The sequence below is a fragment of the Streptomyces sp. NPDC028368 genome, assembly GCF_055565615.1.
This window is the reverse complement of sequence record NZ_JBVHTY010000005.1, coordinates 85,751-140,974: the sequence shown is the minus strand read 5'-3', so window position 1 is coordinate 140,974 and position 55,224 is coordinate 85,751. Positions and strand designations below refer to the sequence as shown.

Genomic DNA, 55,224 nt, shown 5'->3' with positions numbered 1-55,224 from the left:
GGAAGCCCGACGAGCCGGAACGATGACATGCGCTCCCGCGCGGACCAGAGCGCGAGTGGTTTCCAGGCCGAGGCCGGAGTAGCCCCCGGTGACCAGGGCGGTGGTGCCTGCCAGGTCGATGTCGGCGAGTACGTCATCGACCGTGCTGTGAGCACCGAACCCGGTGCCGATCTTCTGCTGCTTCGTGATCATGCACGGGACGCTAAAACCTAGAGTGCGCGCTAGGTCAAGGTACGGTTCCGTCATGAGCGAGGGCACAAGTGGCCTGTCCATCGGGCGGGTTGCCGAGGCGACGGGGATGAGCGTGCATGCGCTGCGGTTCTTCGAGCGCGAGGGGTTGTTCCTGCAGGAGATCCCGCGGTCCGGTGGTGGGCAGCGGATCTATGAACAGGCGGATGTGGACTGGCTGTTGCTGTGCAACCGGCTCCGCGCTTCCGGTATGCCGATCGCCACGATCAGGAAGTTCGCCGAACTCGTCCGCTCCGGTCCGGGCAATGAGCCCGACCGCCTCGCGCTGCTGCGGGAGCACGAACGGAATGTCCGAGCCAAGATCGATGACCTCAATGCCAGTCTGGAGGTCATCCACACCAAGGTCGTCACCTACGAGCGGCACCTGCACGACGGAACCGCTGCCGGACTGTGGTCCCCGACGCCGTCAGACGCCGGCGGCTGACGGCGGCGCGGCTCAGCGCGGCAACCTCAGTTGCCTGGAGGAGATCTATGGCGGCCTGGCCGAGATGCCCTCCGATGCCGCAACGAGGCACCGGATGGTCTCCGCCCCGCCTGCCCTGCCCGCCCCGGACGCCGCGAGTAGAACGACGACGAATGACAACGCCGTACCGGACCGTGAACTCCTACTTCCTCCACTTCCTCCACTTCCTCGCCTTCCCGGCAGTCGAAGGCTTTGACCTTCAGGTTGGTTGAGGCCCGAGAATCCCGCTCATGGACGAGGAAGAGCTGTTGGGCATCGGCGCGTTCGCGCGGCGGGTGGGACTGGCGCCCAGTGCGTTGCGGTTCTACGACGACTGCGGGGTACTGCGGCCGGCCAGAGTGGACGAGGTGACGGGGTACCGGTACTACGACGCGGGGCAGGCGGTCCGAGGCGTGCGGCTGCGGCGGTTGCGGGCGGCGGGCTTGCCGTTGGTGGATGTCGCGGTGGTGCTGGACGGGTCGGCGGAAGCGGCGCGTGGCGTGCTGCGGGCGCATCTGGAACGGACACGGCGTACGGCGGACGAGGCGCAGGCGGTGGCCGAGGGCTTCCTTCGGGAAGTGGCGGGGTGCACGGGGCCTCACTGGGCGCGGGCCCGGGTCGATGGCGCCGAGCTCGCCGGTGCGGTGCGGCAGGTGGCGCCCACTGCGGCTGTGGGGGCGGCGCGCGAGGAGTTTCCGGTACTGGGCTGTGTGCTGCTCGAACTCGTCGACGGCGAGGTGCATTTGGTGGCCACGGACCGCTATCGGCTGGCCGTGCGGGTGCTGCGGGCAGCGGACTTCGAGGGTGGGCCACGCAAGGTGCTGATCGCGGCGGAGGCGGCGCACAGCCTGGCGGAGTGGGCCGTACGGCAGGTGACGGTCGAGGTGGAGTGTGCGGCGGAGCCGGCGGATGGGGCGGTAAGGGCGGGGGTCCGGCTGTGGGGCGGTGCGGAGGAGTGCGGGAAAGGGTCGCAGGAGTGGGAGTGGGGGTGGGAGCCGAAGGAGCAGAAACAGGAGTGGGAGCAGGTGCAGGAAGAGGAACGGATCCGTGGCCAGGGCCGGGATCCCGAGGAGTTTCCGGACTACCGGCTGATGCTGGAGGGGCTGGAGGCCGTGCGGCATCGGATCGTCGTCGACCGGGTCGGGCTGCGGGACGCGGTTGCCGGGCGGGGCGGTGTGGTGACGCTCGCCGCGGAAGCGGGGCCCGGGAGCGGGCGGATGCTGGCGGTGGCGGGCGGGGAGCGGGAGCCCGTGCGGTTGCAGGCGGTGTGCAGGGGGTCGGTGCCGCGCATCGTCTTCGACCCGGCGGTACTTGTGCCCGCGCTGGAGGCAGGAGTGGGGCCCGATGTGCTGCTGGAGATCGCCGCGGCGGACCGTCCTGTCGTGGTCCGGTCCGCGGACCAGGGGAGTTTCACGACGTTGGTGATGCCGGTGAGCGAGCGGACCGGTGCCGCTGCGCATACGGGGCGTACCGAGGACTGAAGGGGGAAGCAGGCGATGGATCCGGAACTGCCTGTCGTGCGGCTGTGTGTGGCGGGGATGCGGGCCGAGGCGGAGGGGCGGGCCGCCAGGGCGCATGAGCTCTTTCGGCAGGCATGGGATGCGGCCGGTGACGACTACGAGGCGTGTATCGCCGCGCACTACCTCGCGCGGCACCAGAGCTCGCCCGCGGAGACGCTCCGCTGGAACCAGGAGTGCCTGGACCGGGCCGACCTGGTGGCGGACGAGCGGGTGCGGGGTTTTTACCCCTCGCTGTACGTGAACATGGGGCGGGCCTACCAGGAGTTGGGGCAACCGATACCGGCGTACGGGTACTTCGTACGGGCCGCCGAGCGGGTGGGTGAGCTGCCCGAGGGGCAGTACGGCGACTGGAATCGGTTCGCGATCGCGGAGGGGCTGCGTGCGACGGCGCCGGAGGCTTTGGATCCGGGGACGGAAGCGTCGGATCCGGGGACCGAGGCGTCGGATGTCGGGAGGGAGAGCGAGCCCGCCGCGCCCCGGGGCATCGAGGAAGGTATCGACGGGGGCATCCGGGAGCTGCTGGCGCGGTGGTGTGCACGGGCCGATCTCAAAGCGCTGGGCCTGACGCTTCCGGCCTACCTCGGGTATCTGGGCACGGACCAGGACCGGATGCGGCTGCGGGCCGCGCTGCACACCGTGCATGCGGCGCGCTGGTTGCCGGAGGACGAGCAGAGGGCGCTGGGCGCGGTGATCGGGGTGGCTGGGCTGCGGTGACGACGCGGGTGGCGGGCCCGGAAAGACCTCGCGTGCGGGGCGGTGGCCGGGAGATGGTGATCCGCGGTGGGCAGAGTCCGCCGCTGAACCGCATCGGCCGTTGAGGAGCGCCATGACCATCGCCGCGTCCGCCGGGTCCAAGAAGCCCGAGTCCCAGAAGCCCAGGGGCGAAGACCCCGGGATGCAAGAAGCCGACGCCCTGCCCGAGCCGCGTGCGGGCGAGCCGGGGCCGGCGGCCGTCCGGGCGGAGACGGTCGATACCGGCGAGGCGTATACCGCGCTGATGCCGGAGACACGACGGGCGCTGCTGCGCAGGCTCGCCGTCGGGCAGGCCGAGGGGCGGGCGCCCTCGATGATGGGCGCGGTCGTCCGCGATGGCCGGACGGTGTGGACGGGCGCCCGGACGTCGGTGCCGGGAGAGGTGCCCCATGGCGATGTGCAATACCGGATCGGTTCGCTCACCAAGACCTTTGTCGCGGTGATGGTGCTGCGGCTGCGGGACGAAGGGCTGCTGCGGCTGGAGGATCCGGTCGGCAGGCACCTGGAGGGGACACCGGTGCCGGATGCGTCGATCGCTCAACTGCTGGCGCACAGTTCCGGATTGGCGGCGGAGGCGCGGGGGCCGTGGTGGGAGCGGACCGCGGGCGATCTGCGGCCCGAGCCGGCCGATCTCTTCGGTGAGCGGCCGCAGCGGCTCCCGGCCGGACGACGGCATCACTACTCCAACCCCGGCTACGCTCTGCTCGGCGCGCTCGTCGAACGGCTGCGGGGCGGTGAGCCGTGGGGCGAGGTGCTCCGGCGCGAGGTGCTGGAGCCGCTGGGCATGGCGCGTACGACGCTGCGGCCGGAGATGCCGCACGCGGGCGGCTGGGCGGTGCACCCGTGGGCCGATGCGATGCTGCCCGAACCGGCCCAGGACACCGGGCTGATGGGCCCGGCGGGCCAGCTGTGGTCCACGCTGGAGGACCTGTGCCGGTGGGCGGCGTTCCTGCTGCGGGGCGATGAACGGGTGCTGAGCGCGTCGAGCGTCGCCGAGATGCGGACCCCGGCGGTGCCGCCCGAGGGGGACGAGTGGGAGGGCGGTTACGGCCTGGGGCTGCAGCTCGTACGGACGGACCCGCGACGAACAGGCGGAGGTGAGGCGGCATCGGGCGGGCGCCGACTGGCCGGGCACACCGGCTCCATGCCGGGATTTCTGGCGGCCCTGTGGATCGACGTCGAGGAGGACGTTGCCGGGATCGCCCTGGCCAACTGCACCTCGGGCCCCGCGATCGCGGGGATCGCGGCCGACCTTCTGGAGACCGTGGCCGGCCGTGAGCCACGGATTCCGGAGCCCTGGCGCCCGTCGGTCGGGCCGCTCGACCGGGAACTCCTGGCACTGACCGGGCCCTGGTACTGGGGTGCGCGCCCGTTCGTACTGCGGCTGCGGGCGGAGCGCGGGCTGGAGTTGTCGCCGTTGTCGGGGGCCGGGCGCGGCTCGCGGTTCCGGCCGGAGCCGGACGGCAGCTGGACCGGTCTGGACGGCTACTACGCGGGCGAGACGCTGCGGGTGGTGCGCGCGGAGGACGGCTCGGTCAGCCATCTGGACCTGGGGACCTTTGTCTTTACCCGCGGTCCGTACGAGCCCTCAGGGCCCGTGCCGGGCGGGGTCGACGAGGAGGGCTGGCGGGTCTGAGCGGCAGGGCGGGGCCGGGTTGGAGGGCCGGGGCCCGTACGGCGGGGGTGTTGTGGGCGGACGTACAGTCGAGCCAGATATCAGCAGCCGCACCGGATCGCGCGGCTCGTTTACCGCTGGAAGGCCCTGTGACTGCCGTGTCTGACCCGACCGCGAACCCCGCCGCCCCGGACCTGCTCGACCTGCCGCCGCTCACCGCAGCCCACTTCGCGCGGATCGAGGACAAGGTCGCCGCGCTGATGGGCACCCGTTGCGACGTTGTGGCGATGCAGGGCGAGGCGCTGCTGCCGCTGGAGGCCTGCATCCGCTCGGCCGTACGGCCCGGCAGCACCGCACTCAACATCATCACCGGTCCGTACGGCGAGACCTTCGGCGGCTGGCTGCGTTCCTGTGGCGCCGAGGTCGTCACCATCACGGCGCCGTTCACGGGTGCGGTGGGTCCCCAGCAGGTGGCGGACGCGCTGCGGGAGCACCCCGAGATCGACTTCGTGAGTCTGGTGCACGCCGAGGCGGCGACCGGTAACACCAACCCGGTCGCCGAGATCGGTGCCGTGGTGCGCGAGCACGGGGCGCTGCTGATGCTCGACGCGGTCGCTTCAGTCGGTGCCGAGCCGCTGCTCACGGACGAGTGGGGCGTGGACCTGTGTGTGATCGGCGGGCAGAAGGCGCTGGCCGGGCCGGCCGGGGTGTCCGTGGCGTCGGTCAGTGCTCGTGCCTGGGAGCGGATCATGGCCAATGAGCAGGCTCCGCGGCGCTCGTATCTCTCGCTGCGGGACTGGAAGGAGCGCTGGATCGACGGCGGCCGCACCGCTCTTCCGCACGCTCCGGCGCAGCTGGAGATGCTTGCCCTGGAGCAGGCGGTGGACCGTATCGAGGCCGAAGGGCTGGACGCGGTCATCGCGCGGCACCGTGCGGCGGCCGCGGCGGTCCGTGCGGGCGTAGCCGCGCTGGGCGGGCTCGTGCCGTATGTGATCCGGGACGAGGACGCGGCGCCGGCCGCGACCACGCTGCGGGCGCCGACGGGGCTGGATGCCCGCGAGGTGGTGTCCGCCGCGTTCGCCGCCGATGGCTCGGTGCCGGTGCAGGCCGCCGCGGGTGCGCTGGCCAAGGAAATGATCCGGGTGAACCACTACGGCCGCGCCGCGGACCGTGGCGTGGTCCTGGACTCGCTCGCGGCGCTGGCCGCCGGCCTGCGGGCGCTGGGCGTGGACACGGACGAGGCTGCGTCGGCCGGTTCGGCGGGCGCGGCGTGGGACGAGGTTGTTGCCGCGCACTGATGAGCTAGTTCATCGCTGACGTTGGCCCGGGGCCGGCGGAGGCCGCGGGGTGGGGCCCTGTTTCACGTGAAACCGAGCGTTTCACGTGAAACAGGGCCCCTTTGTCTGAGCGCGCCACCGCGGTCCGCCCGGCTCGCCCGGCTCGCCCGCCCAGCCCAGCCCGCCGCCCCAGCCCACCCCACCCCACCCCAGCCCGCCCCGGCGCGGCCCTCGGCACCCCCTTTTCAGCCCCCTCATAGAATCGGAATGAACGGCCCGGTTGAATTCCGGGCGGGCTCGGCGGTGGTGCCGGGCGGTCTGAGGAGGCGTGCGGATGACGGACGGCGGGTCGGCTCCCTCTCGTGCGGATGCGCGGCGCAATCGTGCGCTGGTGCTGCAGGCGGCCCGATCCGCCTTCGAGGAACAGGGGTTGGGGGTCCCGCTCGGCGAGATCGCGCGTCGCGCCGGAGTGGGCGCGGGGACCGTGTACCGCCATTTCCCGTCCAAGGAAGCTCTGTTCAGGGCGTCGATCGTGGACCGGATGCAGCTGTTCACCGATACGGCAAGGGACTTGGCCGATGCCGAGGACCCGGGCGGGGTGTTCTTCCGCTTCCTGGGATCGGTGGTGCGGCTCGCCGCACAGAACAAAGCGCTCTGCGATGCGCTGGAGGCGGCGGGTGAGGCGGGTGCCGGTATGCCGCCGGGGCCCGAGGGGGACTTCGCGCAGGCCCTGGATGTCCTCCTGCAACGGGCTCAACAGGCGGGCGCCGTACGGCAGGACGTCGAGTTGGGCGATGTCCGTGCGGTGTTGATCGGGTGTATGTCGATGGAGCGACGGCGCTCCGGTGCGGGCGGTGCGGCGGGCGCGCCGGGCCGGATGACGGCGCTGATGTGTGACGGGCTGCGGGCGAGCCGTACCGTAACGAAACTGCCGTCAGTGGCCGCTGGGCGTAACGAAACACGGTGCGAGGTGTGTGACGGGCCGGTCGCAGTGGCCCGCACCGGCCGGCCCGCGCGCTACTGCGGTGCCGCCTGTCGGCAGAAGGCGCACCGGATGCGGGCACGGGAGCGCGCCGGGCGCGGCCGGTAGTGCCGGGCCGCGCCTCGGCGCAGCAGCGTGCGGCCCCGCCTCAGAGCAGAAGCTTGAAGCCCAGGTGGGAGGCCTCGAAGCCGAGGCGCTCGTAGAAGCGGTGGGCATCGACACGGGTCGCGTCGGAGGTGAGCTGCACCAGAGCGCAGCCGAGCGCACGGGATTCGGCGATCGACCACTCGATGAGCTGGGTGCCCAGGCCGCTGCCCCGCTCGTCGGCGTGGACCCGCACGCCCTCGATGAGCGAGCGGGCGGCGCCGCGGCGGGAGAGGCCGGGGATGACGGTGAGCTGGAGGGTGCCGACCGTACGGCCCTCGCGCACCGCGACGACCAGGTGCTGCTGGGGATCGGCGGCGATCGCCTCGTATGCGGCGCGGTACGGGGTCAGGTCGTCCGGCGATTCGCGGGCGGCGCCCAGCGGGTCGTCGGCCAGCATCGCGATGATGGCGGGCAGGTCGGCCTCGGCCGCACGGCGTATCTCGATATCGCTCATGGGCGCGACCTTATGCGGTGCCCGTCGGGCGCCGGCCGTCCGTGCCCGCGCTATGCCGACGGCGCAAGCGTCTCGACGGCCGTGACCAGCGGCGCCAGTTCGGGGCGCTTCGCGGCGTCCTGGAGGGCCTCGCGCAGCGCGCTGTCGTGCGTCGGCCGGGCCTCCTCCAGAAGGGCGAGGCCGTCCGGCGTGACGTTGGTGTAGATGCCGCGCCGGTCGTCCGGGCACAGATAGCGCTCCAGCAGCCCGCGGTCCTCGAGCCGGGTGACCAGGCGGGTGGTGGCGCTCTGGCTGAGGACCACGGCGTCCGCGACCTGGTGCATCCGCAGATGGCCGCCCGGTCCGCTGTGCTGCTCGCTGAGCACATTGATGACCGAGAACTCACGGACGCTGAGGTCGTGCTTGGCCTGGAGAGCGCGCTCGATGTGTGACTCGATGCGGCCGTGCAGGGCGGAAAGCGCGCACCAGCCCTGGGCGAGCCCACGGCCGGATGACTCTGCGACTGCTGCCTGCGGCGTCGCGTGCGTCTGCTGCGTCATCGAAGACCTCCTCATGGGTCGTACGAACCAGGATAGGACACGTTCGAAATAGCCCGCGCTTGCAAGTAACACGCGTCTGCAATTATTGTGGACGCTCGTAAAGGACGGACGCAAACATTTGAAGGGATCCGTCATGCCTCTCGCACTCCTGGCGCTCGCCATCGGCGCCTTCGGGATCGGAACGACTGAGTTCGCGGTCATGGGCCTGCTGCCCGACATGGCGGCCGGATTCGGTGTCTCCGTCCCGCTCGCCGGTTACGCGACCACCCTCTACGCCCTGGGCGTGGTGGTCGGAGCGCCGCTGATGACCGCGCTCGGCACGCGATTCACGCGCAAGCAGATGCTGACGCTGCTGATGGGCCTGTTCATCGTGGGCAACCTGCTCACGGGCCTCGCGCCGAACTTCGGGCTCATGCTGGCCGGGCGGATCGTCGCCTCGTTCACGCACGGCGCGTTCTTCGGCATCGGCGCCCTGGTGGCCGCCGACCTCGTCGCCCCGCACAAGCGCGCCGCCGCCCTCTCGATGATGTTCAGCGGCCTGACCGTCGCCAACGTCGTGGGCGTACCCGCGGGCACCATGCTCAGCCAGCAGTTCGACTGGCGGACGACGTTCTACGCCATCGCCGCACTCGGTGTGCTTGCCCTGCTGGGCGTCGTCAAGCTCGTCCCCGCGCACTCGGCGAAGGCGGCCTCGCGCATCGGCAGCGAGCTCGCGGTCTTCCGTAACCCGCAGGTCGGCCTCGCGATGCTGATGACGGTCCTCGGCTTCGGCGGCGTCTTCGCGGCCGTCACCTACCTCGCCTCGATGATGACCGAGGTCACCGGCTTCGCCCCGTCCTCCGTCATCTGGCTGACGGCCGTCTTCGGCCTCGGCATGGTCGGCGGAAACCTGGTCTCCGGGCGGTTCACCGACCGCGCCATGATGCCGATGCTGTACGTGGCGCTGACCGGTCTGGCGCTGGTGCTGGCCGCGTTCACCTTCACCGCGCACGACAAGGCCGGCGCCACCATCACCATCGCGCTGATCGGCTTCTTCGGCTTCGCGACCGTGCCGCCGCTGCAGAAGCGGGTGATGGACCAGGCCGCCTCGGCACCCACCCTCGCCTCCGCGGGCAACATCGCCGCCTTCAACTTCGGCAACGCGCTGGCCTCTTGGCTCGGCGGGATCGTCATCTCGGCCGGACTCGGCTTCACCGCGCCCAACTGGGTCGGCGCGCTGATGACCGTCGGGGCGATCGGTGTGGCGGTCCTCGCCTCCGCGCTGGAGCGGCGTACGGGAGGCCGCGGCCAAGTGGTGGCCGGCGGCGGGCCCTCCTCGGAGGCCGACCGGTCGGTGTCTGACCAGCCGGTGGCCAACCAGGCCGCGTAACCGACGCATTCCATCTGAACCACCCCATAGCCCATCACTCCCCACCGCACCACGCATCACCCCCTCAAGGAGCACACCCCATGAGCACCACCACCCCCACCGTCCGCCCCCTCACCACCCGCGATGCCGATGTGCTCATCGAGGCCGCCATACGGGCCGCCGACAGCCTCGGCGTACGAGGCAGCGTCACCGTGCTGGACGCGGGCGGTCACCTCCTCGGCTTCCGGCGGGATGACGCGGCCGTGCTGATCTCCGGCGAGACCAGCACCCGCAAGGCCTACACCGCGCTCCAGCTGGACACGCCGACCGCCGACCTCGTCGATCTCGTACGACCCGACGGGCTGTTCCACACGCTGCCCACCGCGCTGGACCGGCCGCTGCTCTTCATCGCGGGCGGGGTGCCGCTCCACCGCGACGGCCGGCTGATCGGCGCGATCGGCTTCGGCGGCGGCGCCCCGGAGCAGGACCACCGGATCGCCATCGCGGCGACGGCGGAGGCGGAGCTCGCCTGAGGGCGGTGAGGCTCCACCGGGCCGACTGCGCCCGGCGGCCGGACGGACTGCGCCCGCCGGCTAGGCCGACTGTGCCCGGCGACGCAGTCGGCTGCCGCGTTGGGTCGGCCCCCAGGGCTTGAGCACGGAGACCGCGGTGATGAAGAAGTACGTGGCCGTGGCGACCGCCGGGGCGACGACGAGGCTGATGTCGGGCGTCGGGGTGCCCGCGGCGGCCTGCGCCGCAAGGTGGTTGATGCCCGGCCGGAGGGAGAAGACCGACAGCAGCACCGTGATGAGGGTCAGCCAGAACTTGGTGTACACCCAGCGGTGCCGGGCCAGTCCCCATGGCGTACCGAGAGCCAGGACCAGGCCGCTGACCAGGGCAATCAGCGCCACCGGAAGAACCAGCCAGTCGCCGAAGATCTTCATGGCGCGGTAGGCGGCCGCCGCCGTGCCGGGGGAGGCGGTGGTGTAGCCGGTGAGGCTCAGGGCGAGCAGCCCGAGCGTGAGCCCGAGCCAGCCGACGGAGACGGCGACATGGACGACGAGGACGGCCCGGCGTGCCGGGCGGCTGAGCTGTGGCATGCCTTCCACGGTGGCGGGCGGGGCCGCGCCGTACATCTGACGGCGGGAGTATTCCCGCGTACGCGGCGGTGAGTACGCGGCGATCCGCGCTGAACCCGCCCGGAGGGCGATGAGTACCCTCCGACGCATGACGAAGCTCCATCTGTTCGATATGGACGGGACCCTGCTGTACGGGTCGGCGGCCGCCGTCGAGATCTCCCGGCAGCTCGGGCTGGACCGGGAGATCGCCGAGTTGGAGCGCGGATTCGTGGCGGGCGAGCTGACGTCGGCGCGGTTCGCGCAACTGGCGGCCGATCTGTGGGCCGCCGAACTGACCGAGCTGCACCTTGCGGCGGCATTCGACAACGCGCCCTGGCTGTCCGGGATCCGGGAGGTCTGGGCGGACATCCGTTCACGTGGCGAACGGTGCGCGGTGATTTCCCTGTCGCCGGACTTCTTCGTCGAGCGGCTGCTGACGTGGGGCGCAGATGCGGCCCGCGGCTCGCGCTGGCCCGCGGTGCCGATCCGGCAGCAGGTGGAGCCGGCCGGCATCCTCACGTCGGCGGCGAAGGTACGGATCGCAGATGAACTCTGTGTGCAGTACGGGCTGACCCGCGCGGACTGCGTGGCGTACGGCGACTCGGTGTCGGACACCGACCTGTTCGCGATGGTTCCGGCATCGGTGGCCGTAAATGCGGACCACCATGTCAGTGACGGCGCCTCATATACGTATGTGGGGCGTGATCTGCGCGAGGCATACGAACTGGTGCGTACTGGCCAGTAATTCGGAGCTTTCTACGGCGGCTTTCGTCCATGGTATGTACGGAAAATGCACTCTGTGGGGAGTGTCACTGTTATCGAAGGGGGCGCGCTGAGTGTTCCCAGATCAGGGCTTGTGGTTTCAACCAGTGCCGGTATGGTCGAGTCCGGCTCGGCGGGGGTCAGGGCTTCCGTGGGCGCGCGAGGGGCACGTAAGCCCACCAGCCTACCGGCGAAGCGGCTCATGGCGACCGAACTTCCGGCTATTTGTCCGTTGTGCTGAGCCGGAGTGGCATGCTGCTGAGTCGGCATCCGCGCTGATTGCTCCGGGGAAGAGGAGTTTGTCTGTTTTGGAGGGTGTTGCCGGAGTAGCTTGAGTCGATTAAGAATTCCGGGGCAGGGCGGGGGAATTCCGGGCAGTTCCGATCAACGGAAGTGCGAAGACAACCGAAAGACGTTCGAGGCGAGGCAGACCATGGACGCTCCGACCACCACATCGGCCGATAGCGGCTCTTCTGGCGGCAGCCGTGGCAATTGGGGTTGGTTCACTCCGCCGTCGAAGAAGTCCCCCGAAGAGCAGTCGGACCGGCCCGATAGCCAGGACGGTCAGAACAGCCCGGGTCACGGTGATCAGGATGATGCCCGTGGCCAGGAGGAGCAGGACGGCCGGATACCCAGCCGGCCGGTCAATCCGATCAGGCCGGTAGGCACCGCAGCCGAGCGTGAGCGCGTTCCGGAGCCGCGGCAGGAGCCGCAGCAGCTACGGGATTCCCAGCAGTTCCGTGAGTCGCCGCTGCACCGGGAGCCCCACCCGTACCGGGAGCCCGAGCCCGTACACGAGTCGGTACACGCCACACGAGCCGCCGGCGGCCACACGCCCGCCACGGAACCGGCCGCCGCGCCCGCCCCCCGCTCCGTCTTCACTCCCCCGGAGCGCGGCCCCGAACGCCGGCCCACCGCACACCGCCCCGCAGCCGCGGAGCCTTCCCTGGAGGCGGTGGAAGCGGCCGCCTCCACCGAACCTCCCGCCTCCCCCGACGCGATCCTCATCCGTCGCACCATGGCGGAGATCGAGCCGGTCGCCGACAAGGTGACCTCGTACTTCTACGCGCTGCTCTTCGTACAGCACCCCGACCTGAGGGCGCTGTTCCCCGCTTCGATGGACACTCAGCGCGACCGGCTGTTCAAGGCGCTGCTCACCGCCGCCAAGCATGTCGACGACGCCGGTGTGCTCACCGAGTACCTCTCCCACCTCGGCCGCGGCCACCGTAAATACGGCACCCTGCCCGACCACTACCCCGCGGTCGGCGAATGCCTGCTCAACGCGCTCTCGCGGTACGCGACATCCAGCTGGAGCCAGGAGACCGAGGCCGCGTGGGTGCGCGCGTACACCGCCATCTCGCAGATCATGATCGACGCGGCCGCCGAGAACGAGTCGGTCGCCCCCGCGTGGTGGCAGGCCGAGGTCGTCTCGCACGAGCTGCGGACGCCGGACATCGCGGTGGTGACGGTCCGCCCCGACCAGCCCTACCCGTTCCTCGCCGGGCAGTACACCAGCCTGGAAACCCCCTGGTGGCCGCGGGTCTGGCGGCACTACTCCTTCGCGTCGGCGCCCCGCTCGGACGGCCTTCTCTCCTTCCATGTGAAGGCGGTCCCGGCGGGCTGGGTCTCCAACGCGATGGTGCACCGCGCCCGCCCCGGTGATGTCATCCGCCTCGGCGCCCCGGTCGGCTCGATGACCGTCGACCACGCCACCAACAACGGCCTGCTGTGCGTCGGCGGCGGCACCGGCATCGCGCCCATCAAGGCGCTGGTCGAGGACGTCGCACAGCACGGCACCCGGCGCCCCGTCGAGGTCTTCTACGGCGCCCGCAGCGATCGCGATCTCTACGACATCGACACCATGCTGCGCCTGGAGCAGAGCTACCCCTGGCTCTCGGTCCGCCCGGTGGTCGCCACCGGGTCGGTGCCGGGCGTGGCCGGCGGCGTCACCGGCCAACTCCCGGACGCCGTACGCCAATACGGCCCATTCCGGGAATATGACGCCTATCTCTCGGGTCCGCCCGGACTGATCCGCAGCGGCGTGGACGCGTTGGTGGGGGTCGGCATCCCGTCCGAACGCATCCGGCATGACTCCATAGAAGAGCTGGTCTCGGCAGGAGATTGAGATCGTGGCAACACAGGGCGAATACGGCCGGACGGCGGAGGAACGGGGCATGCGCGGGCACCGCCCCGGGAGCGACGGCGAGCACCTGGTGCAGCAGAGACTCGGCACGACCGAGCGTGCCGACCGGTTCTACGGGGACCAGGTCCTGGACCACCTCAACGGTCGGATGCGGGAGTTCGTGGCCCGGCAGGAGATGTTCTTCCTGGCCACGGCCGACCGGCACGGCGAATGTGACTCCACCTTCCGCGCCGGGCCGCCCGGCTTCGTCCAGGTGCTGGACGAGGGCACGCTGGCCTACCCGGAATACCGGGGCAACGGTGTCATGGCGTCCATCGGCAACATCTCGGAGAACCCGCGGCTGGGCATCTTGATGATCGACTTCACCCGCGACCGCATCGGGCTGCACATCAACGGCCGGGCACGGGTGGTGCTGGACGAGGAGATGCGGGCCGCCCGCCCCGATCTGCCGGCCGACCCGATACCCGGGCGGCGTGCGCAGCTGTGGGTGACCGTCGAGGTCGAAGAGGCGTACATCCACTGCGCCAAGCACATTCCGCATCTGCAGAAGGTCCCGGCGCAGGCGCGCGGGGCGCGGGCGTGGGGCACGGACGACTTCAAGCGCAAGGGCGGCGACTTCTTCGGCGCCGCGGCCGAGTCGGCGGAGCGCCTGCCCTTCCAGCGCCCGGAGCACAAGAACGAGCATCTGCGGGGCGGGCTGCACGAGGACACCTACAGCCGGCCGGCCCCGCCCCCGCAGCCCACCTTCGCGGAGGAGCTGAACGGGGAGTTCCTCGACCGGGTCGAGCGGGTGCTGGCACGCGCGCAGCCGCGGCGGTCCGTGGAGGACGATCCGGAGTTCCGCGGGTGGTTCGCCTGAGGCGTGCGGCCTTTCGGCGCGCAGCCGTTCCGCCTCCGGTCTGCCGTTGGTGACGCGCCGGCCTCAGCCGAGGTCCGGTGCGTGCATCGCCCGTACGCCCTCGATGTTGCCGTCGAGATAGTGCCGCAGCGACAGCGGTACGACCTCGACGGAGGCGATCCCGACGCGGGTGAAGGGCACCCGCACGATCTCGTAGTCCCCGCACGGCTCCTCGACCTCGGGGCCGTGCCGGCGCGAGAGATCCATCGAGTCCAGCCGGCAGACGAAGAAGTGCTGCACCTTCACACCGTCCACCCCGCCGTCGCTGAAGTGCTCGACGGTGTCGACGAAGACCGGCACCACGTCCTTGATCTTCGCGCCCAGCTCTTCGTCCAGCTCACGGTGGAGGGCGTCGATGACGGTCGCGTCCTCGGGCTCCACGCCGCCGCCCGGAGTGATCCAGTACGGGGACCGGCCCGGCTTGGTGCGCTTGATCAGAAGGAGATCCGCGCCGTCGAGCAGGATCGCGCGGGCGGTGCGTTTGACGACTGGCCGTACGCTCATAGGGGACAGATGCCGCAGTCATGGGCCGGTGAAACCCACCTGCTACGACACGGCGCCGGACCCGCCCGCGGGCGCCGCCCCGGGAGCTCCCCCGCCCCCGCCCCCGCTCACCAGCCCACCGCCGTCCGCAGCAGCCACTCATGCGCCCGTGCGATATGCGGCAGGCCGAGCGTTCCGGTCCGTACGGCCAGGAAATACGTGCGCAGCGGGGGCACCGGCGGGTCGAGGAGGGCGACGACCTCGCCGCTGTCCAGGGCATCGGCACACAGATAACGAGGCAGTACGGCGAGGCCCGCGCCTGCCGCGACGCAGCCCAGCACTGCGCGGAGGTCGGCGGCAATCACGGCGGCCGCGGCGCCGGGCTTGGCATCGAAGACCGCCGACCAGTAGCGGGTGATCAGCGGGAGGGTCTCGTGGACCTCGACGAGCGGTACGGGTTCCAGGGCGTGGACGCCCCTGGCCTGGACGACCGCCGGGCCGCCGAGCCGGGCCGCCCACCTCGGCGCGGCGATCAGCACATGTTCCTCGTCGCACAGCGGCGTAGAGGTCAGCAGTCCGCCGCGCGGCCGGACGGTGGTGACGGCCAGATCGTGGTGGCCGGCGGCGAGACCGGTCAGCAGTTCCTCCGCGGGGCCGAAGGCGGCGCGTATGGACAGGCCCTGGGCGATGAGCGGGGTCAGCGCGGGCAGTGCGCGCTCGGCGGTGAACTCCGGGGGCCCCGCGAGATGCAGGGTGCGGGTGACGGAATCCGCGTCCAGGCCGGCCTCGGTGATCTCGGTGAGTGCGTCGAGGTGCGGGGCCACCTTGTGGGCGAGTTCGTCGCCGATGGTGGTGGCGGTGACGCCACGGGCATTACGGAGGAACAGCGGTCGGCCCAACTGCCGTTCCAGCGCCCGGATCTGGCTGGTCACGGCGGGCTGGGAGAGGCCGAGCAGCGCCGCGGCGCGGGTGAGGGAACCGGCCCGGTGCACCGTCACGAAGGTACGCAGCAGAGCCAGATCCATCGCGTACCTCCTGCGCCCCTCGGAAGCCTGGTCGCGGGCCAACTATAAATTTGTCGATAGGGCTGTGTCGCTAGCGTGATTGGACACTGACGCTCAGTCAACTAGCCTTGTTGAAGCGGTTGGTTTCACGTGAAACCGCGCGGCCGGCAGGGTGACGAGGGGGGATACCCTGCCGGCCAGTTCTGTGTGGTTCAGCTTCGGCGCCGCGCCGAGTCCAGCGCCCGTGCGACGTCGGCGACCAGATCCTCCGGCTCCTCGATGCCGACCGAGAAGCGGATGAACCCCTCGGGCACGTCGTCGCCGCCCCAGCGGGCGCGCCGCTCGGCGGTGGAGCGTACGCCGCCGAAGCTCGTCGCATCGTCCACCAAGGTCAGCGCGGCCAGGAACCGCTCCGCATGCGCCTTGTCGGGCAGCGTGAAGGAGACCACGGACCCGAAGCGGCCGGGGCGCATCTGTGCCACGGCGATCTTGTGGGACGGGTCGGAGGGCAGGCCGGGGTGACGCAGGCCGGTGATCTCGGGGCGGTCGGCCAGCGCCTCGGCGAGCGCCAGCGCGCCGGCCGCCTGCTGGCGGACGCGCAGCGCGAGGGTGGCGAGCGAGCGGTGGGCGAGCCAGCTCTCCATCGGGCCGGGGATCGCGCCGACCGTCTTGCGCCACAGCCGTACGGCATCGGCCAGCGCGGCGTCGCGGGTGCTGGCGTACCCGAGCAGAACGTCGCCGTGGCCGGTCAGCGCCTTGGTGCCGCTGGCGACCGAGAAGTCGGCGCCGAGGTCCAGCGGACGCTGGCCGAGCGGGGTGGCGAGGGTGTTGTCGACCGCTACCAGAGCGCCGTGGGCGTGCGCGGCGTCGGCCAGCCGGCGGATGTCGCAGACGTCGAGGCCGGGGTTGGAGGGTGTTTCGATCCACAGCAGCCGGGCGCCGTCCAGCACGGCGAGCTGCCCGTCCCGGGCGGTCGGCGCGGTGCGGACCTCGATGCCGTAGCTCTCCAGGCGGCTGCGGACGGCCGGCAGCAGCTGGTAGCCGTCGTTGGGCAGTACCACCGCGTCACCGGTGCGCAGTTGGGAGAAGAGCACGGCGGTGATCGCCGCCATGCCGGAGGCGAAGGTGACCGTGTGCGCGGGCTCCTCCGGTGATTCGAGCTCGCCGATGGCCTGTTCCAGGCGGGACCAGGTGGGGTTGGCGTCGCGGCCGTAGGTATAGGGGCCGACGGCATCGCCGGGGAGGTGGTAGTGGGCCGCGAAGACCGGCCCGGGGAGGGACGGTTCGTATGCCGCGGGCTCCGGAAGCCCGGCGCGTACGACGCGCGTGCCGTCGCTCGTCATGCGTTCTCCTTCGTGCCCGAGGCGGTGCCGGCCGGGAATGATGTGTCCGGTGTGCTGGTGGTGACGGCGGTGCGGACCGCCTCCAGGAGGCCGTCGCTTGCCGTCTCGACCATCTCCAGGCATTCCTCGAAGCCCTCGAATCCGCCGTAGTACGGGTCCGGCACATCGAGGCCGAATTCCCCCAGGGGCGTCGCGTCGGCCGCGTACGAGCGCAGCAGACGGACCTTGGCGGCGTCCTGTGCGGTGGGGGCCAGCCGGCGCAGCTCGCGCAGATGGCCGGAGTCGAGCGCGATGACCAGATCGCGGTCGGCGAACCAGGCGGCGTGGAACTGCCGGGCGGAGTGGGCGGGGTCATAGCCGCCCGCGCGCAGTACGGCGACCGTGCGCGGGTCGGCTCCGTCGCCCTCGTGCCAGCCGCCGGTACCCGCACTGTCGACCTCGACCAGGCCGTCGAGCCCTTCCTCCGCGATACGGGAGCGGAAGACGGACTCGGCCATCGGCGAGCGGCATATGTTGCCGGTGCAGACGAAGCAGATGCGGAAGGGCGCGTTCACGAGGGTCAGTCCTTGTCGGGGCGGTCGGTCGTCGTCCGGTGGTCCGGTGGCGGGTGGGTTGTTGGCCGGATGTTTGGTCCCTGGCGCCTGAGGCGGTCAGTCGTCCTCGGGAAGGATCATGTGCATCGCCCAGGCGACGATGGAGATGATCACGCCGCCGAGTACCGCGGTCCAGAAGCCGTCCACGTGGAAGGCCAGATCGAATTTCCCGGCGAGCACGGACGTCAGCAGCAGCATCAGCGCGTTGACGACCAGGGTGATCAGCCCGAGCGTGAGAACGAACAGGGGGAAGGACAGCAGCTTCACCACCGGCTTGACGATGAAGTTGACCAGTCCGAAGATCAGCGCGACGAGGACGAGCGTGAGTATCTTGCGGCCGATGTTGTTGCCGGTGAGCGTGATGTCCTTGAGCAGCCAGATGGCCACGGCAAGCGCCGCGGCGTTGGCGATCGTCTTGACCAGAAAATGCTTCATGGTGAGATCGTCGCAGACGACTCCGAATCCTTGAGGGGTGCGAACGGCATGAAGGCTTTCAGACTGGATGAGCTGGAAGGGGAGCGGGCCGCGAACGACGGCGCGTATCTGCAGTTCCTCCAGGAACGCAACATGTCGGTCGGGCTGTACGCGCTGGACGCCGGCAGCACCGATCCGCAGCAGCCGCACGCCCAGGACGAGGTGTATCTGGTGGTCAGCGGCCGGGCGGCGATCACCGTGGGCACCGAGACGCAGTCGGTGGCCCGGGGCAGTGTGGTCTATGTGCCGGCCGGAGTGCCGCACAAGTTCCATCACATCAGCGAGGACCTACGGGTCATGGTGGTCTTTTCTCCGCCCGAGAGCTGAGGTGCGGTCCCCGAACCCGTAAGGGTCGGCTCAGGGGAGCGTGGGGGCTGCGGAGCCCCCACAGCCGCCTCCGGCGCCCTAGCATCGATGGTGAAGGGGGACCGGAGACGCGACGCGGCAGACGCGAGAGATGCGGACGGTGCCATGGACGCGACAGACCGACGCGACACACCGACAGAGAAAGCAGGGCAGAGCAGTGGCTGGTAAGGGGATATTCGCAGCGCTTCCGTGGTGGGTCACCTGGGTCGTGCTGCCCGTCATCCTGATCGTGGTGTTCGGCGGAATGATCGCCACGGCGGTCGGCATCGTGATCGGCCTGCTGTTCAAGATTCTTCTGGCGGCAGCCCTGATCGCCGGAGTCATCTATCTCGTGCGCAGGGTCAGCGGATCCTCCTCGTCCTCGTCGAAGAGCGACTGGTAGGTCTCGGCCACGAGCCGGGCCCTCTGGCCCGGCTGACGCCGTCCGGTCTCCGCCGATTCCCGTCCGACGACGCCCCGCTCCGGCCCTTGGAGCGGGGCGTCGGCCGTTCACCGGACGGCGCGCACGGCATCAGCTCACGCCGCATCCGGTCAGGACGTGCGCCAGGTGAGTTAACTCATCGGCTTTCGGCCTACCGGCCTGATCGCCCCGGCTAGAGTGCGGATCGCAGCCGTTTTCCGGATGCTGACGTTCCGGAAACAGCGGGTCCTGGGGGAGTGGCGTTGGCAATCGGGAACGGCGAATCCGCTTCTCATCCCACGCTGATCGGATCGGTGCAGCGCGCGCTCCGTCTGCTGGAAGCGGTCGGTGCGCATGCCGACGGGGCGCCCGCCAAACAGCTGGCACGGGAGACCGGACTGCCGCTCCCGACGACGTATCACCTGCTGCGGACCCTGACCCACGAGGGTTATCTGCGCCGGGAGAACGGCGTCTTCGTCTTCGGGGAGGCGGCCGAGGCCCTGGGGCAGGCCGGCGCCCGGCGCCGGCAGCGCACCCACATTTCCGAGGCGCTGGCCATGGCGGGCCGGGAGCTGCGCGCCGCCGTCTACTTCGGCGTCTACCGCGAGGGTGAGGTGGAGATGGTGGCCGTCACCGATGACCCCGAACGCCCGCCGGTCGAGGAGTGGGCGGACTTCCGTACCACTGCGCACGCCCACGCGATCGGCCAGTGCCTGCTCGCGCAGCTCGACGACGCGGCCCGGAAGGAGCACCTGGCGCGCTATCCCGTGCAGCCCCTCACGCCGTTCTCGGTGCGGACCGAGGACGATCTGCTGCGCCGCCTGGACACGGTGCGTCGCGGCAATGTCGCGTACGACCAACAGGAATATGCCCTGGGCACTGTGTGCTCCGCCATTCCCGTTCGGGTCGGCTCGGCGGCCGCGGCACTGGCGGTATCTCTTCCGGCCGACGAACTGCATCGATTGCGTACCGTCACAGAACAACTACGAACAATGGCGGAGATGACCCTAACGACACTCGCGTTCTCTATCAGTATCTGAAAACTCACTCCTTGTGATCTGCTTGCACGTGACAGACGATGGCGTCAATAGGGCTAGTGGGGATGTTTCCCGGCCATCTCCGATCAATTGCGGGGCAGTGGTTGATGACCGACACAGTTCAGGCAGAAGTGATCATGAGCTTCCTCGTTTCCGAGGAGCTCGCGTTCCGGATCCCGGTGCAACTCGACTTCGACATCGCGGACCCGTTTGCCGTCCGTTTCACCTTTGATCTCCCCGGCGATATGCCCGTGACCTGGGCATTCAGCCGCGAACTGCTACTGGACGGGCTGAGCCGGCCGTCCGGCGAGGGGGATGTGCGCATCGAGCCGTCGTCCGCAGAACACCTCGGGGATGTCTTCATCAGCCTCCAAGTGGGCGCAGAGCGGGCCTTGTTCCGGTCGGGCGCACCGCCCCTGGCCGCCTTCCTGGACCGCACGGACCGGCTGGTCCCGCTCGGCGAGGAAGAGGTGTGCGACACCCTGGAGGCCGTACTGGACAGGATCCTCACGGAGGCGCCGGCGGGCTGACCCGGGACCGGCCCGTCCGCCGGATCCCCGACCGCCACCGGCTCCCCATCGTCACCGCATACGGCAACGACCACGTGTGCGGCATCACCGCTTACGGCGCCTGCCGTGTGACCCGTGCCGCCCGGACCGGCCACCCGCGGCGTCCGACGGCACACCGGAAGCGGGCACGGTCGTCCCCTGCTTCCGGCGGTCCGCGGAGACCACCAGCGCCGCCAGCAGCGTCGTCAGCGGCACCGAGGCGACCAGCCCGATGCTGCCCACCAGCGTGCGCACGATCTCCTGCGCGACCACCTCGCTCGTGGCGACCGTCCCCACGCTGCTCTGAGCGATCGAGAACAGCAACAGCAACGGCAGCGCCGCGCCCGCATACGCCAGGACGAGAGTGTTCACCACGGACGCGATGTGATCCCGGCCGATCCGCATGGCCGCGCTGTACAGCTTGCGCCAACTCGCCGACGGATCCGCCTCCTTGAGCTCCCACACCGCAGCGGTCTGAGTCACCGTCACATCGTCGAGCACACCCAGCGAGCCGATGATGATCCCCGCCAGCAGCAGACCGCGGATCTCGATGTCCGGGTACAGGCCGTGCACCAGCCCGGTCGTGTCATCCGTATTGCCGGTGAGCAGCGCCCAGCCGATGAACACCGAGCCGAGCAGGGCGATCAGCAGCAGCGACGCGAGCGTGCCGAGTACCGCCACCGACGTGCGGGCGGTCAGGCCATGGCACAAATAGAGCGCGATCAGCATGATCGCGCTGCCGCCGACCACCGCCACCACCAGCGGATTGGAGCCCTGGAGGATCGCCGGGAGGATGAACAGCGTCAGCACCACGAAGCTCGCCATCAGGGCGATCAGCGCGAGCACCCCACGCAGCCGTCCGACAATCACCACCGCAAACGCAAAGATGGCGGCCAGCACCCACATCGGCAACGTCCGGTCGACATCGCTCACCGAATACTGCAAATCCTTGGGAGCCTTGGGCGAATACGCCACCACCACGCCCTGGCCGGTGGTGTAGCGCCGCAGGGCGTCCGGCGTCACCACCGTCCGGAAGGTGCGTCCGGCGTTCTTGCCGGTGGTCACCTTGATCGTCGCCTGTTGGCACTCCTTGCCCTTCGCCGCACCCCCGGGCACCGGCTGCCCCTGCGCCCCCGGTGGCTGCGACTGCTGCTCGGCATGCACATCCGCACAATTCACCTCCTCCACTTTGATCACCCGGGCCTGCTCCGTGGGCTGGTCGAAGCCGACACCGGACGGTTTGTGCGGCGGCGCGCCGCCCGGCCACAGCACGACCAGGCCGACCACCACAGCGGCCGCGAACGGGATCAAAATCGCCGCGATGACCTTGCGCAGATGACGTGAGACGGGTGCGGCAGGCCCGTGGCTATGGGCGTGCGAGTGCGCTACGGAATGGGGCTGAGGCTCGGGATGGCTCACTGCCCGATCATTGCAAGAACTCCTGGGGCCCCCTGTTCACCCCGCCACATCGGCCGCTACCGTGGTGGCACCTTTGCAATCGCGGGAGCTCGGAGCACCGGGCTGAGAGGGCGCTGACCTTCGTCCCAGCGGCGTTTCACGTGAAACGCCGGCGGACGGAAGCCGCTGCGTCGACCGCCGAACCTGTTACCGGGTAATGCCGGCGTAGGGAGTTGGGTCTTATGACTCTGCAGGATGCACGCACGCCCAAAAACGGTGCCAGCGGCAGCGAGAACGGCGACGACGATCAGCCGTTGATCGGCTGGCACAAGGGCTATGTCTCCGGTTCGCGGCCCGACCTCCGGGTCCCCGTCCGGAAGGTGCACCTCACCAACGGCAAGGACGTGACGCTGTACGACACGTCCGGGCCGTACACCGACCCGAACATCGACACCGATGTCCGCCGCGGCCTCGCGCCGCTGCGGGAGAACTGGATCATCGCCCGCGGCGACACCGAGGAGTACGCGGGCCGCCCGATGCGGCCGGAGGACGACGGCCTCAAGCACACCTCGCCCCGCGGCGGCCTCAAGAACCTCGACGCGGTCTTCCCCGGCCGCCCGCGCCAGCCGCGTCGCGGCCGGGGCGGCGCCGCGGTGAGCCAGCTCGCCTACGCCCGGCGCGGCGAGATCACCGCGGAGATGGAGTACGTCGCCCTCCGCGAGAACGTCAGCTCCGAGTTCGTACGGGACGAGATCGCGGCCGGCCGCGCCGTACTGCCGGCCAACATCAACCACCCGGAGATCGAGCCGATGATCATCGGCAAGAACTTCCTGGTGAAGGTCAATGCCAACATCGGCAACTCCGCGGTCACCTCCTCCATCGAGGAGGAGGTGGACAAGATGACCTGGGCCACCAAGTGGGGCGCCGACACGGTCATGGACCTCTCCACCGGCCGTAACATCCACACCACCCGCGAATGGGTGCTGCGCAACTCCCCCGTCCCCATCGGCACCGTCCCCCTCTACCAGGCCCTGGAGAAGGTCGACGGCAAGGCCGAGGAGCTGTCCTGGGAGATCTACAAGGACACCGTCATCGAGCAGGCCGAACAGGGCGTCGACTACATGACGGTGCACGCCGGCGTGCTGCTCCGCTATGTCCCGCTCACGGCCCGCCGTAAGACCGGCATCGTCTCCCGCGGCGGTTCGATCATGGCCGCCTGGTGTCTGGCGCACCATCAGGAGTCGTTCCTCTACACCCACTTCGAGGAACTCTGCGAGATCCTCGCCTCCTACGACGTCACCTACTCGCTCGGTGACGGCCTGCGCCCCGGCTCCATCGCGGACGCCAACGACGAGGCGCAGTTCGCGGAGCTCCATACGCTCGGCGAGCTCAACACCATCGCCAAGCGGCACGGCGTGCAGACGATGATCGAGGGCCCGGGACACGTCCCGATGCACAAGATCAAGGAGAACGTCGACCTCCAGCAGGAGATCTGCGACGAGGCGCCGTTCTATACGCTCGGCCCGCTGACCACGGACATCGCGCCCGCCTACGACCACATCACATCCGGTATCGGCGCCGCGATGATCGCCTGGTGGGGCACCGCGATGCTCTGCTACGTCACGCCCAAGGAGCACCTGGGTCTGCCGGACCGTGACGACGTCAAGACCGGCGTCATCACGTACAAGATCGCAGCCCATGCGGCGGACCTGGCCAAGGGCCACCCGGGAGCCCAGGTCTGGGACGACGCGCTCTCCGACGCGCGGTTCGAGTTCCGCTGGGAGGATCAGTTCAACCTGGCCCTCGACCCGGACACCGCCCGCGCCTTCCACGACGCGACCCTGCCCGCCGAACCGGCGAAGACCGCCCACTTCTGCTCGATGTGCGGCCCGAAGTTCTGCTCGATGAAGATCAGCCGGAGCATCACCGAGCAGTTCGGCGGCGAAGAGGACGCCACTCCCGAGGAGATCGAGGCCGGAATGCTGGAGAAGTCCAAGGAGTTCGCGGCCAGCGGGAATCGGGTGTATCTGCCGATGGCGGACTGACGCCCGCAGGCGCACCGGCACTCGCGTCGACTGGCGCCGCTCCGGGGGACTCGATGCCCTCGGACGGCGCCAGTTTTGCCCTCACTCCGAGGACGCCCCGTCCGCCCCCCGCCCGCCATACTCCGGACTCGTGAAATCCGGACTGGAATAGCGCGGGCGCGAACCCGACGAGCCGCTGTCGGGGCTGCTGAACGTGGGGCGGGTGTAGCCCAGCGTCGGGATGCGGGGCTGCGGGGCGGGGCCGGGGACGTACCGGGTGGGGTCGGCGCCGGGGGCCGGCGAGGGGTCGGTGAGGGCCTCGCGCAGGAAGGGGAGCAGGCCGCGCTCCAGAAGGGCGTGGCGCCAGGCGTCGTGGGCGCGGTCGAGGTCCACGGTGCGGAGTTCGTCCGCTCTGGTGGCGTGGGCGGACGCCGAACCGTTGCGCAGGGCCGTGATGACGAGGCCGGCCATGGCGACGAGGGAGCCCGCCGCCGTCAGGGCGGCGAATATCCAGCCGACGCTGATCAGCGGCTGGGCCATGGACTTGTCGGGGCTGACGGCGCGCAGGACATAGCCGATGAGCAGGAAGAGGATGGCGGCGATGCCGGCGAGGACCGGGACGAGGACGGCGATCATGGCGGCCAGCCCGGCACCGGCCGTCTCCGTGACCTCAGGCAGGGAGGTGACGTCGTCCGTGCCCGTATCCATGGCCAGACCTGTTGCCTCGTCGGCCGTCTCATCCGGCTCCGCACGCCCGGCCGCGCCCCCTGACGACGACGCCGCCGGTGCGCGCAGGGCGGCACGGAGCTGGACATAGCGTTGGTATTCGGCCGTGGCGCAGGCGGCGATGGCGGTGGTGGCGCTGAGGGCCATCGTGCGCAACTGCTCGGCGCTGAGGTGCTTTCCCGCGGCGGAGGTGAGGCCGTCCGGGCGGTGTTCGGCGGTGCGCAGTGCCTCATCGAGGAGCCGCGCGAATTCCGCGCGGTCCTCGTTCAGCAGGTGCGGAGCGCTGTTCATGTGCATCCCCCGATGCTCCGTAGGGCCGTACGGCCGGCTGAGCCGGGCTGTGGGCGGAAACGGAGGAGAGCCTGCTACGGATAGCCCGATGGTAGAGCGCCTCCGGCACGGGGTGACAGTGAGTTTGCGGAAAATGAGTAATGCCGCGACCGGAATTCGCCCCAACCGAAGGCCCACCGCCGGTTCACCGGTCCGGCGAGCCTCGGCTCCGGTGGACGCTCAGCCGGCCAGCGGAAGTTGAACGACCAGCAGTTTTCCGGCCATCGTGACGCCGCCGTCCATCGCGATGGCGAGCCCGTCGGCGTAGACATGCGGACCGTCGACGGCGATGCCGTCGCCTTCGCCGTCCTCGGTGCCGACCTCGCCGAGCAGATACGGGATCGGGCTGTGGCCGTGGACGACGCGCTCACCGCCGTAGGCGTCCAGGAGCTCACGCACGGCCTGTGAGCCAGCCTCGTCGCGGAAGGCGAAGCGCTTGGTGAACTTGCGGAAGAGGTCCCAGACTTCGTCGGCGTCGCTGCGGGTCAGCACGTCGTGGACGGTGTCGTTGACGGCCTCGATGGAGTCGCCGTATTCGAGATAGGCGGTGGTGTCGGAGTGCACGAGCAGATGCCCGTCCTCCTCCATCACGGCGTCCAGCCGGGCCATCCACTGCAGGTGGTGGTCCTCCAGGCGGTCCATGTCGGTCTTCTGTCCGCCGTTGAGGAGCCAGGCGGCCTGGAAGGAGGCGGTGCCTGCGCCGGACTGCACGGGGGTGTCGCCGAACCGTTTGGCGCCCAGCAGCAGAAGTTCGTGATTGCCCATCAGGGCCTTGCAGTAGCCACCGGCGGCCGCGGCCTCGGCGGAGAGCTGCATGACCAGGTCGATGACGCCGATGCCGTCCGGGCCGCGGTCGGTGAAGTCGCCGAGGAACCAGAGGCGGGCATTGCCGGCCGCCCAGTTGCCGTCGGCGTCGATCAGCCCTTCGGCGGCGAGCGCCTCGCGCAGCTCGTCGTAATAGCCGTGCACGTCACCGACGACATACAGCGGGCCCATGCCTTCGGGCGCGTCCTGGTCGACGGCGGTCTCGGCCGACGGCAGGAGGTCGGCGGCCGGGCGGTCGATGAGGGTGTCCGTACGGTCCGCGCCGATGACCGGGAGGTCGCGTGCGGTCGGGGTGTACTCCTCGGGCTCGACCGGCGCGGCCGGGGTCGGCACCAAAGGCGGTGCGGTCGGGGGCCCGGCGGGCAGATGGACCGGCGGGCCGGCCGGTGGCGGTCCCGCGGGCGCGCCGAAGCGCGGTCCGGGCGGCAGAGGAGACGCCGGAGTTTGTCCCGCCATGGTCCACACCATGGGTCCCTGACTGGCCCCCTGAGTCATCGACCCCTCCACCGTCGCGCCGCCGTGCACCAATCGGACCTTGCCTGGTCGACGGCGGTCCGCGGTGTCGTGCGCCCATCATAGGAATGCCGCTCGCGGGTTGTGACGCACCCGGGGTGGTCAATCGGCCGGAGCCCGGCGATCGAGGATGATTTCTCCCGAGATCGCCCTGTTTTTTCCTGACCGAACGAGGCGTGTGGGCGGCGATGTTACGCATGATTCGTCGTGCGAAGGCATCCACTCAGGCGCCGGCCGGTCCTCGAGGGGGTCTGACGGTCGTCCGCGCCGAGCGTCGCTGGGACGAGGTCCGCACGATCAGATCGGTCGGTATCACCTGTTCGATGCGCCGGCCGTTGTCGAGGCCTTCGATGGCGTCGATGAGGATCTGGACGACGGCGGTGCCGATGCGGCGGGGCTTGAGGGAGAGGGTGGTGATCGGCGGCTCGGTGGTGGCGTACACGGTGGACTCGCTGCAGCAGACCAGCAGCAGATCCTCGGGTACGCGCAGGCCGTAGCGCCGGGCGGCGGCGAGCAGGTCCGTGCCGTTCGGGTCGAAGAGTCCGTATACGGCATCGGGCCGGTCCGGGCGGGCCAGCAGCCGGTCGGCGGCGACGGCGCCCGCGCACGGGTCGTGGGCCGGGTAGGACTCGTACACCGGGTCCTGGCCGACCCGCTCGCACCAGTGCAGATAGGCGGTGGTCGACAGCCGGGTGTAGGTGTCGGTGGTGTTGCCCGTCAGGAGGCCGATGCGGCGGGCGCCGGCGTCGGCCAGGTGGTCGAGCAGACCCAGGACGGCCGCTTCGTGGTCGTTGTCGACCCAGCCGGTGACCGGCAGGGCGCCGCCGGGGCGGCCGTCGGAGACGACGGGGATGCCGTGCCGGACGAGTTCGGTGACGACGGGGTCGCCGTCGGCGGGGTCGATGACGACGGTGCCGTCCAGGGCGACGTTGGACCACACGTCGTGGCGGGAGGTTGCGGGCAGGATGACCAGCGCATAGCCGCGGGCCAGTGCCGCGGAGGTGGCGGCTCTTGCCATCTCCGCGAAGTATGCGAATTCGGTGAAGGTGAAAGGTTCATCCCCGTACGTGGTCACGGTCAGGCCGAGGAGTCCCGACTTGCCGGTACGGAGGGTGCGGGCGGCGGCGGAGGGGCGATAGCCCAGCCGGTCTGCCACCTCGCGGACGTGGCTACGGGTGGCATCCGGAAGCCGGCCCTTGCCGTTGAGCGCGTCGGAGACGGTCGTGATCGATACACCGGCTGCGGCGGCCACGTCCCGGATGCCCGCCCGCCCCAGCCGGCGACCGGTCGACCGGCTCACCTGGTGCTTCCCTGCTGCTGTCATGGCGAGCCGATAGTAGGGCTCGGCACGGCCATTCGCGGGGCCTCGCCGAGGCTCGCTAAAAGGTACGTTTCTGCATGGTGACTTGCCATCAATCTCCTTTGAAATAAAGGCAGTTGGCGTCCACCGTGATCATACGCGGCGATTTCGATCGTCCTCGCCTGTCGATCGGTCCAGGTCTCGAAGAGGTCTCAAGTCACCTTCACGGGGGATGCGCGCCACGGCGCAAGCCACCGGCGCGTGACAGAGCGGGGAGCGCTCCCCAGAGCTTGTGCGCGGGGTGCCGTGGGATCACCGCGGGGAGCCGGCGGTGGATCTGGGGGCTGCCGCCGCACGGGGCAATCCTCATAAGGTGTGCAGTATTGGAGTCGAGCGGGACGGTCGAGGAGGACCTGCGGTGAGCGAGAAGACCCCCAAGCTGCGTGCTGCGCTGGACGGCATTCCCACCTATAAGCCGGGCCGGCCCGCGCCGGCCGACGGTCCCGTGGCCTACAAGCTGTCCTCCAACGAGAACCCCTATCCGCCGCTGCCGGGGGTCCTGGAGAGCGCGGTGACCGCCGCCGGGGCCTTCAACCGCTACCCGGACCTGACCTGTGCGGGCCTGATGGCGGAGCTGGCCGAGCACTTCTCGGTGCCGCTGGCGCATCTGGCGACGGGGACCGGCTCGGTGGGCGTGGCCCAGCAGCTGGTGCAGTCGACGGCGGGGCCCGGCGATGAAGTGATCTACGCCTGGCGCTCGTTCGAGGCGTACCCGATCGTCACGCAGGTCTCCGGGGCCACTCCCGTGCAGGTGCCGCTGACCTCCGGCGAGGTGCACGACCTGGACGCCATGCTCGCCGCGGTCACCGACCGGACCCGGCTGATCTTCGTCTGCAACCCCAACAACCCCACTGGCACCGTCGTACGCCGTGCCGAGCTGGAGTCCTTCCTGGACCGGGTGCCGAGTGATGTGCTGGTGGTGCTGGACGAGGCGTACCGCGAATTCATCCGGGACGAGCAGGTGCCGGACGGTATCGAGCTCTACCGTGACCGGCCCAATGTGTGTGTGCTGCGGACCTTCTCCAAGGCGTACGGCCTCGCGGGGCTGCGGGTCGGGTTTGCGGTTGCGCATGAGCCGGTGGCCGCGGCGCTGCGCAAGACGGCGGTGCCGTTCGGGGTGAGCCAGCTGGCGCAGGACGCGGCGGTGGCGTCATTGCGCAGCGAGGCGGCGCTGCTGGAGCGGGTCGAGGCGCTGGTGGCCGAGCGGGCCCGGGTCTTCGACGGGCTGGTCGGACAGGGGTGGACGGTCCCCGAGTCGCAGGCCAACTTCGTCTGGCTGCGACTGGGGGACCGTACCGCCGACTTCGCGGCGGCGTGTGAGCGCGCCGGGGTGGTCGTGCGGCCGTTCCCCGGTGAAGGGGTGCGGGTGACGATCGGTGAGAGCGCGGCGATGGATCTGTTCCTGCAGGCCGCGGAGGAGTTCCGCAAGGCGCTGTAAGGCATTGCGGGTGCTGCCAGGCTATTTGTAAGGCGTTGCGCTGAGGCCGTGGGTCGGTTGACCTGCGGCCTCAGGCTTTGTGTACGTGGATCACGTTGCCGTCGCGAACGGTGGCAAGTGCGCGGGGGTCGCCGTCGATGCGGCCCAGCACATTGCAGGGGGAGGCCAGACGGGGTTCGTCCCCCCGGGAAATCGGCGTGGGGCCGTACGGCAGCGCGAGCGCGTTGCCCTCGGTCCAGAAGGCGACCGTGCCGGGCTCGACGACCTGGCGGGCGCCGGCCTCCAGCGCGGGCGTGAGCCCGGTGTCGAAGTAGACCTCTTCGCCCCAGGTGTGGGCCGTGGCGTCGAGCGGAAGTGCGGCGATGAGGGCCGCGGCGGTCGGGGTCTCGTCGAGAGTGGCGGTCACGTGGCCCGCGGGCCAGGAGATTCGGATCTTCATGGCGACGAATTCAACAATATGTTGAAGCGCGGGGGAAGAGGCGCGGAGAGGGCGTGCGAGGTCCGCGCGGTAAGCCTGGGATAAGGATTCATATGCCATGGATTCCTGCGTGACCCCGGTCACGTACCCCCCTTATCGAAGGTTGGAGGGTCATGGGTAATAATGCTTGTGAATGTGAACGCGTTCACAAGCTCACGCGGAGGAGGAAGCGACGTGGAACTGGCGTTGGCGCCAGAGACTCTGGCGCGATGGCAATTCGGCATCACGACCGTCTACCACTTCCTGTTCGTCCCCCTGACGATCTCCCTCGCCGCTCTGGTGGCCGGACTGGAGACCGCATGGGTGCGAACGGCGAAGCAGAAGTACCTCAAGGCGACCAAGTTCTGGGGCAAGCTGTTTCTGATCAATATCGCGATGGGTGTCGTCACCGGCATCGTCCAGGAGTTCCAGTTCGGCATGAACTGGTCCGACTACTCGCGGTTCGTCGGTGACATCTTCGGTGCCCCGCTCGCCTTCGAGGCGCTCATCGCGTTCTTCTTCGAGTCCACCTTCATAGGACTGTGGATCTTCGGCTGGGACAAGCTGCCCAAGAAGATCCACTGCTTCTGCATGTGGATGGTCTCGATCGGGACGATCCTGTCCGCGTACTTCATCCTCGCCGCCAACTCCTGGATGCAGCACCCGGTCGGCTACAAGTACAACGCCGTCACCGGCCGCGCCGAGCTCACCGACTTCCTCAAGGTGCTCACCCAGGACACCACCCTGGTCGTGGCCTTCCACACGCTGACCGCCGCCTTCCTGACCGGCGCCGCCTTCATGGTCGGCATTTCCGCGTACCACCTGATGCGCAAGAAGCACATCAAGGTGATGCGTACGTCGCTGCGGCTCGGCCTGGTCACTCTGGTCATCGCCGGCCTGCTCACCGCGATCAGCGGTGACTCGCTCGGCAAGGTCATGTTCAAGCAGCAGCCGATGAAGATGGCCGCCGCCGAGGCGCTGTGGGACAAGGAAGAGCCCGCGCCGTTCTCCGTCTTCGCCTACGGCGATGTCGAAAAGGGCCACAACACGGTCGCGATCGAGATCCCCGGCCTGCTCTCCTTCCTCGCGCACAGTGACTTCACATCGCCGGTCCCCGGCATCAACGACGTCAACAAGGCCGAGCAGCAGAAGTTCGGGCCCGGTGACTACCGGCCCAACATCCCCGTCGCCTACTGGGGCTTCCGCTGGATGATCGGCTTCGGTATGTCGTCCTTCGCCATCGGGCTGGCCGGCCTCTGGCTCACCCGTAAGAAGTTCTGGCTGGCACCGGGGCTGCGTACCGGCGACGAGGAACCACCCCGGCTCGCGCTCACCAAGAACAAGCAGCTGGGCGCCCGCCTGACCAAGTGGTACTGGTCGCTCGCCTTCGTGACCCTCGGCTTCCCGCTGATCGCGAACTCCTGGGGCTGGATCTTCACCGAGATGGGCCGCCAGCCCTGGGTCGTCTACGGCGTGCTGCGCACCTCCGACGCGGTCTCCCCCAGCGTCTCGCAGGGTGAGGTGATCACGTCCATGGTCGTCTTCACCACGCTCTACGCGATCCTCGCCGTGATTGAGGTGAAGCTGCTGGTGAAGTACGTCAAGGCCGGACCCCAGGAGCTCACCGACTCCGACCTCAACCCGCCCACCAAGATCGGCGGCGACCACACGGACGCCGACCGGCCGATGGCCTTCTCGTACTAGGAGGCGGCTGTGCAACTTCATGACGTCTGGTTCGTCCTCATCGCCTTCCTGTGGACCGGGTACTTCTTTCTCGAAGGATTCGACTTCGGGATCGGCGTGCTCACCAAGCTCCTCGCCCGGGACCGGCGCGAGAAGCGCGTACTGATCAACACCATCGGCCCGGTCTGGGACGGCAACGAGGTCTGGCTGCTCAGCGCGGGCGGTGCGACGTTCGCCGCCTTCCCTGAGTGGTACGCGACGCTCTTCTCCGGCTTCTACCTGCCGCTGCTGCTGATCCTCGTCTGCCTGATCGTGCGCGGCGTGGCCTTCGAGTACCGCGCCAAGCGGGAAGAGGAGACGTGGCAGCGGAACTGGGAGACGGCGATCTTCTGGACCTCACTGCTGCCCGCCGTCCTGTGGGGCATCGCGTTCGGCAACATCGTGCACGGCGTGAAGATCGACGCGCACAAGGAGTACGTCGGCACCGTCCTGGACCTGCTGAACCCGTACGCGATCCTCGGCGGACTGCTCACCCTGACGCTGTTCACCTTCCATGGCGCGGTGTTCGCCTCGCTCAAGACGGTGGGCGACATCCGGGAGCGGGCGCGCAAGATGGCAACCGTCCTGGGACTGCTCGCGGCCGTGGTCGCGGTCGCCTTCCTGGCCTGGACCCAGGTCAGCAGGGGTGACGGCACCAGCCTGATCGCCATGATCGTCGCGGTGGTGGCGCTTGTCGCGGCGCTCGGGGCCAATCGGCTCGGCCGGGAGGGATGGGCGTTCGCATTCTCCGGGATCACCATCGCGGCCGCGGTCGCGATGCTGTTCCTCACGCTGTTCCCCAACGTCATGCCGTCGACGCTGAACGAGAGCTGGAGCCTTACGGTCACCAACGCCTCGTCCAGCCCCTACACCCTGAAGATCATGACCTGGTGCGCCGGGATCGCCGCGCCCATCGTGATGCTCTACCAGGGGTGGACGTACTGGGTCTTCCGCAAGCGGATCGGTACCCAGCACATCGCCGACGCCCACACCCCGACGCCCACCAGCTGACGGAGGTTTCACGTGAAACCGGTCGACCCGCGCCTGCTCCAATACGCCCGCGCCACCCGCCACTTCCTCGTTGCGGTGGTGGTCCTCGGGCTGGCCGGAGCGGGGCTGGTCGTCGGCCAGGCCATGCTGATCGCCGAGATCGTGGTCGGTGCCTTCCAGCACGACCTCGATCTCGGTGCCCTGGCCACGCCGATCGCCTTGCTCGCCGCGGTCTCCGTCGGCCGGGGGCTGGTCTCCTGGCTCACCGAACTGGCCGCGCACCGTGCGAGCGCGGCGGTCAAGTCCGAGCTGCGGATGCGGCTGATCGAGCGGGCGGCGCGGCTGGGGCCCGGCGCCACGATCCGCCGTACGGACGGCGGTGCGCAGAACCCGGACGCGGACGGCGCGGGCGCGCCAGAGCTGCGTACCGGCGAACTCGCCACCCTCGCCACCCGCGGCATCGACGCCCTCGACGACTACTTCGCCCGCTACCTGCCGCAGTTGGGCCTGGCGGTCGTCGTCCCCGTCGCCGTACTCGCCCGGATTGTCCTGGGTGACTGGATCTCGGCACTCACGATCGTCCTCACCCTCCCGCTGATCCCGCTGTTCATGATCCTGATCGGCTGGGCCACGCAGTCGCGTATGGACCGCCAGTGGCGGCTGCTCGCCCGGCTCTCCGGCCACTTCCTCGACGTCGTCGAAGGCCTGCCCACCCTCAAGGTCTTCGGCCGCGCCAAGGCCCAGGCGGGCTCGATCCGCGCCATCACCGGCGAATACCGCCGCGCGACCCTGCGCACCCTGCGGATCGCCTTCCTCTCCTCCTTCGCCCTCGAACTCCTCGCCACCATCTCCGTCGCGCTGGTCGCGGTCGGCATCGGGATGCGTCTGGTGCACGGCGAACTCGATCTCTACACCGGCCTGATGGTGCTGGTCCTGGCGCCCGAGGCCTATCTGCCGCTGCGACAGGTGGGCGCGCAGTACCACGCGGCGGCCGAGGGGCTGTCGGCCGCGGAGGAGATCTTCGCGGTGCTGGAGACGCCGCTGCCTGCGCCCGGCACCGCACCCGCGCCCGAGGGCACCGCGCTGACCGTCGAGAACCTGGTCGTCCGGCACCCCGGGCGGGCCGCCGACTCACTCCCCGCGACCTCCTTCGAGGTCCGGTCCGGCGAGACCGTCGCCCTGGTCGGCCCGTCGGGCGCCGGCAAGTCCACGCTGCTGAGCGTGCTGCTCGGCTTCACCGAACCGGCCGAGGGCCGCGCCCTCGTCGACGGCCGGGACATCGCATCCCTCTCCCCCGACAGCTGGCGGCGGCGGATCGCCTGGGTCCCGCAGCACCCGCACCTCTTCGCCGGCACCATCGCCGAGAACGTACGGCTGGCACGCCCGGACGCGGATGACGCGGCGGTACGGGCCGCCCTGGGCGACGCCGGGGCGCTGGACTTCGTCGACGCGCTCCCCGATGGCGCGGTCACCCGGCTCGGCGAATCGGGCGCCGGACTCTCCGCGGGCCAGCGCCAGCGCATCGGGCTCGCCCGCGCCTTCCTCGCCGACCGCCCGATCCTGCTCCTGGACGAGCCGACCGCGAACCTCGACGGCGAGACCGAAGAGGCGATTGTGACCGCCGTCCGCCGCCTCGCGGCCGGCCGTACCGTCCTGCTCGTCGTCCACCGGCCGGCGCTGCTGGCGGTGGCGGACCGGGTGGTGCGGCTGGCGGGGCCGGTGCCGGTCGTTGCGGGCCCGGTGCCCGTTTCACGTGAAACCGGCGCGACGCCGGCGGAGCCGTCCGTGGCCCCGATGGCGACCGACTCCGACGCCGCCACTGAGCCTGTTCCTACCACCGCGCCCGCCCTCACCCGCCTGCGGCGCCTGGCCCGAGCCCGTCGGGCCCGATTCGCGCTGGCCCTCCTGCTCGGGAGCCTTGCGCTGGGCAGTGCGGTGGGCCTCATGGCGACCTCCGGCTGGCTGATCTCGCGGGCCGCGCAGCAGCCGCCGGTGCTGTATCTGATGGTGGCGGTCACCGCGACCCGGGCCTTCGGCATCGGGCGGGCCGTCTTCCGCTACGCCGAGCGGCTGGTGGCGCATGACGCGGTGTTCCGGATGCTCGCCGACGTACGCGTCGCCGTCTTCCGGCGCCTGGAGCGGCTGGCGCCCGCCGGTCTCAAGGAGCGCAGCCGTGGCGATCTGCTCTCGCGGCTCGTCGCCGATGTCGATGCGGTGCAGGACTACTTCCTGCGCTGGCTGCTGCCGGTCGGCGCGGCGGTGCTGGTCGGTGCGGGGGCCGTCGGGTTCACCGGCTGGCTGTTGCCGGAGGCCGGCGCGGTCCTCGGTGCGGGGCTGTTGCTCGCGGGCGCGGGGGTACCCCTGCTCTCGGGTGCGCTGGCCCGCCGGGCGGAGCGTCAGCTGGCGCCGGCCCGTGGCGTGCTGTCCACCCGCGTCGTGGATCTGCTCACCGGCACCGCCGAGTTGACCGTCGCCGGCGCCCTCCCGGCCCGTACGGACGCGACCCGGCGCGCGGACCGCGACCTGACCCGGATCGCCTCCCGCTCCGCCGCCGCGGCCGGAACCGGCGCCGGACTCTCGGCGCTGCTGTGCGGGCTGACCGTCGCCGCGACGGCGGTCGTCGGCGTCCAGGCCGTGCACGCGGGCCGGCTGCACGGCGTGGCGCTGGCCGTCGTCGTCCTCACCCCGCTGGCCGCGTTCGAGGCGGTGGCCGGGCTGCCGCTCGCCGTGCAGTACCGCCAGCGCACCCGGCGCGCCGCCGAGCGGGTCTTCGAGGTGCTGGACGCCCCGGCGCCGGTACAGGAGCCGACCGCCCCGGCGGCCGCTCCCGAGGCGCCGTTCCCGCTGGCCGTACGGGATCTGACCGCGCGCCACCCGGGGCAGGCCGAACCCGCGCTGGACGGCGTCGGATTCACCCTGGCGGCGGGCCGCAGGCTGGCCGTCGTCGGCCCGTCCGGCTCCGGCAAGACCACGCTGGCGCAGGTGCTGTTGCGTTTCCTGGACCGGGAGGCCGGTGCGTACATGCTCGCCGGGACGGATGCCCAGGCGGTGGACGGTGACGAGGTCCGGCGGCTGGTGGGGCTGTGCGCGCAGGACGCGCACCTCTTCGACAGCTCGCTGCGGGAGAACCTCAAGCTCGCGCGCCCCGGCAGCGACGACCAGGAGCTGTGGGACGCACTCGACCGGGCGCGGCTGGCGGACTGGGTACGGGGCCTGCCTGACGGCCTGGACACCATGGTCGGCGAGCACGGGGCCCGGCTGTCGGGCGGTCAGCGGCAGCGGCTGGCGCTGGCCCGCGCGCTGCTCGCGGACTTCCCGGTGCTCGTCCTGGACGAGCCCGCCGAGCACCTCGACCTGGCCACCGCCGACGCGCTGACCGCCGATCTGCTGGCCGCGACCGAGGGCCGTACGACGGTTCTGATCACCCACCGCCTCACCGGCCTCGACGCGGTCGACGAGGTGCTGGTGCTGGACCGGGGCCGGACCGTACAGCACGGCGGATATGCGGAGCTGGCCGCGGCCGAAGGCCCGTTCCGGCGGATGCTGGAGCGCGAGCGGGCGGTCGATGCGGCGTTCGGAGCAGGAGAGGAAGCGGCACCGGCCCGCGTCCCCGCGTAGCGGCGGCGGTCCGTGCCTCGGGCCTGTGCTCGTGGAACTGAACTTTCCCCGCAAATCGGCCCTTATTAGGCTCAGGGCATGGCAGTCACGGCAGGAACCCCGGACCCGGCGGACAGCGGGAGATCGGACGCGCCCCCGGACCGTGACCCCATGGACGTGGCCACCGAGGCCACCCGCAGCCTGCAGGGTCTGTCGTCCGAGCTGACCGCCCGGATCCCACAGCTGCTGGAAGCGATGCGGACGGTCGGCGCGGGGCTCGATCTGCACCTCACCCTCGACCGGATCGTGGAGACCGCGGCCGAACTCGCCGACGCCCGCTACGCCGCGATCGGGATCATCGACGAGGCCCGCGAGGGGCTGTCGGACTTCGTCACCTACGGCGTGACGGGACGCCGGCACCGGCAGATCGGCGCGCTGCCCGACGGCCACAAGGGCCTGCTCGGCGCGCTGATCCACGACCCGAAACCGCTGCGCCTCGCCGACCTCACCCAGGACCCCCGCTCGGCCGGATTCCCGCCGGACCACCCGCCGATGCGGACGTTCCTGGGGGTGCCGATCCGCGTCCAGGGGGAGATCTTCGGCAACCTCTATCTGACGGAGAAGCGCGACGGTGGGGAGTTCAGCGAGGAGGACCTGCACATGGTGCGGGTGCTGGCCACCGAGGCCGGTATCGCGATCGGCAACGCCCGGATGCACGCGGCGACCCGGCAGCGGGAGCGCTGGATCGACGGTTCGGTCGCGGTGACCACCGCACTCCTGGCGGGCAGCGATGTCGATGACGCGCTTGCGGTGGTCGCCGAGCAGGCGCGGCGACTGGCGGAGTCGGCGGCCGGCATTGTGCTGCTGCCCGACGACGAGGGCGGACTGGAGATCGTCGCGGTGTCGGCGGACGACCCCACCGGCATCATGGGCACGCAGATTCCGCCCGACAGCCCGGTGACGGAGCAACTCCTGGCCGGGGAGCCGGTGTTCGTCGACGATTCGGCCAGCGACCCGCGCATGGTGACGGCCATCGCGCCGCGCTTCGGCCCGAGCATGATGCTGCCGCTCAAGAGCGGCGGCCGGGTGCTGGGCACGCTCGCGATTCCGCGCCACCGCGGCGCCCGCCAGTACACCGCCGCCGAACGGACGCTGGCGACCCAGTTCGCGGCGCAGGCCGCGCTGGCGCTGGTGCTCGCCGACGCACAGCGCGACCGCGAGCGGCTGGCCGTCTTCGAGGACCGCGACCGGATCGCCCGCGACCTGCACGACCTCGTCATCCAGCGGCTGTTCGCGACCGGGATGATGCTGGAGAGCGCGCACCGTAAGTCGGTGGTGCCGGAGGTACAACAGGGTCTCGGCAAGGCCGTCGACGAACTGGACGTCACCATCCAGGAGATCCGCACCGCGATCTTCGCGCTCCAGCAAGGCCCGGCCGAGGCGCCGTCCGGGCTCCGTACCCGGGTACTGCGCGAGATCGGCACCGCCGCCGTACCGCTCGGCTTCCAGCCCTCGGCGAACTTCATCGGCCCCGTCGACGCCAAGGTCGGCGAGCTGACCGGCAAGAACCTCATCGCAGCGCTGCGCGAGGCGCTCTCGAACGCCTTCCGGCACGCCCAGGCTTCCCGGATCGACGTCGTCGTCGACGCGACGGTCACCCTGCCGGACGGGTCCGAGGGGGTGCGCCTGACGGTCGCCGATGACGGCATCGGCATCGCGGAGGGCGGCCGCCGCAGCGGCCTGAAGAACCTCGCCAAGCGCGCGGAGTCGCTCGGCGGTTCCAGCACCTACGGCCCCGGGCTGGGCGAGGTCGGCAGTGGGACCAAAGTGACGTGGGAGGCGCCGCTGTGAGGTGCCGGTGCTGGGCCGTTCGGGGCTTTGAGAGGGCTGTGCGGGCCTGAGATATGGCTATTTCGACGCATTACGGGTCAATCTCGGCCTATGCCTTCATGGACGTGCTGGAAGGAGCGGGGGGTAAAGCGGGCAGGGGCGCGCGCCGTGTGCGCGTTCGCCCTGGTGGTGTCGGCGGCGGTGGGTATCGCCGCGCCGAACGCCCCGGTGGCGAGGGCGGCCGCCACCGGGCGGCACACCGTCGGGGACCGCCCCATTGGCGGGCCGCGCCCCGCAGCCGGTCCACGCGCCATTGCCGGTCCACACACGGTTGCCGGGCCACGGGCCACGCCGGGCCACGCGCCCCCACGGCGGCTGGCCGACGTCAGCCTGGAGGTCATCCGGCTGGGCGAGGCGGCCCGCCGGGCGGGCCGGTCGTACGAGGCGAGGAGCCGCGCGGTGCAGGCGCAGCGGGCCGAGAGCGACCGGCTGCGCACTGAACTGGGCCGGGCCCGCCGACTGGCCGACGCGCTGCGCCGCCGGGCCGGTGCGATCGCCGACGCGCAGTACCGCACCGGCAGCCTCGTCGCGTACACCCTGCGCAAGGCGGTCGCCGATGACCGGAAGCCGCTGGTCCGCGTGTACGAGGCGGCGATGCGGCGGGAGCGGGCGCTGGTGGCGCGGATGGGCACCGCACAGCGCACGGGCCGCATGCTGGCGGGCGAAACCGCGACGGCGACGGCCCGAGCGGCCGCGCTCGCCGCGGACCGCGACCGGCTCAAGGAGGCACAGGCGCGGGCCGACCGCGGTCTGGTGTCGGCTCGCGTCACGCTGCGGCAGCTGGCATCGAAGGCGTCCCGGAGCGGGAACTGCGGCACGCTGCCGAGCGAGGTGACCACGGCCGCCAGGGCCGCGGCCCCGGTGGTCGCCCCGGACGCTTCCTGGATGCGCCCGGTGGAGCACTATGTGCTGTCCGCCCCCTTCGGAGGCGCGGGCTCCCACTGGGCCTCCGGCCATACGGGCCAGGACTTCGCGGTGCCGGTCGGCACTCCCGTACGGGCCGCAGGAGATGGCCGTATCGAGAGCCTGACCTGCGGCGACGGCTTCGGGATCAGCGTGGTCGTACGGCACCGCGACGGCCTTTACACGCAGTACGCGCATCTGTCGGCGGTGCTGGCGCGCCCGGGGCAGGAGGTCGAGCCCGGGGAGCGGATCGCGCTGTCGGGCGACACCGGCAACTCCACCGGCCCGCATCTGCACTTCGAGGTGCGGCGGACGCCCTATCTGGGGTCGGGTGTCGACCCGATGCCGTGGCTGCGACAGCACGGCGTCACGATGTGAGGCCCGGCCGGGAGTGCAGGATCCGCTCGATGACCACCGCGACGCCGTCGTCGTTGTTGGATTCCGTACGGCGGGTGGTGGCGGCCAGCACGTCGGGGTGGGCGTTGGCCATGGCGTACGACGTACCGGCCCAGGTGAGCATCTCTATGTCGTTGGGCATATCGCCGAACGCGACGACTTCCGCCGGCGAGATGCCGCGCTCCGCGCAGCAGCGGGCGAGGGTGCCGGCCTTGCTGACCCCCGGACCGCTGATCTCCAGGAGGGCGCTGGGACTGGAGCGGGTGAAGGACGCCAGGTCGCCCGCGGCCGTACGGGCCAGCGCCAGGAAGGCGTCGGGGTCCAGGTCGGGGTGGTGCGCGAGGAGCTTGAGGACGGGCTGGTCGGGACAGGCGGAGGGCGCTGCGAAGTCCTCGGCGAGGAGCTTCTCCGCCGGGGCGACGATCGCGGCCGGGTCCAGATGGAAGGGCGGGTACTGCGGCTCGTAGTGGAAGCTGCTGGAGCGCTCGACCGCGAACGAGGTGCCGGGGGCGGCGCTGCGCAGGGCCGCCACGACGTTCAGGGCGACCGTCGGGTCCAGGGGGCTGACCTCGACGATGCGGCGGCCGCGGTGCAGGTCGACGACGGCCGCGCCGTTCGCGCAGATCGCCAGGCCGTGGCCGTGCACATGGTCGCTGACCACGTCCATCCAGCGGGCCGGGCGTCCGGTGACGAAGAAGACCTCGATGCCGGCCTCCTCGGCGGCGGCGAGCGCAGCGATGGTGCGGTCGGAGACCGTCTTGTCGTCGCGCAGCAGCGTGCCGTCGAGGTCGGTGGCGATCAGCCGGGTGGGCCGGGAGGGAACGACCGGCTCGGGCGGTGTGGCAGAGGCATCAGTCACGCGCCCATCTTCGCGTACCGCGGCGCACAGGTGTGCGCTGGGGCGAGCGCACCTCCCCGTCACCCGAGCTGAAGGAGTGCTTCCGTGGCAATCTGCTCGAACACCTTCTGGTCCGCGGCGAAGAGGGAGCCCTCTATCGGCGCGTGGAGGACGATCTCGGTGAAGCCGAGCGCACGGTGCCGGCCCGCGAAGTCCACGAAGGCGTCGAGGGATTCCAGCGGGCGGTTGCCGTCCGGGGTGAAGCCGGTGAGAAGGATCTTGTCCAGTTCGGCGATGTCCCGGCCGATATCCGCGCACGCCTTCTCCAGCTTCTCCAGCTGGCCCTGGATGGCGGCCACGGAGTCCTCGGGGGTGCCCGTCGCGAAAATCTTGGGGTCGCCGGTCGTCACCCATGCCTGGCCGTGGCGCGCGGCGAGCCGCAGGCCGCGCGGACCGGTGGCGGCGACCGCGAAGGGCAGACGGGGCCGCTGCACGCAGCCGGGGATGTTGCGGGCTTCCTCCGCCGAGTAGTGAGTGCCCTGGTGGGAGACCGCGTCCTCGGTGAGCAGCCGGTCGAGCAGCGGCACGAACTCCCCGAAGCGGTCCGCCCGCTCGCGCGGCGACCAGGACTCCTGGCCGAGGGCGGTGGCGTCGAAGCCGTTGCCGCCGGCGCCGATACCAAGGGTGATCCGGCCGCCGGAGATGTCGTCGAGGGTGATCAGTTCCTTGGCGAGGGTGACCGGGTGGCGGAAGTTGGGCGAGGTCACCAGCGTGCCCAGGCGCAGCCGCGAGGTAGCCGCCGCGGCGGCGGTCAGTGTCGGCACGGCGCCGAACCACGCCTGGTCGCGGAACGACCGCCACGAGAGGTGGTCGTAGGTGTACGCGGTGTGGAACCCGAGCTCTTCCGCGTGCTGCCACTGCTGACGGCCGCCCTCGTGCCAGCGGCGGACGGGAAGGATCACGGTGCTCAGACGGAGGGAAGCGCTCATGCCGTAAAGCGTACGGGGAGGGCGGTGAAGCCTGGAGTGACGTGGGTAACGAGACGGTTCGGTGGCCCGGCGGCCCAGGCGATGTGTTTCACGTGAAACCTACTGCCTCGTGTTTTACCCCGTATATAGCAGCGAAGAGGGAGAATCGGGACAGCGGCGCAGTGTGCAGGGCGCGGCGCGCAAGGTTGCGCGCGATGCGTCAGGCACCTGCGACGAGGCGCGGTGCGTTGTGGAGGAGCCATGGCACAGACCCGATTCGCCCCCGACCGCGGGCTGACCTCACGCATGGTCACGACGATGTTCCTCATCGGACTGCTGTACGTCGTGGTCGTCGGCGTGCTGGTGGTGCTGCTCAAGGGCGCCTGGGTGGTGGTGTTGATCATTGCGGGAGGCCTGTTCGTCGCGCAGTTCTGGTTCAGCGACCGGATCGCGGCGTTCAGCATGGGCGCGCGTGAGGTCACACCGGAGCAGGCGCCGGAGCTGCACGGTGCCGTCGACCGGCTGTGTGCGCTGGCCGATATGCCCAAGCCGCGGGTCGCGATCGCGAATTCGGATGTGCCGAATGCGTTCGCGACCGGCCGTAATCAGAAGAATTCGATGGTGTGCGCCACGACGGGGCTGCTGCGGCGGCTGGAGCCCGAGGAGCTGGAGGGCGTGCTCGCGCACGAGCTCTCCCATGTCGCACACCGCGATGTCGCCGTGATGACCATCGCGTCGTTCCTCGGCGTACTGGCCGGAATCATCACCCGGGCCGCCCTGTGGAGCGGCGTCGGGCGCAACAACCGCGACCAGAACGCGGCCATCGCCGTACTGATCGTCACCGCCGTCAGCGTCGTCGTCTACGCCATCAGCTTCCTGCTGACCCGGCTGCTCTCCCGCTACCGGGAGCTGTCCGCGGACCGCGCCGCCGCGATACTGACCGGCCGTCCGTCGGCGCTGGCCTCCGCTCTGACCAAGGTCACCGGGCAGATCGCGAAGATCCCGACCGAGGATCTGCGCAAGGCCGAGCCGTTCAACGCGTTCTACTTCGCCCCGGCCTTCAACAAGGAGAGCTTCAGCCGGCTGCTGTCCTCGCACCCGACGCTGGAACAGCGGCTGGACCAGCTCGGCCGGATCGCGGCGCAGTTGGGACGGCAGTGAACGGCCCGGTGGCGGACGTGATCGGCGGAGGAATGCTCAGGCCGAGAAGGGCATCGGTGGATTGCATCGATGGATTGCCTCAGTGAGTGAAGGAGAGTAGGCCGCGCATGGGATTTCTGGACGCCATTCTGGGCCGCAGCAAGCCGGTACGCCCCGATCTCGACCAGCTCTTCGCGCTGCCGTCCGCCGCCGTAACGCTGCAGGCCGCGGCCGGTTTTCTGCCCACCGGCCGGGGGACTGTGTGCTTCGCGAGTGTCGAGGGCGGGGCGTTCGCGCGGATCCAGGAGGAGGCGCGGGGGCTGCTGGGCGGCGCGGTGGAATTCACCCAGGACGCATACGGCTATACCTGGCTGCTGGCGCGGCATGCGCCGGACGATGTGGCGGGCCTGGTCAACGACCTGCATGCGGTCAATACGACCCTGGAGGAGGCGGGCTTCGGCCCGCAGCTGCTGTGCTCGCTGATCGGCTTCCGCGACGGGCGGGACCGGTCGCTGGCGCTGGTCTACCTCTACAAGCGGGGCACGTTCTATCCGTTCGCCCCGCAGCCGGACGGCGGCGAGAAGCGGGACAACCCGCTGGAGCTGCAGGTGAGGGCAACGCTCGGGGACGATCTGACGATCGAGAAGGATCTGGCGCGGTGGTTCCCGGTGTGGGGGGCACCTGGGCTTTGACCTGGGAGGTTGTGGCTTTCGTCAGCCCGGAAGGCGGAGGAATTCCGGCGGGACGTGGGCGGTGAGCCAGACCCCGTTGGCGCTCACCTGGAAGACATGGCCGGTCCGGTGCATCGCCGCCGCATCGACCGTCAGCACGATGGGCTTGCCGCGCCGGGCGCCCACCCGCGTCGCGGTCTCGCGGTCCGGCGAGAGATGGACGGCGTGCCGGGACATCGGCCGCAGTCCCTCGGCCCTGATGGCGGCGACGCTGCGGGCCACCGTGCCGTGGAAGAGATATGCGGGCGGCTCGGCGGGCGGCAGATCGAGGTCGACGCGGATCGAGTGGCCCTGGTTGGCGCGGATGCGGTCGCCCTCGATGGCGTAACGCCGCTTGTCGCTCTCGGCGACCACGGTCTCCAACTCGGCCCGGTTGAACCGGAATCCGTGCCGCGCGGCCGCTTCGATCAGCTCCGGCACCGCCACCCAGCCCTGGGCGTCGAGGGTGATGCCGATCCGTTCCGGCTCATGCCGCAGGTGTTTCGCCAGATATTTTGAAATGCGCACGGAGCGCTGGATGTTCATGACTCCAGGGTGCCGCCCGGCGCGTCCGCAGGCACCTGATTTCCGGAGGGGCTGTCGTGTCCGCTCCCCCTCCTGGCGCGCTTGCTCGCCTGCCTGGCCTTTGCGCGGCCGACCTCCTCGGAGGCCCAGCGAGCCCATTCCTCCTGCATGGCCGTCTGGCGCAGGCCGTATTCCAGCGCCAGCCGTCCGTAGACCGAGATCATGTCGTCGTCCCACGGGGTGATCTCGTCGAGGTGCTCCAGCGCGCCGTGTGCGCGGGCCGCGGCCTCGGCTCGCGAAAGGAGGTAGGTGCGGGCCTCGAGCGGGGTGAGAACGCCGAGGAAGAAGACCCGCAACAGGCCGTCGAAACGCGGCGGGCCGCTGGGCTCGACCTCGATCAGCCAGTGCCGCAGCTCACGCAGGCCGGCGTCGGTGATCGCGTATTCCTTACGTCCGCGGGGGCCTTCGGCGATGACTTCGGCCATGCCCGCGGTGGTGAGCTTGGCCAGTTCTCCGTAGACCTGGCTCTGCGTGGCGGGCCAGACGTTCACGAGCGAGGCGTTGAACGTCTTCATCAGGTCGTAGCCGCTGGCGGGGGATTCGGCCAGCAGGCCCAGCACGGCATGTCTCAGGCTCATGACCGGCACTTTACCTTCCACTGTTGACATGTCAAAGACTGACCTTCTATTTTTGACATGTCGAAATTGTAATGTGAGTCGGGACTGCGATGAGCGGTCCGGGTGATGCGCACGTACTTCCAGCTCAGCGGGCCGGGGACGTGACAGGAAAGAGGGGGACCATGAACTACCTGCGGAGCTTCATTCCATGGCTGGTGTTCGCGGGGGCGGCGTCGTTCGGCTGGCAGTGGGGGGCGCTGGCGGCGCTGGTGGTCTCCGGCGGGCTGCTCGTCGCCGACCGCGCCGCGGGCCTCTCCCTCGAGTCCCGCCTGCTGGAGTACGGCACGATCGTGTTCTTCGTGGCCCTGACGATCCTGGCTTTCGCTCAGCCCCACAGTGTCCTCCGGCTGTACGGCAGCACCCTGTCGATGGGCTGGCTGGCACTCATCGCCTGGCTGTCCATCGCGGTGCGCCGCCCCTTCACGATGGCGATCGCGCGCCGGATGGCCCCGCCGGAGGTCTGGCACACCCCGCTGTTCCGGCGGATCAATGTCGTGATCACCGCCGCCTGGGCACTGTCCTTCACTCTCACCGCGGCCGCTCAGGCGGTCATCACCGTCAATGACCTGAGCCTGCTGGTGTCCATCCCCGTCCAGGTCGCCGGGTTCATCCTTCCCGCCCGCTTCACCGCCAGGTACCCGGACCGGGCCCGCGCCCGGTTCACGCAGGAACAGTCCGGGGCGCGTCCCGGTCTCCAGGAGGCATGAGGCCATGACCACCATGAACCCGACCACCGCATCCGAATCGACGGCTCCCCCGCCCCATCTCGCCGGCAACTTCGCGCCGGTGATGGACGAGCTGACCGCCTACGACCTCCCGGTCACGGGCACCATCCCGCCCGAGCTCACCGGCTGGTTCCTGCGCAACGGCCCCAACCCGCGCGATGCCGCCTCACCTCACTGGTTCTTCGGCGACGGCATGGTGCACGGGCTGCGCCTGGAGGGCGGCCGCGCCGTTTCCTACCGCAATCGCTGGATCCGTACCGCCACCTTCACCGACGGCACGCGCGCAGTGGACGAGCGGGGCCGCCGCAATTTGCGGGCGGGCGTCGCGAATACCCACATCGTCCGTCACGCGGGCCGCACCCTGGCGCTGGTCGAGTCGTCCTTCCCGTACGAAATCGACTGCCGCCCTGGCCATGAGCTGGAGACCATCGGCGCCCATGACTTCGGCGGCCGGCTCACCACCGCCATGACCGCCCACCCCAAGACCTGCCCCACGACGGGTGAGCTCCACTTCTTCGGCTACGGCCACAGCTCGCCCTACCTCACCTACCACCGCGCCGATGCGGCAGGGGAGCTGGCGGTCAGCCGCCCCATAGACGTACCGGCGCCGACGATGATGCACGACTTCCACCTCACCGCCGCGCACGTTATCTTCATGGACCTCCCGGTCGTCTTCGACCGCAACCGCTCCGGAATGCCGTACGCCTGGGATCCGGAGTACGGCGCACGGCTGGGCGTGCTGCGCCGCGATGACCCGTACGGCGAGGTCCGCTGGCTGTCCATCGACCCCTGCTATGTCTTCCACAGCCTCAACGCCTATGACGACGGCGCGCACCGCATCGTCCTCCATGTGGTCCGCTATGCGGAATACAACACCGAAAGCCCCGCCCTGTGGCGTTGGACGATCGACCTCACGACCGGGACGGTCGCGGAGGAACAGCTCGATGACCAGTTCTGCGAATTCCCCCGCATCGATGACCGCCTCGCCGGCCTGCCCGCCCGCTTCGGCCACGCCACATCCGGCGAGTTCCCCGGCTCGGGCCCGATACCCGGCGCCCTGCTGCGCTACGACCTTCGGTCCGGCGCGGTGGCCCGGCACGACTTCGGTCCCGGCCGCACCCCGGCCGAGGCGGCCTTCGCCGCGGCAGACGACCGTCCCGGCGGTCCGGGCTGGCTGATCACCTATGTCTATGACGCGTCCCGTGACACCAGCGATCTCGTCATCCTGGACGCGGAGGACATATCCGCCGACCCGGTGGCGACGGTCCATCTTCCGCAGCGTGTGCCCTATGGCTTCCATGGCAACTGGCTTCCGGATCAGGTCAGTTGAGGGGTGAGTCGATGAGTTAAGGGGGCGCGGTACGGCTCGAGGGCGCCCCGGCTCCCCGCCTGCCGTCCCCTATCCCTCGGGGCACCACACCCCTATCCCCGCGGGGCACCGCCACCGTCCGACGCATCCCGTGCGCCCGAGGTCGCCAGCGCATCCATGGTGCGGGCCTGGACCTCGCGGTGGGCTGCGGCGGCGATGAAGGCGGCCGTGTTCTCCGGGCCGACCAGCTCCCGTACGGCTTGGACGGTGTCGGCGGGGAGTGCCACCGGCTCCGGGCCGGTCGCGGTACGGGGGTCCGCGATCGGGCCGGGAGCGGCCCCGGACGCGGGGGCACGGCCTGGCGCCGGGGCGGGGCCCGGGGCGGGTCCGGGTGTCCGCCCGCTCGCCTCCCGGGGCTCCCCCGGCAGCGCCTCGGCAAGGTGACGCCGGAGGTAGCGGGTGGCCAAGGTGCGCATGGCACGGGCCAGTTCGGCGTCGACGGTTTGCTGGGCCAGGGGGCGCAGGCGTCGTACGAGAGCGGCGGCCTCTTCGGCTTCGGCTTCGGTGGGTGGGTGGTCCAGGAACGGCTGGAAGATGTGCTCGGTGGTGAAGTCGACGAAGCGGGCGGCGATGTGCTCGACCTGGCCGCGTACCTCCCGCAGATGGCCGGAGATGGCCAGCAGGGGGACGCCGGCGGAGTGGAGTTCGGCGGCGACGGCGAGTTCCTGCGGGCTGGGGACGAGGAAGTCGTCGTCGTGGCCCGGGATGCGTTCCAGGACGCCCAGTTCGACGGCCTCGCTCACCGCCGCCTCGTCGGAGGTGCCGCCGAAGGCGGTGTCCAGGTCGGCGCGGCTGATGCGCGCCGCCTCCTCGTCGGTCCATGGCCCGTCGATCTCGGCGACCAGGCCGAGGACCCCACCGAGGTCGAGCCCCGCGTCCCAGGCCTCGAGGAGTTCCTTGATGCTGGCCAGGGTGTAGCCGCGGTCGAGGAGGCCGGCGATCTGGCGCAGCCGGGCCAGGTGGGCGTCGCCGTAGACGTTGGCCCGCCCGCGCCGCTCCGGGCGGGGGAGCAGCCCACGGTCCTGGTAGGCGCGGATCGTACGGACCGTGGTGCCGCTGAGATGGGCCAGATCCTCGATGCGGTACTCGGCCGCCGGCGGCTGCTCGGTCACTGCGGTGCTCCTCACAAGATGGCCGCCCGGTTCACAGGATGGCCGCGCGTCGCGGGCCGCTTCAGGAGAGGGCCGCGCGGCCCACCGCACCTGCCGCCGCCCGTGCGGCCGGGGAGGACGCCAGGTAGGCGACGGCCGTGCGCAGCGACCCTTCCTGCGAGGGATGGTACGACCGTCGCAGGAAGCGCGGTATCGCCGCTCCCAGCTCTCGCCAGGTGGGCAGCAGTCCCTTGCCTACGGCGCGGTTGTGCTCGCGCAGCGAGTAGCGGGAGCGGGCAGCGAGCCGCGGGTCGTGCCGCAGGAGGTAGGCCGCGCCCCGGCCCCAGAGGTAGAGAAGGACGGGGGCCGTCACACTCATGCCCAGGACGCGGCGCAGGTAGCGGGCGGGTTCCTCGCCGCCGGTGTGCTGGTACATGTCGAAGGCGACGGCGCGGTGCTCGACCTCTTCGGCGCCGTGCCAGCGCAGCAAATCGAGCATGACCGGGTCGGGGGCGGCACGGTCGAGGCCGTCGGCGGCCAGCACCCAGTTGCCGAGCACCGCGGTGAACTGCTCGATGGCGGCGATGAGGGAGAGGCGGAAGCGCAGCCATTCCCGCTCGGGGAGCGGCATGCCGAACGGCGGCTGTTCGCCCAGGAGGTACTCGAAGAGGAAGTCGACGTGCCGTGTGTACGGGCCGGTGTCCAGGCCCTGGTGGGCCAAGTGGTCCAGGACGTAGGAGTGTTGGACGCTGTGGGTGGCCTCCTGGCCCATGAAGCCCTTGACGTCCTTGAGGAGTTCTTCGTCCCGGACCAGCGGGAGGGCCTCCTTGAAGACCTTGACGAACCAGCGCTCGCCGGCCGGTAGCAGCAGATGCAGCACATTGATGACGTGCGTGGCGGTGGGTTCGTCCGGTATCCAGTGCAGCGGCGTCTCGCGCCAGTCGAACGAGACCCGGCGCGGCGTTATCGGGTGGCGCTCTGGTGGATGTGACGTGCTCATGCGCGGCTCCTGACGTGCGCAGTTCTCTCCCAGGGGTGACCGGTGGCGACAGCTCAGGGGTGACGCGGGCTACAGCGGCGGTTCGATACGGGCGATGGCGCGCAGAGCCCGTGGGGTGAAGCGGGACATCAGATGGGCGCCGCGCGCCTCGGGGGTGACGGGCACCACCGCCTGGTTACGGACCACCGCGCGCAGTACGGCGTCGGCGACCTTCTCCGGCGGGTAGTTGCGCATCCCGTACATCCGCGCGGCCTTGGCCTGGCGGCGCTTCTCCTCGTCGGCCGAGACCCCGGTGAAGCGCGAGGTGGCGGTGATGTTGGTGTTGACCAGCCCCGGACAGATGGCCGAGACGCCGATGCCCTGGCCTGCCAGCTCGGCGCGCAGACACTCGCTGAGCATCAGAACGGCGGCCTTGGACGTGCTGTAGGCGGGCAGGACCTTGGACGGCTGGAAGGCGGCGGCCGAGGCGGTGTTGACGATATGGCCGCCCTGCCCGCGGTCGGCCATCCGCTTGCCGAAGATGCGGCAGCCGTGGATGACGCCCCACAGATTGACGTCCAGGACCTTCTTCCAGTCCTCGGAGCTGGTCTGCAGGAAGGCGCCGGACAGGCCGATGCCGGCGTTGTTCACCAGCACGTCGACGGTGCCGTATTCGGCGTCCACCTTGTCGGCGAGCTTCTCCATCGCCGCCTCGTCCGAGACGTCGACGACCTCGCCCCAGGCCTGCGGGGCGCCGATCAGCCGCGCCATGTCGGCGGTCCGTGCCGCGCCCTCCGCGTCCCGGTCGACGGCGATGATCCGCGCGCCGGCCTCGGCGAAGGCGAACGCCGTGGCGCGCCCTATGCCGCTGGCCGCGCCGGTCACCAGCACCAGCTGCCCGCCGAAGCGGTCGGCATACGGGCCGGCGGCCACCACCTTCTTCGCCGGGTCGCCCTCCTCCTTGGCGGTGACGAACTCGGTGATCCAGGAGGCCAGCTGGTCGGGGCGGGTGCGCGGCACCCAGTGCTTGGCCGGGAGGGTGCGGCGCACCAGCTGGGGCGCCCACTGCTCCAGGTCGTCGTAGAGCCGCTGGGACAGGAACGCGTCGCCGGTGGGGGTGATCAGCTGGACCGGGCAGTGGGCGTAGGCGTCGGCGCGCGGGCGGCGCAGCCGGGGGAGGACGTTGTCGCGGTAGAGCCAGGCGCCATGGGCGGCGTCGGTCGGCAGCGACGAGGTCGGATAGCCGCCGGCGGGCACCTTCTCCACCCGCTGCAGAATCTTTGGCCAACGCTTGCCGAGCGGGCCCTTCCACGCCAGTTCGGGCAGCACGGGGGTGTGCAGCATGTAGACGTACCAGGACTTGGCGCCCTGATGGATGAGCTGCGCGGCGCGCCGGGGGGTGGGGCGCGTCATCCGCTTCTTGATCCAGTGGCCGAAGTGGTCCAGGGACGGGCCCGACATGGAGGTGAAGGACGCGATCCGGCCCTCCGTACGCCGGACCGTGGCGAATTCCCAGGCCTGGACGGACCCCCAGTCGTGGCCCACCAGGTGCACCGGCCGGTCGGGGCTGACGGCGTCCGCGACGGACAGGAAGTCGTCGGTCAGCTTCTCCAGGGTGAACCCGCCGCGCAGCGGCTTCGGCGCGGTGGAGCGGCCGCAGCCCCGGACGTCGTAGAGCACCACATGGAAGCGGTCGGCCAGTCGCTCGGCGACCTCGGACCACACTTCCTTGCTGTCGGGATAGCCGTGCACCAGCATCACCGTGGGCCGCGCGGCGTCCCCCAGCTCGGCGACACACAGCTCGATGCCCCCGGTGCGCACCCGGCGCTCCCGCGCCCCAGCGAGTCCCTGGCCCCGTTCGTGCCGCTGTCCCTGCCGCTGCCCTTGTCCCTGTCCCGTGTTCACGCGGCCTTCTCCTCTTGCCAGCGCCGCACATGCGGCAGATCGTCGTCCAGCCAAAAGGCGCTTTCCTGCGGGTCCCTGGAGTCGGTGACGACCAGGATCTCCTCGAATTTGGCGCCCGTACCCCGGAATCCGAGGTGGGGTTCGACCGCCCACAGCCCCGGCTGCGGCGGGTGGTCGGAGAAGGTGTACGGGCTCCACAGCGGGGACCAGCCGTCCCGGTGGCCGTGCAGTGCATCGGAGGCGAGGCCCTTGAGGGACTGGGTGCCGAATCCGAAAAGGGTGGGGGACCAGCGCCGTTCCCTGACCCGGTCGATCTTGTGGGCGATGACACCGAAGGGGTAGGCGCGGTGGCGGTTGGCGTACCCCTGCCGCACCATCAGCCGCTCCACGTCCTCGTAGATCTCGCGCAGCGAGCGCCGCTCGCGTACCTCGCGCAGGATCAGTTCCCGGTGCGCTTCGAGGTCGGCGAGCAGCCGGTCGTGTACGGGGTTGAGCCCGAGGCAGCCGGAGTAGCCGATGTCGGCGGTGAATCCTTTGTGGACCGGTGCCATGTCCAGGATGAAGGCCATGCCCGGTTCCAGCTCGCGGTTGGTGGGAAAGAACTGGAGCGGGATGCGGAAATTGACGAAGGCCGTGCGGTCGCCGAACCACGCGAACGGCAGATGGAACCAGTCCCGCACCCCGCGCTCGCGCAGCCACTCGCGCTGCATCCGCGCCGCCGCGCGCTCGGTGACCCCGGGCTTGAGCTGGGCGGCCACCGCCTCCGCGCAGTCGTACGCAAGCCGCTGGACCTCTCTGAACCCCTGTAGTCCGGCCGTGAGTTGTGCGGTTCCTGCTGAGGTCGCTGAGGTGACTGAGGCCATCGCCAACCGTCCGTCCGTAAGCGGTTCATCGCGGTACGCGCCCGTAACTTGACACTGATGAATGTGACAATGACCAGCGGCTGCGTCAAGGGGTACGTATGCGCCGTGGCGGAGCGCACCGCGCTCCGACCCTGACGTGGGAGCCACCCCAGGCATGAGTTCCCCTACGGGTTCGTAGTACCGGAGAGGTAGGCAGAGACCACCGCAGGGGTTGACGACCCGGGTGCGGGCCGCCCATACCGTCGTAGACGTGACTGTGATCGTGACCGAAAGCCTGAGCAAGCGGTTCCCGCGGGTGACCGCCTTGGACCGGCTCTCCGTTGACATCGCCCCCGGCGTGACCGGCCTGGTGGGTGCCAACGGCGCCGGAAAGTCCACCCTGATCAAGATTCTTCTCGGCCTGGCGCCGGCCACCGAAGGGACCGCGCATGTCCTGGGCCTGGACGTGACCAAGGAAGGCGCCACCATCCGTGAGCGGGTCGGCTATATGCCCGAGCACGACTGCCTGCCGCCGGACGTCTCGGCCACCGAGTTCGTGGTGCACATGGCCCGGATGTCCGGCCTGCCGCCGACCGCCGCCCGCGAGCGCACCGCGGACACCCTGCGCCATGTCGGCCTCTACGAAGAGCGCTACCGCCCCATCGGCGGCTACTCGACCGGTATGAAACAGCGCGTGAAGCTGGCCCAGGCGCTGGTCCACGACCCGCAGTTGGTGTTCCTCGACGAGCCCACCAACGGCCTGGACCCCGTAGGCCGGGACGAGATGCTCGGCCTGATCCGTCGCGTCCACACCGACTTCGGGATCTCCGTCCTGGTGACCTCCCACCTCCTCGGCGAGCTGGAGCGCACCTGCGACCATGTCGTCGTCATCGACGGCGGCAAGCTGCTGCGCTCCTCTTCCACAGACGAGTTCACGCAGGCCACGGCCTCGCTGGCGGTGGAGGTCACGGACACCGACCGCTGTCCGGACGGCACCGCGGCGCTGCGCGCGGCGCTGGCCGCCGCCGGGGCCGTGGTGTCCGAGGCGACCGGCGCCGAGGGCCTGTCCTCCTCCGGCCACCTGCTGTACGTCGAGGCGTCCGGCGAGGAGACCTACGACCTGGTGCGGGACACCGTCGCCGGCCTCGGGCTCGGCCTGGTCCGGATGGAACAGCGCCGGCACCACATAGCGGAGGTCTTCCACGACGCGGACGCGGCCGCCGCAGGGTCGCCCGCCACCCCCGTAACCCCGGCCACCGCAGGCGCCCCGAGCGCCCCGCACACCACCCAGGACGGAGGCGCCCACGATGCCCACTGAGCCGACGACGTCCGTCTCCGCCAAGCCCGGCGGTGCCTATATCCACAACATCGGCTACCGCCACTACGACGGCCCCCGCCTGGGCCGCGCCTACGCCCGCAGGTCGCTCTTCTCGCAGAGCCTGCGCGGTGCCTACGGACTGGGCCGTTCGGCCAGGACCAAGGTGCTGCCGATGCTGCTCTTCGCGGTGATGTGCCTGCCCGCCGCGATCATGGTCGCGGTGGCGGTGTTCACCAAGGCGAGCAGCCTCCCGGTCGACTACACCCGCTACGCCGTCTACCTCCAGGCCGTCATCGGCCTCTACCTCGCCGCCCAGGCACCGCAGTCCGTCTCCCGCGATCTGCGCTTCAAGACCGTCCCGCTGTATTTCTCCCGCCCGATCGAGCGCGGCGACTATGTGGCGGCGAAGTTCGCGGCCATGGCGAGCGCCCTGTTCCTCCTCACCGCGGCACCCCTCCTGGTCCTCTACGTCGGCGCGCTGCTGGCGAAGATGGACTTCCTCGACCAGACCAAGGGCCTGGGCCAGGGGCTGGTCTCCGTCGCGCTGCTCTCTCTCCTCTTCGCCGGGATCGGCCTGGTCATCTCGGCGCTCACGCCGCGCCGCGGATTCGGCGTCGCCGCTGTGATCGCCGTACTCACCATTCCCTACGGTGCCGTGAGCGCCGTCCAGGGAATCGCCTCGGTCCAGGGCAGCGAAGCCGCCGTCGCATGGCTCGGACTGTTCTCGCCCATCACGCTCATCGACGGCGTGCAGTCGACCTTCCTCGGCGGAAGCAGTTCCTTCCCCGATCAAGTGGCGCCGACGACCGCCGCCGGATGCGTCTATCTCCTCGTCACGCTGATAGCCATCGCCGGCTCCTACGCCCTGCTGATGCGTCGCTACCGGAAGGCCGGCCTGTGAGCGCCCGCCCGTCGCCCACCACCACCCCGGCAGGAAGCGCTTCGCGCTCCCCCTTCTTGTCGCCGTCGCCCACCACCACCCCGGCAGGAAGCGCTTCGCGCTGCCCCTTCTTGTCGCCGTCGCCCGACCGCCACCCCTCAAGGAATGGGCTGCGCCCATGAGCACTCTTCACATCGACCATGTCTCCCGCTGGTTCGGAAACGTCGTCGCCGTCAACGACATCACCATGACCATCGCCCCCGGTGTCACCGGCCTGCTCGGCCCCAACGGCGCCGGAAAGTCCACGCTCATCAATATGATGGGCGGCTTCCTCGCCCCGTCCAGCGGCACCGTCACCCTCGACGGCGCCACGATCTGGCGTAACGCGGCGATCTACCGCCACATCGGCATCGTCCCCGAGCGCGAGGCGATGTACGACTTCCTCACCGGCCGCGAATTCGTCCTCGCGAACGCCGAGTTGCACGGACTCGGCCGGGCCGAGGCGGCCAGGGCGCTGGCCACGGTGCAGATGCAGTACGCCCAGGACCGCAAGATCTCGACGTACAGCAAGGGCATGCGGCAGCGCGTGAAAATGGCATCCGCGCTGGTCCATGACCCATCCGTACTGCTGCTGGACGAGCCGTTCAACGGCATGGACCCGCGGCAGCGGATGCAGCTGATGGAGCTGCTGCGGCAGATGGGGGATGAGGGGCGTACGGTCCTGTTCTCCTCGCACATCCTCGAAGAGGTCGAGCAACTGGCCTCCCACATCGAGGTGGTGGTGGCAGGTCGGCATGCCGCGTCCGGCGACTTCCGCAAGATCCGCCGGCTGATGACCGACCGCCCGCACCGCTACCTCGTCCGGTCCGACAACGACCGCGCGCTCGCCGGCGCGCTGATAGCCGACCCTTCCACGTCCGGCATCGAAGTGGACCTCGTCGAGGGCGCGCTGCGCATCCAGGCCATCGACTTCGGCCGCTTCACCGAACTCCTGCCGCGCGTTGCCCGCGACCACGGCATCCGCCTGCTGACGGTCTCGCCCTCCGACGAGTCGCTGGAATCCGTCTTCTCCTACCTCGTAGCGGCCTGAGGCCTGAAAGGAGCCCCGACGCATGTCCACGACCACTCCGACGGCCCCGCCCGCACCCGCCGGCACGCCCAAGGCCTCGCTCTTCCACCCCACCGTCGCCCGGCTCACCTACCGAGCCCTCCTCGGGCGGCGCCGCGCACTGATCCTCTTCGCGCTGCCCGCCCTCCTGGTGGTCATCGCCATCGCCGTCCGTGCGCTGGCCGGCGCCGATGACTCCACCGCGAGCGGCATCCTGGGCGGCTTCGCGCTGGGCACGATGGTGCCGCTGATCGGTGTCATCGCCGGTACGGGCGCGATCGGTCCCGAGATCGACGACGGTTCCGTGGTCTATCTCCTGTCAAAGCCGGTGGCGCGGCCGACGATCATCTTCACCAAATTGCTCGTCGCGACGGGTGTCACGGTCGCCTTCTCCGCCATCCCCGTCCTCCTCGCCGGCTTCATCCTCAACGGCAACAGCCAGCAGATAGCCGTCGCCTACGCCGCGGCGGCGGCCATCGCCTCGATCGCCTACAGCGCGCTCTTCCTCCTCTTCGGCACCATCACCCGCCATGCCGTCGTCTTCGGCCTGGTCTACGCCCTGGTCTGGGAGGCGCTCTTCGGAACGCTCGTCCCCGGCGCCCGGACCCTCAGCGTCCAGCAGTGGGCGCTGGCGGTGGGCCAGAAGATCGGAGCGGAGGGAGCTATCACCTCCGACGTCCAACTTCCGCTCGCCATATGCCTGTTGGCGGCCGTCACGGCCGGCGCCACCTGGTACGCCGGACGTCGCCTGAAGTCACTGACCCTGGCCGGAGAGGAGTAACACGCGATACGCCGCCCGGATGCCCGGACCGTCCCGGGCGGCGCCCCGCTCAGCCGCCCTGCGCCTGGCTGGTGCTGCTGACCTTCTGCCGCTGGTTGAACTCCTGCACGTTGCGCAAGTGCTCCTGATAGCTGGCGGTGAAGCGGGTGTCGCCCGGTTTGACGGTGACGAAGTACAGCCAGTCGCCCTTGGGCGGCGCGCCCGCCGCCTTCAGCGCGTCCGCCCCGGGGTTGTCGATCGGGGTGGGCGGCAGGCCCTGGTGCTTGTAGGTGTTGTACGGGCTGGCGGTCTTGGTGTCGGCATG

At 70.4% G+C, this 55,224-nt stretch carries 53 protein-coding genes (2 of these 53 only partly in view); 30 read left to right on the top strand and 23 right to left on the bottom strand.

The window, feature by feature from the left end; all coding sequences use genetic code 11:
- Positions 1–192: the beginning of an SDR family NAD(P)-dependent oxidoreductase gene (locus tag ACZ4S3_RS13460; RefSeq protein WP_467931863.1), read on the bottom strand. 759 nt of this gene lie to the left of the window's left edge; the window shows 192 of its 951 coding nt (coding positions 1–192); its start codon is at positions 190–192; the stop codon falls past the left edge of the window.
- 52 nt (positions 193–244) lie between these two features.
- Here ACZ4S3_RS13460 and ACZ4S3_RS13455 point away from each other — a divergent pair, with 52 nt between their 5' ends.
- The 6 genes from ACZ4S3_RS13455 to ACZ4S3_RS13430 all read left to right on the top strand — a co-directional run bounded on the left by ACZ4S3_RS13455 (position 245) and on the right by ACZ4S3_RS13430 (position 6,946).
- Positions 245–673: a MerR family transcriptional regulator gene (locus ACZ4S3_RS13455; protein WP_467931862.1), complete on the top strand. Its 429-nt coding sequence runs from the start codon at positions 245–247 to the stop codon at positions 671–673.
- Positions 674–942: 269 nt separating this feature from the next.
- The gene (locus ACZ4S3_RS13450) at positions 943–2,172 is read left to right on the top strand and encodes a MerR family transcriptional regulator (protein ID WP_467931861.1); all 1,230 of its coding nucleotides are present in this window, start codon (positions 943–945) and stop codon (positions 2,170–2,172) included.
- Between the two features lie 15 nt (positions 2,173–2,187).
- On the top strand, positions 2,188–2,925 hold the full coding sequence (locus ACZ4S3_RS13445; protein WP_467931860.1) for a hypothetical protein: 738 nt from the start codon (positions 2,188–2,190) through the stop codon (positions 2,923–2,925).
- Between the two features lie 283 nt (positions 2,926–3,208).
- Positions 3,209–4,600: a serine hydrolase domain-containing protein gene (locus ACZ4S3_RS13440; RefSeq protein ID WP_467932486.1), complete on the top strand. Its 1,392-nt coding sequence runs from the start codon at positions 3,209–3,211 to the stop codon at positions 4,598–4,600.
- Between the two features lie 137 nt (positions 4,601–4,737).
- Positions 4,738–5,877 (top strand): pyridoxal-phosphate-dependent aminotransferase family protein, encoded by a 1,140-nt coding sequence (locus ACZ4S3_RS13435; protein WP_467931859.1) that lies wholly within the window; start codon positions 4,738–4,740, stop codon positions 5,875–5,877.
- 313 nt (positions 5,878–6,190) lie between these two features.
- Complete coding sequence (locus ACZ4S3_RS13430; protein WP_467931858.1) at positions 6,191–6,946, top strand: TetR/AcrR family transcriptional regulator; 756 nt, start codon at positions 6,191–6,193, stop codon at positions 6,944–6,946.
- A 40-nt stretch (positions 6,947–6,986) separates the two neighbouring features.
- Here ACZ4S3_RS13430 and ACZ4S3_RS13425 read toward each other — a convergent pair whose 3' ends face one another.
- On the bottom strand, positions 6,987–7,439 hold the full coding sequence (locus ACZ4S3_RS13425; RefSeq protein WP_467931857.1) for a GNAT family N-acetyltransferase: 453 nt from the start codon (positions 7,437–7,439) through the stop codon (positions 6,987–6,989).
- Between the two features lie 50 nt (positions 7,440–7,489).
- The gene (locus ACZ4S3_RS13420; RefSeq protein WP_467931856.1) at positions 7,490–7,978 is read right to left on the bottom strand and encodes a MarR family winged helix-turn-helix transcriptional regulator; all 489 of its coding nucleotides are present in this window, start codon (positions 7,976–7,978) and stop codon (positions 7,490–7,492) included.
- A 133-nt stretch (positions 7,979–8,111) separates the two neighbouring features.
- Here ACZ4S3_RS13420 and ACZ4S3_RS13415 point away from each other — a divergent pair, with 133 nt between their 5' ends.
- Together ACZ4S3_RS13415 and ACZ4S3_RS13410 are read left to right on the top strand one after the other, a co-directional pair.
- Complete coding sequence (locus ACZ4S3_RS13415) at positions 8,112–9,347, top strand: MFS transporter (RefSeq protein ID WP_467931855.1); 1,236 nt, start codon at positions 8,112–8,114, stop codon at positions 9,345–9,347.
- 80 nt (positions 9,348–9,427) lie between these two features.
- Positions 9,428–9,859, top strand: a complete 432-nt coding sequence (locus ACZ4S3_RS13410) for a GlcG/HbpS family heme-binding protein (protein WP_467931854.1) — start codon at positions 9,428–9,430, stop codon at positions 9,857–9,859.
- A gap of 60 nt (positions 9,860–9,919) precedes the next feature.
- On the opposite strand, the gene ACZ4S3_RS13405 is transcribed toward ACZ4S3_RS13410, so the two are convergent.
- Positions 9,920–10,426: a DUF2269 domain-containing protein gene (locus ACZ4S3_RS13405; protein WP_467932480.1), complete on the bottom strand. Its 507-nt coding sequence runs from the start codon at positions 10,424–10,426 to the stop codon at positions 9,920–9,922.
- Between the two features lie 127 nt (positions 10,427–10,553).
- Here ACZ4S3_RS13405 and ACZ4S3_RS13400 point away from each other — a divergent pair, with 127 nt between their 5' ends.
- The 3 genes from ACZ4S3_RS13400 (at position 10,554) to ACZ4S3_RS13390 (ending at position 14,208) form a co-directional block, all read left to right on the top strand.
- Positions 10,554–11,189 (top strand): HAD family hydrolase, encoded by a 636-nt coding sequence (locus ACZ4S3_RS13400; protein ID WP_467931853.1) that lies wholly within the window; start codon positions 10,554–10,556, stop codon positions 11,187–11,189.
- 450 nt (positions 11,190–11,639) lie between these two features.
- Positions 11,640–13,331, top strand: coding sequence for a globin domain-containing protein (locus ACZ4S3_RS13395; RefSeq protein WP_467931852.1), 1,692 nt, complete (start codon positions 11,640–11,642; stop codon positions 13,329–13,331).
- A 49-nt stretch (positions 13,332–13,380) separates the two neighbouring features.
- Positions 13,381–14,208 carry a pyridoxamine 5'-phosphate oxidase family protein gene (locus ACZ4S3_RS13390; protein WP_467932476.1) on the top strand — a complete coding sequence of 276 codons (828 nt, stop codon included), beginning with the start codon at positions 13,381–13,383 and terminating at the stop codon, positions 14,206–14,208.
- Between the two features lie 63 nt (positions 14,209–14,271).
- Here the strand turns inward: ACZ4S3_RS13390 and ACZ4S3_RS13385 are convergent, their stop codons facing one another.
- From ACZ4S3_RS13385 to ACZ4S3_RS13365, 5 genes are all read right to left on the bottom strand, one after another.
- Entirely contained in the window at positions 14,272–14,751 is a 480-nt protein-coding gene (locus ACZ4S3_RS13385) for an NUDIX domain-containing protein (protein ID WP_467931851.1), read from the bottom strand.
- 107 nt (positions 14,752–14,858) lie between these two features.
- Positions 14,859–15,755, bottom strand: a complete 897-nt coding sequence (locus ACZ4S3_RS13380) for a LysR family transcriptional regulator (protein WP_467931850.1) — start codon at positions 15,753–15,755, stop codon at positions 14,859–14,861.
- A gap of 191 nt (positions 15,756–15,946) precedes the next feature.
- Positions 15,947–17,077 (bottom strand): cystathionine gamma-lyase, encoded by a 1,131-nt coding sequence (locus tag ACZ4S3_RS13375; protein ID WP_467931849.1) that lies wholly within the window; start codon positions 17,075–17,077, stop codon positions 15,947–15,949.
- Positions 17,074–17,574 (bottom strand): low molecular weight protein-tyrosine-phosphatase, encoded by a 501-nt coding sequence (locus ACZ4S3_RS13370; protein ID WP_467932472.1) that lies wholly within the window; start codon positions 17,572–17,574, stop codon positions 17,074–17,076. The genes ACZ4S3_RS13375 and ACZ4S3_RS13370 overlap by 4 nt, the downstream gene beginning before the upstream one ends.
- A 153-nt stretch (positions 17,575–17,727) precedes the next feature.
- Positions 17,728–18,105: a phage holin family protein gene (locus tag ACZ4S3_RS13365; RefSeq protein WP_467931848.1), complete on the bottom strand. Its 378-nt coding sequence runs from the start codon at positions 18,103–18,105 to the stop codon at positions 17,728–17,730.
- A 48-nt stretch (positions 18,106–18,153) separates the two neighbouring features.
- On the opposite strand from ACZ4S3_RS13365, the gene ACZ4S3_RS13360 reads away from it, so the two are divergent.
- The 4 genes from ACZ4S3_RS13360 (at position 18,154) to ACZ4S3_RS13345 (ending at position 20,477) form a co-directional block, all read left to right on the top strand.
- Complete coding sequence (locus ACZ4S3_RS13360; RefSeq protein ID WP_467931847.1) at positions 18,154–18,471, top strand: cupin domain-containing protein; 318 nt, start codon at positions 18,154–18,156, stop codon at positions 18,469–18,471.
- Between the two features lie 196 nt (positions 18,472–18,667).
- Positions 18,668–18,892: a DUF5326 family protein gene (locus tag ACZ4S3_RS13355; protein ID WP_467931846.1), complete on the top strand. Its 225-nt coding sequence runs from the start codon at positions 18,668–18,670 to the stop codon at positions 18,890–18,892.
- A 287-nt stretch (positions 18,893–19,179) separates the two neighbouring features.
- Positions 19,180–19,950 (top strand): IclR family transcriptional regulator, encoded by a 771-nt coding sequence (locus ACZ4S3_RS13350; protein WP_467932468.1) that lies wholly within the window; start codon positions 19,180–19,182, stop codon positions 19,948–19,950.
- A gap of 104 nt (positions 19,951–20,054) precedes the next feature.
- A complete protein-coding gene (locus tag ACZ4S3_RS13345; RefSeq protein ID WP_467931845.1) occupies positions 20,055–20,477 on the top strand; it encodes an SsgA family sporulation/cell division regulator in 423 nt (140 codons plus the stop codon).
- Positions 20,478–20,561: 84 nt separating this feature from the next.
- Here ACZ4S3_RS13345 and ACZ4S3_RS13340 read toward each other — a convergent pair whose 3' ends face one another.
- The gene (locus ACZ4S3_RS13340) at positions 20,562–21,914 is read right to left on the bottom strand and encodes a YibE/F family protein (RefSeq protein WP_467931844.1); all 1,353 of its coding nucleotides are present in this window, start codon (positions 21,912–21,914) and stop codon (positions 20,562–20,564) included.
- A 221-nt stretch (positions 21,915–22,135) separates the two neighbouring features.
- Here ACZ4S3_RS13340 and thiC point away from each other — a divergent pair, with 221 nt between their 5' ends.
- Positions 22,136–23,938 carry a phosphomethylpyrimidine synthase ThiC gene (thiC, locus tag ACZ4S3_RS13335; protein WP_467931843.1) on the top strand — a complete coding sequence of 601 codons (1,803 nt, stop codon included), beginning with the start codon at positions 22,136–22,138 and terminating at the stop codon, positions 23,936–23,938.
- Between the two features lie 81 nt (positions 23,939–24,019).
- Here thiC and ACZ4S3_RS13330 read toward each other — a convergent pair whose 3' ends face one another.
- The 3 genes from ACZ4S3_RS13330 to ACZ4S3_RS13320 all read right to left on the bottom strand — a co-directional run bounded on the left by ACZ4S3_RS13330 (position 24,020) and on the right by ACZ4S3_RS13320 (position 27,635).
- Positions 24,020–24,940, bottom strand: a complete 921-nt coding sequence (locus ACZ4S3_RS13330) for a hypothetical protein (protein ID WP_467931842.1) — start codon at positions 24,938–24,940, stop codon at positions 24,020–24,022.
- A 213-nt stretch (positions 24,941–25,153) separates the two neighbouring features.
- Positions 25,154–26,254: a metallophosphoesterase gene (locus ACZ4S3_RS13325; RefSeq protein ID WP_467931841.1), complete on the bottom strand. Its 1,101-nt coding sequence runs from the start codon at positions 26,252–26,254 to the stop codon at positions 25,154–25,156.
- Positions 26,255–26,534: 280 nt separating this feature from the next.
- Positions 26,535–27,635, bottom strand: a complete 1,101-nt coding sequence (locus tag ACZ4S3_RS13320) for a LacI family DNA-binding transcriptional regulator (RefSeq protein ID WP_467931840.1) — start codon at positions 27,633–27,635, stop codon at positions 26,535–26,537.
- A gap of 394 nt (positions 27,636–28,029) precedes the next feature.
- Between ACZ4S3_RS13320 and hisC the strand changes: the two genes are divergently transcribed.
- On the top strand, positions 28,030–29,109 hold the full coding sequence (gene hisC, locus ACZ4S3_RS13315; protein WP_467931839.1) for a histidinol-phosphate transaminase: 1,080 nt from the start codon (positions 28,030–28,032) through the stop codon (positions 29,107–29,109).
- Between the two features lie 70 nt (positions 29,110–29,179).
- On the opposite strand, the gene ACZ4S3_RS13310 is transcribed toward hisC, so the two are convergent.
- Positions 29,180–29,548 (bottom strand): cyclophilin-like fold protein, encoded by a 369-nt coding sequence (locus tag ACZ4S3_RS13310; RefSeq protein ID WP_467931838.1) that lies wholly within the window; start codon positions 29,546–29,548, stop codon positions 29,180–29,182.
- Positions 29,549–29,761: 213 nt separating this feature from the next.
- Here ACZ4S3_RS13310 and ACZ4S3_RS13305 point away from each other — a divergent pair, with 213 nt between their 5' ends.
- From ACZ4S3_RS13305 to ACZ4S3_RS13285, 5 genes are all read left to right on the top strand, one after another.
- On the top strand, positions 29,762–31,270 hold the full coding sequence (locus ACZ4S3_RS13305) for a cytochrome ubiquinol oxidase subunit I (protein WP_467931837.1): 1,509 nt from the start codon (positions 29,762–29,764) through the stop codon (positions 31,268–31,270).
- A gap of 9 nt (positions 31,271–31,279) precedes the next feature.
- Complete coding sequence (gene cydB / locus ACZ4S3_RS13300) at positions 31,280–32,299, top strand: cytochrome d ubiquinol oxidase subunit II (RefSeq protein ID WP_467931836.1); 1,020 nt, start codon at positions 31,280–31,282, stop codon at positions 32,297–32,299.
- A 12-nt stretch (positions 32,300–32,311) separates the two neighbouring features.
- The gene (cydD, locus tag ACZ4S3_RS13295) at positions 32,312–35,896 is read left to right on the top strand and encodes a thiol reductant ABC exporter subunit CydD (protein ID WP_467931835.1); all 3,585 of its coding nucleotides are present in this window, start codon (positions 32,312–32,314) and stop codon (positions 35,894–35,896) included.
- 150 nt (positions 35,897–36,046) lie between these two features.
- A complete protein-coding gene (locus ACZ4S3_RS13290) occupies positions 36,047–37,726 on the top strand; it encodes a sensor histidine kinase (RefSeq protein WP_467932464.1) in 1,680 nt (559 codons plus the stop codon).
- Positions 37,727–37,873: 147 nt separating this feature from the next.
- The gene (locus ACZ4S3_RS13285; protein WP_467931834.1) at positions 37,874–39,046 is read left to right on the top strand and encodes a M23 family metallopeptidase; all 1,173 of its coding nucleotides are present in this window, start codon (positions 37,874–37,876) and stop codon (positions 39,044–39,046) included.
- Here ACZ4S3_RS13285 and ACZ4S3_RS13280 read toward each other — a convergent pair.
- Together ACZ4S3_RS13280 and ACZ4S3_RS13275 are read right to left on the bottom strand one after the other, a co-directional pair.
- Positions 39,036–39,923 (bottom strand): Cof-type HAD-IIB family hydrolase, encoded by an 888-nt coding sequence (locus ACZ4S3_RS13280; RefSeq protein WP_467931833.1) that lies wholly within the window; start codon positions 39,921–39,923, stop codon positions 39,036–39,038. The two genes, ACZ4S3_RS13285 and ACZ4S3_RS13280, sit on opposite strands and share 11 nt — an antisense overlap.
- A gap of 59 nt (positions 39,924–39,982) precedes the next feature.
- Positions 39,983–40,891, bottom strand: a complete 909-nt coding sequence (locus ACZ4S3_RS13275) for an LLM class flavin-dependent oxidoreductase (protein ID WP_467931832.1) — start codon at positions 40,889–40,891, stop codon at positions 39,983–39,985.
- Between the two features lie 240 nt (positions 40,892–41,131).
- Between ACZ4S3_RS13275 and htpX the strand changes: the two genes are divergently transcribed.
- Positions 41,132–42,031, top strand: a complete 900-nt coding sequence (htpX, locus tag ACZ4S3_RS13270) for a zinc metalloprotease HtpX (protein ID WP_467931831.1) — start codon at positions 41,132–41,134, stop codon at positions 42,029–42,031.
- Positions 42,032–42,138: 107 nt separating this feature from the next.
- On the top strand, positions 42,139–42,702 hold the full coding sequence (gene pspAB / locus ACZ4S3_RS13265; protein ID WP_467931830.1) for a PspA-associated protein PspAB: 564 nt from the start codon (positions 42,139–42,141) through the stop codon (positions 42,700–42,702).
- Between the two features lie 21 nt (positions 42,703–42,723).
- On the opposite strand, the gene ACZ4S3_RS13260 is transcribed toward pspAB, so the two are convergent.
- The gene (locus ACZ4S3_RS13260) at positions 42,724–43,266 is read right to left on the bottom strand and encodes an RNA 2'-phosphotransferase (RefSeq protein WP_467931829.1); all 543 of its coding nucleotides are present in this window, start codon (positions 43,264–43,266) and stop codon (positions 42,724–42,726) included.
- Positions 43,263–43,883 carry a PadR family transcriptional regulator gene (locus tag ACZ4S3_RS13255; protein ID WP_467931828.1) on the bottom strand — a complete coding sequence of 207 codons (621 nt, stop codon included), beginning with the start codon at positions 43,881–43,883 and terminating at the stop codon, positions 43,263–43,265. Before ACZ4S3_RS13255 ends, ACZ4S3_RS13260 begins: the two co-directional genes overlap by 4 nt.
- Before the next feature lie 161 nt (positions 43,884–44,044).
- On the opposite strand from ACZ4S3_RS13255, the gene ACZ4S3_RS13250 reads away from it, so the two are divergent.
- Positions 44,045–44,629 (top strand): DUF3159 domain-containing protein, encoded by a 585-nt coding sequence (locus ACZ4S3_RS13250; protein ID WP_467931827.1) that lies wholly within the window; start codon positions 44,045–44,047, stop codon positions 44,627–44,629.
- Positions 44,630–44,633: 4 nt separating this feature from the next.
- Positions 44,634–45,977 (top strand): carotenoid oxygenase family protein, encoded by a 1,344-nt coding sequence (locus ACZ4S3_RS13245; RefSeq protein WP_467931826.1) that lies wholly within the window; start codon positions 44,634–44,636, stop codon positions 45,975–45,977.
- Between the two features lie 92 nt (positions 45,978–46,069).
- Here ACZ4S3_RS13245 and ACZ4S3_RS13240 read toward each other — a convergent pair whose 3' ends face one another.
- The 4 genes from ACZ4S3_RS13240 to ACZ4S3_RS13225 form a co-directional block, all read right to left on the bottom strand.
- Positions 46,070–47,128: a MerR family transcriptional regulator gene (locus ACZ4S3_RS13240; protein WP_467931825.1), complete on the bottom strand. Its 1,059-nt coding sequence runs from the start codon at positions 47,126–47,128 to the stop codon at positions 46,070–46,072.
- Positions 47,129–47,189: 61 nt separating this feature from the next.
- Positions 47,190–48,107: a metal-dependent hydrolase gene (locus ACZ4S3_RS13235; protein ID WP_467931824.1), complete on the bottom strand. Its 918-nt coding sequence runs from the start codon at positions 48,105–48,107 to the stop codon at positions 47,190–47,192.
- Positions 48,108–48,176: 69 nt separating this feature from the next.
- Positions 48,177–49,991 carry an SDR family oxidoreductase gene (locus ACZ4S3_RS13230; RefSeq protein WP_467931823.1) on the bottom strand — a complete coding sequence of 605 codons (1,815 nt, stop codon included), beginning with the start codon at positions 49,989–49,991 and terminating at the stop codon, positions 48,177–48,179.
- Positions 49,988–50,854, bottom strand: coding sequence for a M24 family metallopeptidase (locus ACZ4S3_RS13225; protein ID WP_467931822.1), 867 nt, complete (start codon positions 50,852–50,854; stop codon positions 49,988–49,990). The genes ACZ4S3_RS13230 and ACZ4S3_RS13225 overlap by 4 nt, the downstream gene beginning before the upstream one ends.
- Before the next feature lie 250 nt (positions 50,855–51,104).
- On the opposite strand from ACZ4S3_RS13225, the gene ACZ4S3_RS13220 reads away from it, so the two are divergent.
- From ACZ4S3_RS13220 to ACZ4S3_RS13205, 4 genes are all read left to right on the top strand, one after another.
- Positions 51,105–52,151 (top strand): ABC transporter ATP-binding protein, encoded by a 1,047-nt coding sequence (locus ACZ4S3_RS13220; protein WP_467931821.1) that lies wholly within the window; start codon positions 51,105–51,107, stop codon positions 52,149–52,151.
- Entirely contained in the window at positions 52,141–53,052 is a 912-nt protein-coding gene (locus tag ACZ4S3_RS13215) for an ABC transporter permease subunit (RefSeq protein ID WP_467931820.1), read from the top strand. Before ACZ4S3_RS13220 ends, ACZ4S3_RS13215 begins: the two co-directional genes overlap by 11 nt.
- A gap of 157 nt (positions 53,053–53,209) precedes the next feature.
- The gene (locus ACZ4S3_RS13210; protein WP_467931819.1) at positions 53,210–54,121 is read left to right on the top strand and encodes an ABC transporter ATP-binding protein; all 912 of its coding nucleotides are present in this window, start codon (positions 53,210–53,212) and stop codon (positions 54,119–54,121) included.
- A gap of 22 nt (positions 54,122–54,143) precedes the next feature.
- Entirely contained in the window at positions 54,144–54,920 is a 777-nt protein-coding gene (locus ACZ4S3_RS13205; RefSeq protein WP_467931818.1) for an ABC transporter permease subunit, read from the top strand.
- A 49-nt stretch (positions 54,921–54,969) separates the two neighbouring features.
- Here the strand turns inward: ACZ4S3_RS13205 and mltG are convergent, their stop codons facing one another.
- Positions 54,970–55,224 carry the 3' portion of an endolytic transglycosylase MltG gene (gene mltG, locus ACZ4S3_RS13200; RefSeq protein ID WP_467931817.1) on the bottom strand. It continues 570 nt past the right edge of the window, so only the last 255 of its 825 coding nucleotides appear in the window; the start codon falls outside the window, past its right edge; it ends in the stop codon at positions 54,970–54,972.

Excerpts from the sequence above, each read along its gene's own strand:
- ACZ4S3_RS13310 (WP_467931838.1), bottom strand. The coding sequence starts at position 29,548 with ATGAAGATCCGAATCTCCTGGCCCGCGGGCCACGTGACCGCCACTCTC.
- ACZ4S3_RS13320 (WP_467931840.1), bottom strand. The coding sequence starts at position 27,635 with ATGACAGCAGCAGGGAAGCACCAGGTGAGCCGGTCGACCGGTCGCCGG.
- ACZ4S3_RS13260 (WP_467931829.1), bottom strand. The coding sequence starts at position 43,266 with ATGAACATCCAGCGCTCCGTGCGCATTTCAAAATATCTGGCGAAACAC.
- ACZ4S3_RS13365 (WP_467931848.1), bottom strand. The coding sequence starts at position 18,105 with ATGAAGCATTTTCTGGTCAAGACGATCGCCAACGCCGCGGCGCTTGCC.
- ACZ4S3_RS13245 (WP_467931826.1), top strand. The coding sequence starts at position 44,634 with ATGACCACCATGAACCCGACCACCGCATCCGAATCGACGGCTCCCCCG.
- ACZ4S3_RS13430 (WP_467931858.1), top strand. The coding sequence starts at position 6,191 with ATGACGGACGGCGGGTCGGCTCCCTCTCGTGCGGATGCGCGGCGCAAT.
- ACZ4S3_RS13405 (WP_467932480.1), bottom strand. The coding sequence starts at position 10,426 with ATGCCACAGCTCAGCCGCCCGGCACGCCGGGCCGTCCTCGTCGTCCAT.
- ACZ4S3_RS13225 (WP_467931822.1), bottom strand. The coding sequence starts at position 50,854 with ATGGCCTCAGTCACCTCAGCGACCTCAGCAGGAACCGCACAACTCACG.
- ACZ4S3_RS13290 (WP_467932464.1), top strand. The coding sequence starts at position 36,047 with ATGGACGTGGCCACCGAGGCCACCCGCAGCCTGCAGGGTCTGTCGTCC.
- ACZ4S3_RS13425 (WP_467931857.1), bottom strand. The coding sequence starts at position 7,439 with ATGAGCGATATCGAGATACGCCGTGCGGCCGAGGCCGACCTGCCCGCC.
- ACZ4S3_RS13370 (WP_467932472.1), bottom strand. The coding sequence starts at position 17,574 with ATGGCCGAGTCCGTCTTCCGCTCCCGTATCGCGGAGGAAGGGCTCGAC.
- ACZ4S3_RS13215 (WP_467931820.1), top strand. The coding sequence starts at position 52,141 with ATGCCCACTGAGCCGACGACGTCCGTCTCCGCCAAGCCCGGCGGTGCC.
- ACZ4S3_RS13390 (WP_467932476.1), top strand. The coding sequence starts at position 13,381 with ATGCGCGGGCACCGCCCCGGGAGCGACGGCGAGCACCTGGTGCAGCAG.
- ACZ4S3_RS13440 (WP_467932486.1), top strand. The coding sequence starts at position 3,209 with ATGCCGGAGACACGACGGGCGCTGCTGCGCAGGCTCGCCGTCGGGCAG.
- ACZ4S3_RS13450 (WP_467931861.1), top strand. The coding sequence starts at position 943 with ATGGACGAGGAAGAGCTGTTGGGCATCGGCGCGTTCGCGCGGCGGGTG.
- ACZ4S3_RS13445 (WP_467931860.1), top strand. The coding sequence starts at position 2,188 with ATGGATCCGGAACTGCCTGTCGTGCGGCTGTGTGTGGCGGGGATGCGG.
- ACZ4S3_RS13210 (WP_467931819.1), top strand. The coding sequence starts at position 53,210 with ATGAGCACTCTTCACATCGACCATGTCTCCCGCTGGTTCGGAAACGTC.
- pspAB (WP_467931830.1), top strand. The coding sequence starts at position 42,139 with ATGGGATTTCTGGACGCCATTCTGGGCCGCAGCAAGCCGGTACGCCCC.
- ACZ4S3_RS13380 (WP_467931850.1), bottom strand. The coding sequence starts at position 15,755 with ATGGATCTGGCTCTGCTGCGTACCTTCGTGACGGTGCACCGGGCCGGT.
- ACZ4S3_RS13325 (WP_467931841.1), bottom strand. The coding sequence starts at position 26,254 with ATGGCGGGACAAACTCCGGCGTCTCCTCTGCCGCCCGGACCGCGCTTC.
- ACZ4S3_RS13420 (WP_467931856.1), bottom strand. The coding sequence starts at position 7,978 with ATGACGCAGCAGACGCACGCGACGCCGCAGGCAGCAGTCGCAGAGTCA.
- ACZ4S3_RS13255 (WP_467931828.1), bottom strand. The coding sequence starts at position 43,883 with ATGAGCCTGAGACATGCCGTGCTGGGCCTGCTGGCCGAATCCCCCGCC.
- ACZ4S3_RS13455 (WP_467931862.1), top strand. The coding sequence starts at position 245 with ATGAGCGAGGGCACAAGTGGCCTGTCCATCGGGCGGGTTGCCGAGGCG.
- ACZ4S3_RS13410 (WP_467931854.1), top strand. The coding sequence starts at position 9,428 with ATGAGCACCACCACCCCCACCGTCCGCCCCCTCACCACCCGCGATGCC.
- ACZ4S3_RS13250 (WP_467931827.1), top strand. The coding sequence starts at position 44,045 with ATGAACTACCTGCGGAGCTTCATTCCATGGCTGGTGTTCGCGGGGGCG.
- ACZ4S3_RS13275 (WP_467931832.1), bottom strand. The coding sequence starts at position 40,891 with ATGAGCGCTTCCCTCCGTCTGAGCACCGTGATCCTTCCCGTCCGCCGC.
- ACZ4S3_RS13345 (WP_467931845.1), top strand. The coding sequence starts at position 20,055 with ATGACCGACACAGTTCAGGCAGAAGTGATCATGAGCTTCCTCGTTTCC.
- ACZ4S3_RS13360 (WP_467931847.1), top strand. The coding sequence starts at position 18,154 with ATGAAGGCTTTCAGACTGGATGAGCTGGAAGGGGAGCGGGCCGCGAAC.
- ACZ4S3_RS13235 (WP_467931824.1), bottom strand. The coding sequence starts at position 48,107 with ATGAGCACGTCACATCCACCAGAGCGCCACCCGATAACGCCGCGCCGG.
- ACZ4S3_RS13415 (WP_467931855.1), top strand. The coding sequence starts at position 8,112 with ATGCCTCTCGCACTCCTGGCGCTCGCCATCGGCGCCTTCGGGATCGGA.
- ACZ4S3_RS13395 (WP_467931852.1), top strand. The coding sequence starts at position 11,640 with ATGGACGCTCCGACCACCACATCGGCCGATAGCGGCTCTTCTGGCGGC.
- ACZ4S3_RS13375 (WP_467931849.1), bottom strand. The coding sequence starts at position 17,077 with ATGACGAGCGACGGCACGCGCGTCGTACGCGCCGGGCTTCCGGAGCCC.
- htpX (WP_467931831.1), top strand. The coding sequence starts at position 41,132 with ATGGCACAGACCCGATTCGCCCCCGACCGCGGGCTGACCTCACGCATG.
- ACZ4S3_RS13385 (WP_467931851.1), bottom strand. The coding sequence starts at position 14,751 with ATGAGCGTACGGCCAGTCGTCAAACGCACCGCCCGCGCGATCCTGCTC.
- ACZ4S3_RS13330 (WP_467931842.1), bottom strand. The coding sequence starts at position 24,940 with ATGCACATGAACAGCGCTCCGCACCTGCTGAACGAGGACCGCGCGGAA.
- thiC (WP_467931843.1), top strand. The coding sequence starts at position 22,136 with ATGACTCTGCAGGATGCACGCACGCCCAAAAACGGTGCCAGCGGCAGC.
- ACZ4S3_RS13400 (WP_467931853.1), top strand. The coding sequence starts at position 10,554 with ATGACGAAGCTCCATCTGTTCGATATGGACGGGACCCTGCTGTACGGG.
- ACZ4S3_RS13205 (WP_467931818.1), top strand. The coding sequence starts at position 54,144 with ATGTCCACGACCACTCCGACGGCCCCGCCCGCACCCGCCGGCACGCCC.